The sequence below is a fragment of the Nocardioides speluncae genome (genome assembly GCF_003121585.1).
Classification (GTDB): domain Bacteria; phylum Actinomycetota; class Actinomycetes; order Propionibacteriales; family Nocardioidaceae; genus Nocardioides; species Nocardioides speluncae.
Map to the genome: position 1 here is coordinate 392180 of NZ_QEOO01000016.1, position 56883 is coordinate 449062.

The window sequence follows — 56883 nt, forward strand, 5'->3', positions numbered from 1 at the left end:
GCCATCAGCCGCAGGTTCTCCCGGCCGGTGAGCAGTTCGTCGATGGCGGAGAACTGCCCGGTGAGGCCGATCGTGCGACGGACCGCGTCGGACTCGCGCCGTACGTCGTGACCGGCGACCCGCACCTCGCCGTCGTCGGCGGTGAGCAGGGTCGAGCAGATGTTGACCGTGGTGGTCTTACCGGCACCGTTCGGCCCGAGGAGGGCGTAGACCGTGCCGGTGGGCACGGTCAGGTCAATGCCGTCGAGGACGGTGTGGTCGCCGTACGCCTTGCGCAGTCCGGAGACCTCCATCATGGGTGTTGTGAGGTTCATGCGGACTAGCGTCGAGGGTTGACGCTACGTCAAGGTCAAGCCCGTATTTTCAGAGCCGTTGCGAGGTCAGTCGAGGACGAGCGCGGCGAGGTCGCGCGCAGCCCGCGCGGGGCGCTGGCCGTCCTGGGTGGCACCCATCACCAGCGTGCCCTCGATCAGGAGGTGCAACTGCTCGGCGGCACGTGCCGGGCGGCGGTGCCCCAGGGCCTTCAGCTCGCGCACGAGGAGCTCGCGCAGGCGCTGCCGGAAGGCCTCGGTCTCGGCGTGGGCAGGGTGGTCGGGATCGGCGAACGTGAGGTCGCTCGCGAAGTAGCGACAGCCGCGGAACTCGTCGTTCGAGACCAGCTCGTCGAGCCGGTCGAACAGCCCGAGCAGCCGGCGCCGGGGGTCTGTCGAGCCGGCCAGCGCCTGTTCGTACCAGGCAAGGTCCTCGTCGGCCGCGCGGCGGAGCACCGCCGCGACCAGGCCGTCCTTGCCGCCGAAGTGCTCGTAGAGCGACCGGCGCGCGACGTTGGCCTCCTTGAGCAGCGCGTCCACGCCGACCGCTGGTCCGCGTGCGTAGAACAGCTCCTGAGCCGCGGTGAGCAGCCGCTCCCGAGGCCCGGGCTGGGTCGTCGTAGCCATCCGTTGCGGCCTTCCTCTTGCCAGTAGATCGACCAGTCTATATCGTCGTGATAGACCGACCAGTCTATCTATCAAGGGAGCGAGCGACATGAGCACATCGGCAACGACCGCCGCCACCAACGAGACCGCCGAGACCATCGGCCGTTTCAACGACGCCTTCCGGCGCGGCGACACCGACGCGCTCGCCGCCCTCGTCCACGACGACTGCGTGATGGTGTCGGCCCAGCCGGCGCCTGACGGCACGCCGTACGTCGGCAAGGACGCGTGCGTCGCCTTCTGGGCCGAGCTTATGCGTGACGAGTCGACCACCTTCGAGGTCAACCACGTGTTCGCCGACGGCGAGTGGGGCGCGGTGCGGTGGCGATACCGCTTCGGCCCGACCGACGCGGAGTCCGTGCTCGGCGTCAACGTGACCCGGGTCAGCGAGGGCAAGGTCATCGAGCAGCTCGGCTACACCAAGACCCCGGGCGACCTCCCGCTGCCGGACTGACGGCTAGTAGACCGCCGACTCCGTGCTGCCCTCCTGCCAGCGCCGCTCCAGCGTCATGCCGAGCAGCGCAAGCAGCGGTGCGTCCGAGGTCAGGCTGAGTGCCGCCAAGGCGGGCTCGTCGAACACGGCGCCGTACTCGCCTGCCGACTTGACCGCGCCCGTCCACATCCGGAACAGGATCCGTACGACGCTGGCCTTGCGCGGCGCCTGGATGGAGATGTGGTGTCCGATCACCATCACCGGGTTCGCCGCGGCGTCGTAGAAGCCCATCTGCCGCGGCTCGGACTTGTACATCCAGGCGAGCTCCGCGCCGGTCGCAAAGCTCACGGCCCACTTCTCGCGTACGGCGACCTGCGGGTCGCGGCCCGGAATGTGCGCCGCGCGGACCACCTGCTCACCGGTGGCCGAGTCGGTGACCACGAGCGCGCCCTTGGACAGGTCGGCTCGGAGCACTCGGCCGTTGTGGTGAATCTCCAGGCGGTCGCTGAGCATGCCGCCACGCGCGGTCGCCAGCGTGGCGTCGCCGTCAGTGACCGCCCATTCGCCGCCGGATCTGCGGATGACCAGTCTCAGCATGGCTCCACTCTGGCCGGACTACCGACCGCCCAGCAAGGCGCTGAGGTCGCCGACCGGACCGAGGTGGCCCAGCTTCTGCGGGTTGAGGACGTTGTGCAGCCGGGTGATCCGGCCGCCGTCGACGTCGATCGTCATCACGCCGAGCAGCGCGCCGCCGGCGTCGCGGGTCAGCAGCGCCGGCTGGCCGTTGGCGTCCCCGAGCTCGAGGCGTACGTCGATGCGCTCGCCTTGGCGCATCAGGCCCACGAGGAACCGGGTGACCGCGAGGGCGCCCGCCATCGGCTTCCGGATCGCCGGCGCCCGGCCACCGCCGTCGCCGACGAACACCACGTCGTCGGCGAGCAGCCGCTCCAGGCCGGCGACGTCGCCCTCGCCGAGCGCGGCCACGAACTGCGAGGCGAGCCGCTCGCGGCGCTCCCGGGACGGGTCGAACCGCGGCGTGCCGTCCTCGATGCGCTTGCGTGCCCGGGCGAAGATCTGCCGGCAGTTGGTCGCGCTCTTGTCGACGACCTCGGCGATGTCGTCGTACTCGTAGCCGACGACCTCCCGCAGCACGAACACCGCACGCTCGACCGGCGTCAGTGCCTCGAGCAGCACGAGGAACGCCGTACTCACGGTCTCGTCGAGGTCGAACCGGTGGGCCGGGTCGCCGTCGTCGGCGGCCACGATCGGCTCCGGCAGCCACGGCCCGACGTACTGCTCGCGGCGCACGCGCGCCGACCGCAGGGTGTCGATGGCGATCCGGGTGGTGACGGTGGTGGCGTAGGCGTCGAGGTTGTCCACCTCCATGCCGTCCTGGGCACTGCGGTGCAGCCGTAGGAAGGCCTCCTGAACGACGTCCTCCGCCTCCGCCACGCTGCCAAGCATCCGGTAGGCGATCGAGAACATCAGGGGCCGGAGCCGGTCGTGCGCCGCGCCGAGATCCATCACCTCTCGATCCAACCACTGGTCCGGTTGTCACAGGGGCCGGGGCTATCTCGTCGGACGGGGCGACAACCGAACGAAGGGAAAGAACAATGCGAGTCTTCATCGCGGGCGCGACCGGAGCGCTGGGCAGCCGGCTGGTGCCGATCCTGGTGGACGCGGGGCACGAGGTCTTCGGGAGCACCCGGCACGAGGGTGCCGTGGCCGGCCTTGAGGCGCAGGGGGCGACCGGCGTGGTCATGGACCCGCTCGACGCCGAGAGCGTGCGGTCCGCCGTGGCGGCCGCCAAACCCGACGTCATCGTCCACCAGCTCACCGCGCTGGGCGCGATGAGCGGCAACCCGAAGAAGTTCGACAAGGACTTCGCGATGACCAACCGGCTGCGGACCGAGGGCACCGACCACCTGCTCGCGGCCGCCCGGGAGGCCGGCGTACGCCGGGTGGTCGCGCAGAGCTACACGACCTGGCCGAACGAGCGCACCGGCGCCTGGGTCAAGACCGAGGATGACCCGCTGATTGACGACCCGGGCAAGGAGGCGCGCGAGTCGCTGGCGGCCATCCGGTACGTCGAGCGAGCCGTCACGACCGCGCCCGGCATCGAGGGCCTGGCGCTGCGCTACGGCAGCTTCTACGGACCGGGCAACGCCGCGTCGCGCACCGGCACCATGGGCGAGATGGTCCGCCACCGGAAGTTCCCCGTGGTCGGCGGCGGCACCGGCGTCTGGTCGTTCATCCACATCGACGACGCTGCGGCCGCGACCGCGGCGGCGGTGGAGCGGGGCGCGCCCGGCATCTACAACGTCGTGGACGACGAGCCCGCGCCGGTGTCCGAGTGGCTGCCGTACCTGGCCGAGCAGCTCGGCGGCAAGCCGCCGATGCGGCTGCCGGCATGGCTGGCCAGGCCGATGCTCGGCGAGCTCGGGCTTGCCCTGATGACCTCGGTGCGAGGCTCGTCGAACGCCAAGGCCAAGCGCGAGCTGGGCTGGACGCCCGGATACCCGAGCTGGCGAGAGGGCTTCCGGAAAGGCTTGGGCTGAGCAGTCGGGGTGGTCGACAAGGGGTGACAAGCCTTGGGCGAGGGGTGTCGGATGGGGGTCGTGGCAACCAGACGAGGAGCAACGTGATGCCCAGGTACCTGATGGCGGTCTACGGCCCGGCGGAGTTCGACGAGAACTACGGCTACCCGTCGCGGGAGGAGATGCTGCAGTCATTCGCCGAAACCGAGGCCTTCAACGAGCGGCTCAAGGCCAGCGGCCACTGGGTCTTCGCCGACGGCCTCGACCAGGCGTCGACGACGGCGGCCGTCGTCGACGGGCAGGGTGAGGAGCCGCTGGTGACCGACGGGCCCTACCTGGAGACCAAGGAGCACATCGGCGGCTTCTGGGTGATCGACGTACCCGACCGCGACCTCGCCCTCGAGCTTGCCGCCGAGGCCTCGAAGGCCTGCCGCGGCAAGGTCGAGGTCCGGCCGTTCAACACCGAGGTGCCGGGCTGAGCGAGGCGGTCAGTCCAGCGCGCGGGCGTAGCGGGTCGCGAGCTTGCGCACCTCGTCGGCCAGCTCCGGCGCTTCCGCCACCGAGAAGTCGAGGTCGAGCATGCTGAGGTACCGCAGCAGCATGCCCGGGTCGTCCGATCCGGCGTCCAGGTAGCACGACGACTCGTCGATCTCCGTCAGCTCGCCCGCCGTCGCCGGCAGCCGGGCCGCGACCACGGACAACGGCGCGAGCACCCGGATCCGGGCGCGGAACTCCCACATCGCCTGCGACACGCCCCGGTCGACGTACGACGCAACGCCCTCGGACGGCAGCTCGCGGGGCGTGAAGCGCGGGCCGGTCGGGATCCGCGGAGTCAGCCGGTCGACGCGGAAGGTGCGCCAGTCCGCGCGGTCCAGGTCGTAGGCGACGAGGTACCACCTGCCCCGCATGTGCGCGAGCCGGTACGGCTCGGCAGTGCGCAGCGACGTCGTACCCGAGTGGGTCGCGTAGTCGAACCGCAGCTGCTCGTGGTCGCGGCACACCGCCGCGAGCGTCGTCAGCACCGACGGATCCACCACCGGCCCCGACGGCCCTGCCGACGGCACCGACACCAGATAGCTTTGCAGCGCGTTCACGCGGTGCCGCAGCCGCGACGGCAGCACCTGCTCCAGCTTCGCCAGCGCCCGCACGGACGTCTCCTCGATGCCCGCCACCGACCCGCCGGCCGCCGTACGAAGCCCCACCGCGACCGCCACCGCCTCCTCGTCGTCGAGGAGCAGCGGCGGCAACGCGGCGCCGGCGCCGAGCCGGTAGCCGCCGGCCACGCCGGGCGTCGCGTCGACCGGATAGCCGAGCGACCGCAGCCGCTCCACATCGTTGCGCACGGTCCGCGTCGTCACGCCCAGCCGCGACGCAAGCTCCGGGCCGGTCCAGTGCTGGTGGGCCTGCATCAGGGACAGCAGCTTCAGCAGTCGTGCCGAGGTCTCCAACATTGCTTCAGCATCGTAGCGAATGAGGAACGAACCTTTCCGCATTGGCTCCTAGGGTTCTTGACATGACGACGAACCAGAACGACATCCGCCCCTTCCGCATCGACGTCCCGCAGGCCGACCTGGACGACCTCCACGCGCGGCTCGCGAACACTCGCTGGCCCCGCGAGCTCGCCGGCCTGGGCTGGACCCGCGGCGTACCGACCAGCTACCTGCGGCAGATCGTGGAGTACTGGCAGACGGCGTACGACTGGCGCAAGGCCGAGGCTCGGCTGAACGAGCTTCCGCAGTTCGTCACCGAGATCGACGGCCAGCCGATCCACTTCGCGCACATCCGGTCGAGTGAGCCGAACGCCCGTCCGCTGCTGATGGTGCACGGCTGGCCCAGCTCGTACGTCGAGTTCGCCAAGGTCGTCGGCCCACTCACCGACCCGGTCGCGCACGGCGGCAAGGCCGAGGACGCGGTGCACCTGGTCCTCCCGTCGATCCCGGGCTACGGCTTCTCCCCGCTCACCGGACCCGGCTGGGGCAACCTGTTCCGGGTCGCCGGCGCCTTCGCCGAGGTGATGACCCGGCTCGGGTACGACCGGTTCCTCGCGCAGGGCACCGATGTCGGATCCGGCATCGTCGGCATGCTGCCGATGGTCGCGCCGGGCCGAGTCATCGCGTCGCACATCAACGGGCCCGCGCCGTACCCGTTCGGTCCGGCCGTCGACCTCGAGCGCCTGGAGGGCAAGGACCGCGAGCGCGCCGAGGCGTTCAACGCCTGGCAGCAGGACGGCATCGGCTACCTGTCGATCCAGTCGACCCGGCCGCAGACGCTGTCGTACGGGCTCACCGACTCACCTGTCGCCCAGCTCGCCTGGATCGTCGAGAAGTTCCAGGAGTGGACCGACCCGGCGAACGAGCTGCCCGAGGACGCCGTCGACCTCGACCAGCTGCTCACGAACGTGAGCATCTACTGGTTCAACGAGCTCGGCTGGTCCTCGGCGCACTCTGTGTACGAGGGCATGGAGGCGTACCGGCAGTTCGCCACGCGGGCCGCTTCGGACGACGGAGAGAGCGGCGGCTGGGAGGCGCCGCCGATGCCGCCGACCGGCGTCGCCGTGTTCGCCGCCGACATGTCGGTCCGCCGCGACGTCGACCCGTACGGCGCCTACACCTCCTGGAACGAGTACGAGGCCGGCGGCCACTTCCCGGCCATGGAGGTGCCTGAGCTGCTGGTCGACGACATCCGCACCTTCTTCCGGAGTCACCCGTAGCGTCAGCCTCGGATCACGATGCGACTGGCGGACGACCCGGTGGCGCAGACCTGCTCCTCGCCGACGATGTGACACACGATGACGGAGGCGTTGGCGCTGGCCGGACCGCCCTTGAACGGATCGGCGAACGACGTGAAGTGAGCCGTGTGGACGTGCGGCTGGCCGTCACAGACGACGGTGCCGTCCAAACCGCTCTCCGACCACGCACCGGTTCTGTCCTGGCTGGCACCGGCATGTGCCTCCTGGAAGTCCAGGGAGCCGGGCAGCTGCGGACAGGTGACCTGCACGCTGATGACGACGCCACCGCCCGGCGTCAGGTTTGCATGCTTGGCGATCGAGACCGTGATCCCGTCCGCCGCCGATGCCGGGGGCGGGACGACCGCCGGAGCGGCGAGTACTAGAAGAGCAGCAGTGCCGAAGGCCCGGCGCCGTGCTCGAGATCCCCTCATGGCTACCTCCTGATAGTCCGTGCTGGACCACCCGTCCCGAGCCCGGGATCGTCTGCTCAGAATAGCCCCGCGGGGGCCGCCGTGGCGTCTGGGAAGTCGGTCTCGTTCAGAAACCCAGTGCGCGACGCTTGGAAGGTACCGCTGGACACTGGCGGGACTGCCGGGCCACGATCGGGAGCGGTGAGGTGGATCCCAGTGAGGTCGGGCGAGTCCGGCGCGGAGGTGTTCCGATCTGCGGACGGCGCACTGCATCGGAAGCGCGTGGCTACCGACCGATCTGCCTCACTGGCAGCCGAGCGTGACCGTCTTCGCTGGCTGTCCGGTACCGGGATTCCGGGGCCGGACGTGATCGATTGGAGCGAGGGTGATGGCGGCGCCGAGCTCACCATGACGACGGTCCCTGGTGTGCCAGCCGACATTCTCATTGCCGGACAGCTCTGGGATGCGTGGACCTCGATTGCTGAGGCGGTCCGCGGCTTGCATGAGGTACCGACCGCCACCTGCCCCTTCAGCCATGACGTCGTGGACTTGGTCGAGATCGCCCGCGCTGTCGTACGGCGCGGAGCAGTGAATCCGGAGTTCTTGCGGCCGGAGGACCGTATGGTCGCTCCATCTGAACTCCTCGCCCGTCTCGAACTGCAGCTTGAGGTTCGAATGGAGCAGCAGAGTGCCGATGCGGTGGTGTGTCATGGCGACCTGTGCCTCCCGAACCTCATCGTCGATCCGGATGCAGGATCGCTGTCAGGATTCATCGACGTCGGCCGGCTGGGAGTCGGCGATCCGCACGTTGATCTCACGCTTCTTCTAGCCACTGCCCGCGAGACGTGGAGCGACGATGTCGAAGCTGCCCGCGCGGAGGCGGAGCTTGAACGCCACTACGGGCCCGCGTTGGACCACGACCGGATGCGGTTCTATCTCGCCTTGGACCCATTGACCTGGGGCTGACAGGTAGCGCTCCGCCCCGTCAGTGGGCCATGTCGACGAAGCGGGAGTAGTGGCCCTGGAAGGCGACGGTGACGTCGCGGGTGGGGCCGTTGCGGTGCTTGGCGACGATCAGGTCGGCCTCGCCGGGGCGGGTCGACTCCTTCTCGTAGACGTCGTCGCGATGAAGCAGGATCACCATGTCGGCGTCCTGCTCGAGGGAGTTGTGGGCGGCGATGCCGTCGACAACGAAGTTGTGGGTGCCCATCACAGTGCCGTCGTAGACCGCCTGCTCGCCGACCGGCTCGATAGCGGTGATGGCGTCCCAGAAGACGTCGTTCGTGGCGAGGACGTCGAGTTCCGCATCATCAAGGACCTCAGCGACGCGGGCCAGCCGCTGGCGGCTCGGCGCATGCTTCCACAACGCCGAGCCGGAGAACTGGGTGCCCATGGCGGCAGCGAACTCGCGGTGGGAGATCGACTTCTCAGCGAGCACCTCACGCACTCGGTCCCACACCTCGCGGGGAACGGTGTCGAGGTTGGTGTTCGGGCGTACGTCGCGCAGTCGCTCGGCGAGTTCCTGAGCCTTCTCGCCCCGCGCCCCATGCACACCGATCTCGTCGACGAAACGGAGCTGATTCTCTACGCCGTAGATGTAGAGGTGCCAGCCGTCGCGGTAGCCGGCCTTCCGTACGCGCTTGATCCGAGTGAATACGTTGAACCGCAGCAAGAGCCGCGCAAGATCGTCGACGAGCCGCCGGCTGGTCGATGCGTAGTAGATGCGACCGATGCGGTTCTTACTGTCGTAGCTGACTGAACCGTCGGTGGACCAGATGTGACGAACGAACAGTCCCACCTGCTCCTTGGGCAGGCCGAAGACCCAGTCCGGCACGGACTTCTCATGACTGCGCAAGCCGAAGAGCCCGTCCTCGTCGAGCCAGGAAGCGATCGGGTTCCGCTTGCCGTGGGTGAGGTGGTACGGCGCGGGGAGGCGAAGTGTCGTCACACGGGCGGCGGCGTACTCGTCACGGACCGGAGTGATCCCGAAGCGGCGCGATGCGGCATCGCTCACGGCCGACAGGTTGGCTTCGTCGATGCTCGCGTAACGGATCGGCTGGCGCTTGACGAACGAGCCGTCACCGAGCATGTGAGCGAGCAGCACGACCTCATCGTCGTCACGGGCGACCGTGTGCAACGGGGGCGGCACGTGCCGGATCGACCCGAGCCGCGCACCCAGCGCGAGTTCGGACAGCGGCATCCACCCGTCGTACGTCAGGAACTTGTGATTGCCCGTGGCCGTGATCCGGCGGCCGGAAGCCAGGGTCAACTCGAAGACGGGCTTCACCCCGCTCGGAAAGGCATGGGTGAGTGTGCGCGGGACGAGCTTGAGTCGGTCGTCGAGGGACCAGACCGGGATGTCCCGGGCGCCGGACTCCATCAGCTCGCCAAGGGTGATCTCGGCGTTAGTGTCCGCGCGCATCAGCCGCGTGTCGGCGGTCAGACAGCCGGACTCGCGCAAATCGGACATCATCGGGCGCTTGTCGCCGCGCTGCTCGGGACCACGGTTGAGCTGGGAGAGCGCGACCACGGGGACCTCGAGCTCCTTGGCCAGCAGCTTGATCTGACGGGAGAACTCCGAGACCTCGAGCTGGCGGGACTCGACCTTCTTGCCGGACGTCATCAGCTGCATGTAGTCGATGATGATCAGCCGCAGGTCGTGGCGCTGCTTGAGCCGGCGGGCCTTCGCCCGGATCTCCATCATCGTCATGTTGGGGCTGTCGTCGATGAACATCGGCGCCGAGCTGACCTCGCCCATCTTGCGCGCGAGCTTGGCCCAGTCGTCGTCGCTCATCTGGCCGTTGCGGATGTGGTTGAGCGGCACCTTGGCCTCGGCCGACAGCAGCCGCATGGTGATCTCGGAGCGGGTCATCTCCAGGCTGAAGAAGACGCTGGTCAGGTTGTTGTGGATCGACGCCGCGCGGCACAGGTCGAGGGCCAGGGTCGAGTTGTGGGTGGGGATCATCGACTTGCCTGCGAGATAGAGATGCTCGTCATTGTCGACCTGCACGCAGCGCACCGGCACCGACGGAACCTCAGTGACTTCGGTGATGTAGCGCTTGCCGATCCGAGTCGTCGACGCCGGGCGCTCCTCCTTGTGAAGGAGGCGCTTCCGCTCCAGGCGGAACACATCGTCGACGGTCGAGAAGTTGAGAATGTACGCCGTCGACGTGGCCTCAGATCGTCCCCGGACGCGCTTGGTGGTCCTACCGCATCGATAGCCGAGGCTCACGACGAGCTCGTAGACCTCATCGGCCAGGCGCTTGTTGGTCACCGTGAACTGGCACGAGCCGACACCTTTGACCACACCACCGTCGGTGTCCATCAGGCCGGCAAGAAGGTCACGACGATCCGACTCCGGGGCCCGCAAGTAGCTGGCCGGGATGTGCTTCGCATTCAGCACACCGAGCTTCCGCAGCAGCGCGGTGAGCGTGCCGTGATCGGCCCAGCAGTCCCCACAGAGCGCGCGCACGCCGGTGGCTGCCCCGCCGCAGTCAGAGCAGGTCACGGACCCAGCAACGGTCAGATCCGGCTCTGGCAGCCGGATCGAGTACAGCATTGAGCCACACGACCGGACCTCGAATCCGAACGACTCGATGATCATCGGGATCTCGGGAGTCTCGCAGGTGATCCGCTGGCCGGCGCTGTGACCGTCGCCCAACCACGCGCCCAGAACGTACGCCGGGATCGGAAGATCCTGAGGCTTGCCCTGGATCGGGTCGGCATTCAGCACGGCGTGGTTCGCCCGCTGGTCGCCATTGACACGGACCGACGACGCGATCACCTCGGTCGTCACCACCGAAGGATGTATCCGCTGACGCCGTGATCGGTTGTACTGCTTCTCCGCGGCCCAGCGCGACTTCCTGGCCGCCCGGGTCTCGGTCAGCCATTGATGCTGCGCATCGGCAACAATCCGAGACCCGTCTGAGAACACCACCTCGTAGCACGGCCGGTCGTGCATGACCTCGGTCGCCGCGACCACACGCGTGGGACGGCCCTGCGCGTCGTACAGCACGTCGCCAACCTCGACCTCACCCATTGTCGTCCAGCCGGTGGGGGTCGGGAGTGGGGTGTCGAGCGCCAGCGCCTTGCCCATAGCAGGACGAGCCGCCACGATCACCATCTGGCCGGAGTGGAGACCGTTGGTGAGGTCGTCGAGATCGGCAAAGCCGGTGGGCACGCCGTAGATGCCGCCCTCGCGGTTGCCGATCGCCTCGATCTCGTCGAGGACGCCCTCCATGATGTCCGACAGCGGCGCGTAGTCCTCCGACGCGCGCTTCTCGGTGATCTTGTAGACCTCGGCCTGTGCCTGGTCGACGACATCGTCGACCTGGCCCTCACCGGCGTACCCGATCTGGACGATCTTGGTCCCGGCGTCGACCAGCCGGCGCAGGATCGCCTTCTCCCGGACGATCTCGGCGTAGAACCCGGCGTTGGCCGCGATCGGGACGTTGGCCGACAGCGTGTGGAGGTACGGCGCGCCGCCGATCCGCTGCAGCTCGCCCTTGCGCTGCAGCTCGGCGGCGACGGTCACCGGGTCGGCCGGCTCGCCGCGGCCGTAGAGGTCGATGATCGCGTCGTGGATGACCTCGTGGGCCGGCCGGTAGAAGTCGACGCCGCGGATCGTCTCGGCGACGTCGGCGATCGCGTCCTTGGACAGCAGCATCGACCCGAGCACGCTCTGCTCGGCGGCGTTGTCCTGAGGTGGGGTCCGGTCGCCGGGGCCGCGGGGACGCTCGCCGGGCTCGAAGGCGGCCGGGCCGTCGCCCCAGTCCATCGGGTCCGGGGGCAGCGCAGAGTCATGCTCGGCAATGCTCACGCTCACGCCTCCTGCCCGGCTCGGTCGATCCTGCCTGCGACATTAGGACGTGCCACCGACAGTTTCGAAGTTTTGATCGATCGCCGGGTAGCTCCAGCATCGCCAACGCAGTCGCGACGTTACGCCGCTTCCGGGCCGCCGGAAAGGGCCGTATCCACAGGCCCTGTGGATAACCTCGTGGATCGCGTGGAGGAACCGCCCACCAATGTGCACAGCCTGGGGAGCGCCCTGTGGAGAAGAACGGACAGATTCCGTCGGAACCCCCTCTGACCTGGACAAACAGTTCTCCACGGGTGTGGAGCAGAAACTCTTGGCGTCTGATTTGGTTCACCTGCAGGACACGCAGGGGTCGAAAAGGTGTTTGTCGACAAACGCCCCCGGCACCTCATCCCGTCACATTTCGCACCGAGTTACACACAGGTGACAAGCACTATCCAGCGTTAGAGACATGTGCCGTTCATACCCCTTACTAGGACTAGTCTGAGCGGGTGACGGTGATGGCGAACGGGCGGCGCGACCGCGAGATCCTGCGGCTGGCGGTCCCGGCCTTCCTCGCCCTGGTCGCCGAACCGCTCTTCCTGCTCTCCGACGCCGCCATCGTCGGCCACCTCGGCACCAGCGAGCTCGCCGGCCTCGGCGTCGCGGCCGTCGTCCTCCAGACCGCGATCGGCCTCTGTGTCTTCCTCGCCTACGGCACCACGGCGAGCGTGGCCCGCCAGCTCGGGGCGGGCGACCGGACCGGCGCCCTCGCCCAAGGCATCGACGGCATCTGGCTCGCGATCGTCATCGGCACCGTCACCACCGTGCTCGGGGTCGCGCTGACCGGTCCGCTGGTCGCGGCGTTCGGGGTCACCGACGACGTGGCCGGCCACGCCACGACGTACCTGCGGATCGCATTCCTCGGCGCCATCCCGCTGCTGGTGATGCTGGCCGCGACCGGCGTTCTCCGCGGGCTGCAGGACACCCGGACCCCGCTGGTGGTCGCGGTCGTCGGCAACCTGCTCAACATCGTGCTCAACCTGCTGCTGGTGTACGGCGCCGGTCCGGTCCCCGGTCTGGGCATCGCCGGCTCCGCGCTCGGCTCGGTGCTGGCCCAGGTGGTCTCGGCCGGGATGCTGCTAGCCGTCGTGGTCCGGGGGGCGCGGGTCGAAGGCGCGACCCTCCGCCCGCACGCTCCCGGCATCCGGCAGGCCGCGCACGCCGGCGTCGCGCTGGTCATCCGCACGCTCACCCTCCGCGCCTCACTGCTGGTCACGACGTACGCCGCGACCATCGGGGTCTCCGGCGAGGACGAGGCGGTGGCGCTGGCGACCCATCAGCTGGCGATGACGATCTGGACCTTCCTCGCCTTCGCCCTGGACGCGATCGCGATCGCGGCGCAGGCGCTCACCGGCCGCTCGCTCGGTGCCGGCGACGTGGAGGAGACCCGGGCGGTCACCCGCCGGATGATCCGGTGGGGCGTGGTCAGCGGCGTCGTCACCGGCCTCGCGCTGGCGGCGGCCAGCCCCTTGCTCGGCCCGCTGTTCACCGGCGACGAGCGGGTGCAGGACCTGCTGGTCCCCGTGCTGCTGGTCGCCGCGGTTGGTCAGCCGATCGCGGGGGTGGTGTTCGTGCTCGACGGCGTACTCATCGGCGCAGGTGACGGACGGAACCTGGCGTGGATGGGAATCGTCGTACTCCTCGTCTATGCGCCACTCGGGCTGCTCGCGGCTGCCGGCACCGGCAGCCTCATCTGGCTCTGGGTGGCGTTCTCGGCGGTCTTCATGGGCGTCCGGGCGGTCCTGTTGAGCCTTCGAGCACGGGGTGAAAATTGGTTGGTGACTGGCGGGCTGGTGAGGTAAACCTCCTGGTGAGCCCGAGTAAAAATGATCCGAACGGGTCATTTTGGTGACGTAGATGTCCGGATTCCTATCCTGCTGCCTCTCCATTACGAGAGGCTTGTCGAACCGCGCCAGGCCTCAGCCCTCTCAGCGCAAAGGATCGTGATAATGCCTCGGGGCAGCGCACGTTCGAACGTCGTCAGCGAGCAGTGGTCGCACACTCGCTCGGTGTCGGCTGCCGTGGGCCAGCCGCCGACGCCTCGACGTTCGTCCAGCCACCTCCTCCGGCCGAGGCTGATCTCCGCCCTCGACGGCCTGCGTCAGGTACGGCTCGCGACGGTCGTCGCGCCCGCCGGCGCCGGCAAGACCACCCTGTTCGCGCAGTGGGCACGACAGGCGCCCGTCGACGTCGCGTGGTGCCGGACCAGCGCCGGAAGCGGCGGACACGAGATCGACAGCGCGGAGGCGATGGTGCGCCGCCTCGGCGACGCCGTCTCCGGACTCGCGCCCCAGCTGAGCCCGGCCCGTGACCTCGACACCCTCGTCCGCGAGCTGACCGAGCACGACTCGCCGATCGTGCTGGTCCTCGACGACGCGCACCGGGTCGTCAGCCCGGCCGCGATCCGGGTACTCGACCAGCTGCTGCTGCGGACCCCGCCCCACGTCCACCTGCTCGTCGGCTCCCGCCGGCCGCTCGGCTTCAACCTGGCCCGGACCGAGCTGCCCAGCCTGGTGCTGCCGGCCAGCGCACTCCGGTTCCGCTCGGTCGAGACCGCCGCCCTGTTCCGCAAGGTGTACGACGCGCCGCTGGCGCCCGACGACGTCGCCGCGCTCACCCGCCACACCGACGGCTGGGCCGCGGCGCTGCACCTGTTCCATCTCTCCGCGCCGGGCAGCCCGGTCGAGCGGCACCAGGCGGTGCGGGCGCTCTCCGCCCGGGTCCGGTACGCCGACGACTACCTCGCGCGCGAGGTGCTCGGCGTACTCACGGCCGCGCAGGTCGACTTCCTCCGCCAGACGTCGGTGTTCGAGGTGCTGTCGGCGCGGCGCTGCGACCGGCTGCTCGGTGGCACCGACAGCCAGACCCACCTGCTCGCGATCGAGCAGGCCAGTGCCCTGGTCTGCTCCGCGGACGGCGGCTCGTCGTTCCAGGTGCACCCGGTGCTCCGCGCCCACCTGGCCACCCAGCTGCGCAACCGGCTCGGCGACACCGAGGTCGAGGAGGCCTACCGGTCGGCCGCCGCCGTACTCCGTGGAGAGCCGAGTCCCGCCGAGGCGCTGCGGGCCTACGTCGCCGCCAGCGACTGGCTGTCGGTGCGCGACCTGCTGGCCGCCGACGGCCCGGCCGTGCTCGCCGACCTCCGGCTGGACTGGGTCGAGGGCCTCCCGCAGCCGCTGATCGAGGACGACCCGTGGGTCGCGCACGCGGTGGCCCTGCGCGCCTTCCGCAACGGCGAGCTCCGCAAGGCGCAGCACGCCGCAGAGCTGGCCCGGCGAACCGCCGCGGCGTCGGAGCGCACCGAGGTGTGCGCGCTGCTCGCCGAGCAGCTCGAGGTGGTCGCACGGACCTGGGCCGACGGCGATGTCCTCCCCTCGTCGGCGTGGGGCGAGCGGCTGCGCGCCGTCGTCCGCGACCCGGCCGCCGCCCACGACCGTTCGACTGCACCCCCCAGCCCGCAGCAGGCCTTGGTCCGCGCCGCCGGTCAGCTGCTGGCCGGCAACCTGGTCGCGGCCCGCCGTACCTTCGCCAGCTGCGCCGACGCGCTGCACAGCGACCCCGGCGCCCAGCTCACCGTCGGCCTGTTGAGCACGTCGCTCGGCGCGCTCGACCCGGACGCCGCCGACGACATCGCCGATGCGGCGGACCGGCTCGGCTTCCCGTGGTACGCGCGGATCGCGGCCGCGGTCGCGGACACGCTGCGCTACCTCACCTCCCCCACGCCGACGCTGCCGCTCGGCGAGCATCTGGTCGACGCCGAGAACCGCGGCGACGCCTGGGCGTGCGTGGTGCTGCTCGGGTTCCGCGGTGCCGCGTCCTGGGTGGGCGGCCGGCCCGATCCGGAGACCTTCGACGAGCTGATCCGCCGGCTGCGGGTGCTCGACGCTCCCGCCCTCGAGGCATGGGCTCGTGCGGGGCTGGCGGTCGCCAACGCCGCCGCCCAGCTACCGGACGCCGCGCGTGACGCCGAGTCGGCCGCCGGCTTCGCTCGCAGCGCCGGCGTCCCCGGCGCGCTCGCCGTGGCGTACGGCGCGCTGTCGCTGTGCCGCACCGGTCCGCGCGCGACGGAGGCCGCCGACCTGGCCGCCGCCGAGGCCGAGGCGGCCGGGCTCGGCTGCTCGCCGTGGAACTGGGTCCGCACCGAGCGGCCCGAGCGCCCTGCCGGCGCGGTGACTGTCGGGGACAGCGACGGACCGACCCTGCAGGTGCGCTGCTTCGGCCGGTTCGAGATCCGGGTGGACGGCGAGCTGCCGCCGCTCGAGCGGGTCCGCCCGCGCGCCCGCGAGGTCCTCCGGATGCTGGCGCTCGCCGCCGGCCGCCCGGTGCACCGCGAGCTGCTGATCGAGGCACTGTGGCCCGGGCTCGACCCGTCGGCCGCCACCCACAACCTTCACGTCGCGGTCTCCAGCGTCCGCGCGGTGCTCGAGCCCGGCGCCCCCCGCGGCGCGGCTCGACTGCTCGCCCGCGACGGCGACCGATACTCGCTCGCGCTCGGCCCGGGCTCCACCTGCGACCTGCAGGTGTTCGAGTCCTCCTGCCTCGCCGCCGAGCGGGCGCGCGTCGCCGGCGACACCGGCGCAGCGATCCGCTCGCTCAACGTGGCGCTGGAGGCCTACACCGGCGACGTACTCCCTGAGGACGGGCCGGCCGAGTGGGTGCTTGCCGCCCGCGAACGGTTCCGGGTCCGGGCCGCCGAGGCGGCTGCCCTCCTGGCCGAGCTGCACCTGGTTCGCGACCAGGCTGAGTCCGCGGCGTCCGCCGCGCTGCGCAGCATCGACATCGACCCGTGCCGCGACGGCTCCTGGCGACTGCTGGTCTCGGCGTACGACGCCACCGGCGACCTCGCCGCCGCCGAGCGGGCCCGCCGTTCGTACGCCGAGGTGCTGGCCTCGCTGGGCGTGGTCGCGAACACCGCGTCCGCCGTACTCCCCCGCCCGCGCCGCGGCTGAGGCCGGCCACCGCTCATGTAACGCTGAGTTACGCACACTGCCACGCAGTAATTACGGTGCGGGAGTGTGCATAACTCCGCGTTACATGCGCTCGCTCTCCTACGGCGAGGCCGGTCCCCTCGGCACGGTCTCGGTGGACTCGCCGCCGAGGTACATCGACCCGTCGCACTCGGTCGGCTTCGGGGCGCCCGGCGGCTCGCCGGGGACGTTGCACACCAGCTCGACGGAGATCTCCTGGTCCTCGCCGAGGGTGATCGGGGTGATGTAGTGGAAGTCGAGGTCGCGGAAGTTCTCCAGGGCGAAGTCGTACTTCACCTCGTCGTCGATCCGGATCACCATCCGGCCGAAGTCGCCCTGGGGGTTGCTCAGCACCAGGTCGGTGATCTCGAAGACGGTGTTCTCCGGCACCACCAGCGTCTCGCTGTCGGTGCCTGCGGTGGTCACGTTCAGCCGCTCGGCGAAGGGGGTGACCAAGGTGTTCGGCGGCAGCTTGTCGATGCCGAGGTTGTCCTTGACCTCTTCCTTGTCCTTCTCGGTCTCGCCGGCGTTCTGCTGCGAGTTCTTGGCGGCCTCCTCGGCCTTCTTCGCGTCGTCCTTGGCGGCCGCGACGTCGTCCTCCACGGCGGACTCCGCGGACTCTGTCGCCGCCGACTCGATGGTCGGCTTGAGCAGCAGGAACCACAGCGCGGCGAGCAGGGCCAGCAACGCAAGCAGGGCCAGCAGCGCCTTGGGCAGCCATTTGGGGAAGGTCGGCTGCTGCACGAAGGTGCCGTCCAGCCGGACCGGGTCGGAGTCCTGCGGCTCGACCGCGACCACGAACGGGTGCGTGACCGGCGACCCGCGCCAGATCCGCTTCGGCGCCTTGACCGTGACCTGGCCGAACTGGGCCTCGCCCGGAAGGACGGTGACCGACTCGGGCTTCGCGGACAGCGCCAGCTTGTTGCCATCCTCGCCGGGCGACAGCAGCACCCGGACCGCGCTGTTGCCGCGGTTGTCGATGGCGATCTCGTGCTTGGCCCGGCGTCGTCCCTGCGAGGTGCGCGGCAGCAGCTCGGCGAAGGTGTCGTAGAACGGCAGGACCTCGACCATGCCCTCGGGCACGACCGCCTGGTCGGGGTGCTCGGTCGGCGTCACCTTCACACCGAACAGCTGCTCGCCCGCGAGTACGCCGGAGCCGCGCGGCGGCCGGAAGGTCACGGTCGCTGTGGTGGTCGCGCCCGGGTACAGGGAGAACGACTCGGGCTCGACCGTCGCCCACTGCTTGGTCGGTCCGAGGATCTCGACCCAGTAGCCCTCGACGATGTCGCCGTTGTTGCGCACCTGGAGCGGCACCACGGCCTCTTCGCCCGGGTTCAGGCGCAGGCTGGTGGAGTCAAGGCTCGCCGAGGTTGTCATGCCCATGACCGTAGGGGCGGGTACGCCGCGGCACAGCCGCCGTCGGTGCGTCCATGTGGGCACCGCAACTTGCCCGTTGAGTCGTTGTTGAGTGGGCGGTTAGTGCTGCCCGAGAGACTGCCCGCCAGTGCACATTTTTGGGAAAACGTCTCAGGGGTCGGCGCGAGGCCGTCCCGCTCGAACAGCAGGGGGTTGGAGATGGGAAGCATTCCGGTCTACGTACAGGCGTGGGACCCGATCTTGCAGGCAGGCGTGGTGAGCCATCTTCGGCCGCGGCCGGAGGTCAGAGTGCTCGCCGACAGCGAGGCCGATGACGCCGTCGTCACCGTGGTCGTGGCGGACGCGGTCGACAGCTCGACACTGCAGCTGCTGACCCGGCTGCAGCGGACCAGCACCACCCGAACCGTCCTGGTCGCCGGCCGGCTCGACGACACCGACTTGGTGTCGGCCGTCGAAGCCGGAGCCGTCGGGCTGCTGCGCCGGCACGAGGCCACCGCCGACCGGCTGGTCACCGCCATCTCCGGCGCGGCCGCCAACGAGGGCACAGTGCCGCCGGACCTGCTGGGCCGGCTGCTGGACCAGGTCGGCGCGCTGCAGCGCGGCGTACTCGGACCGCGGGGACTGACCTTCAACGGGCTCGCGACCCGCGAGATCGAAGTGCTGCGGCTGGTCGCCGACGGCTGTGACACCTCCGAGATCGCCGACAAGCTCGCGTACTCCGAGCGCACCGTGAAGAACGTGCTGCACGACATCACGACCCGGCTGCAGCTCCGGAACCGCTCGCACGCGGTCGCCTACGCGCTCCGTGAAGGGCTGATCTGAGGTAGCGCGCGGTGGGCAGTTTCGCCAGGTACCTGGCGAAACTGCCCTTTCGACCGGCGGGCGCTGCCCGATCGGCGGTACGCCGACAGTGGGCCGCCGCGGGCCTTAGTCGGCACGGTGGTGGAGTCGAGCCGCGTCGGGCGCGGCCGGCAGGAGACGAGGCATGCGAACAAGTAGGTACGTGACCCGGACGCTGACGGGCAGGACGGTGCTCACCGGGCTGGCGGCCGCCGTCCTGGTGGCGCCGCTGGCACTGCTGCCTGCGTCCGGGTCCGGCCCGGCGGCGGCCGCCGCCGAGCCCGGCGAGGAGCCGCGGATCGCGTTCACGGCCGACCAGGACTCGCTGCACGAGATCGACGTCGAGCGGGACATCGACGACGGCTTCGAGACCATCACCGCCTCCGACCGCCGTCGCCACGACACCAGTGGCGCGACCGAGCCGGCGCCCGACCACGAGGGCGAGGCCAGCCGGACCCTCGGCTCCCGCGCTGTCCACGTCAGCACCGTCGACGAGGAGCACGGTGAGATCTACCAGGAGCAGTCCGAGGACGTGCCGTTCCGGATCACCTGCAACGACGTCGTCGAGAGCCACCCGGTCCAGGCGCCCGACGGCAGCGGCCGGATCGCCTTCGCCTCGAACGGCGACGGCGACTGGGACGTCTATATCGCCGCACCACCGGTGGTGGTGCCCGGCATCGCCGCGGAGCCGGGCGCAGCGGCCGCGGCCGCCGGGCCGCCCACGCTCTGTGACCCGACCTGGACCCTGACCAACGTCACCCAAGGCGAGGCCGACGAGACCTGGCCGTCGTGGAACGGCAGCCAGCTGGTGTTCAGCGGCACCGCCGACGACCCCCTCGGCGACATCTACAGCGCCACCAACGCCGCGGGCGGCGGCTGGCTGGTCACCAACGTGACCAACAGCCCCGGCGTCGCCGACACCCAGCCGGACGCCACCCAGCTCACCACCGGCAGCCCGACCACCTGTGATGGGCCGCTCTGCCCGACCGACTCGTGCACGAACGACACCACCACGAACAGCTGGGTGGCCTTCACCACCACCCGGTTCCGGCCCGACGGCAGCATCGGCCTGCTGAACCTGAACCGGCAGGCCCTCGGCGTGCTCGACGCCTGGGACGGTGCGCCGAGGCAGTCCTCGGAGCCGACCTGGTCGGACTGTGCGGAGGACATGTATCTCGGCTTCACCAGCACCGAGGACGACCAGTACGGCGACGTCTGGATCGGCAACGTCAACGAGCCTGAGCCGGCCGATCCTCCCGGCGAGGAGCGGCTGCCGGACCTGGGCCGGGTGGCACCGGTGGCGGCGGCACCCGGTGTGGCCGAGTCGCACCCGGCCTGGAGCAACCGGTTCACCCCCGGGGGTGACGGCAGCGACGACTTCGGCGTGGTGCTGTTCACCAGCCGCACCGCGGACTCGTCGGTCTTCGACGAGCCGGTCGACGAGCCGCCGACGTTCGAGGACGGCGTCGAGCCGGCGATCTACGAAGACACGATGGCGCCCGGCGAGGCGGTCACCATCGACAAGCTGGTCAACACGCCGCGGATAGTCCCCGACCCGGACATCGTGTTCATGGCTGACACCACCGGCAGCATGGCTGCCGAGATCGCCAACGTGCAGGACAACGCCGGTGGCGGGCCCAACGGTGAGCTAGGCATCCTGGACCTCATCCGCGGACAGTACCCCGGTGCGCAGTTCGCGGTCACCGGTTACAAGGACGGACAGGACGGCGACACCCCGGAGGAAGAGGCGTTCACGGTCTACCAGCCGCTGACCGCCGACCGGGAGGACGTGCTCGCCGGGATCGAGCAGTGGGAGGCCAGCGGCGGTGGGCCGAGCGAAGAGGAGGACTGGCTCGGCGCCCTTGGCCTGACTCCGGGCAGCATCGAGTTCCGCCCGGAATCGACCCGGATCGTGGTGATGTTCGGCGACGCACCCAGCCACCGCACGTCCGAGGGCTTCACGCTCGAGACTGCCATCGACTCGCTCCAAGAGGCGCAGGTGCGGGTCATCGCGATCGGCGTACCAGGCCCGCTCGGCCCCGAGCCCCGGCTCGACCTCTTCGGCCAGGCCACGGCCGTCACCGAACAGGCTGGCGGGTCGCTGTCGGAGGCCGACGCCGAAACCATCTCGCAGGCGATCATCGACGAGGTCAACGACCTGCCGACCGACGTCACCCACTCGGTGACCTGCGATAACGGCCTGACTGCCGAGCTGACCCCGGCCAGCCGGGCCGTGCAAAGGGGCGACAGCGCACAGTTCCAGGAGACGATCACCGTCTCGCCGGACGCCACTCTCGGCGACACCTTGACCTGCGAGGTCTCGTTCCTGCTCAACGGACAGTCACCAGGGCCAGCGTTCACCCAGACCGTGACCATCAACATCGAGGACCTGCGCTCCCCGACCCACGCCGACATCGACGATGCGTACGGCGACCAGGGCGAGGAGCTGGGCACCGACCGGCGCACGATCATCGCCGACTCCGGGGTCGCCGAGCCCGAGGAGATGCCGTACGACGAGGCCGGTCCGGCGTACTCCCCCGACGGCACCAAGATCGCCTACAGCCGGGACCTGACCTTCGAGCAGGACTCCGAGCCGCGAGCCCGCGCGCTGTACGTCGCGAACGCCGACGGCAGCGACCCGCAGCCGCTGCTCGCGGCCGGGCTCCGCCCGCCGGGCGCGGTCGACGTCGACCCGGCGTGGTCCCCGGACGGCACCAGGGTCGCGTTCACCCGCTACGAGCGAAGCGACTTCGGCGGCCACCTCGAGCCGCAGGTGATGGTGGCGAACCTGGCCGCCGGCACCGTGCACACCGTCACGCTCCCGCCCGACGAGTTCGTGATCTACGCCGACCAGGAGCCGTCCTGGTCCCCGGACGGCAGGTTCATCGTGCTGTCCCGCGACGTGATCACGTTCGACGTGGAGATCCAGGCCCGCAACGCCGCCCGCCGCGGTACGCCGAACGCCAGCGACCCCGACGAGCTGCGGCTGTGGGTGGTCGACGCGTCCGGCAACGGCCGGGAGGCGCGCCTGTTCACGCCGGTGCCCTGCGGCGAGGGCGAGATCTGCCCGCGCAGCGTGCCCGGCTTCGGGCCGGCCTGGTCCCGCGACGGCGCCAACATCGCGTACAGCGACCTCGGCGCACTCCGCCTGGTCAAGGTCGACCCGGCCGGGCCGACGGAGGCCGACCTCGCCGCCGGCTCGTGGCAGATCCAGGGAAAGACGGCCGTGACCGGCTTCGCCGACACCGCGGACGACCCGTTCGAGCAGGGTGGTGCGCCGACGGCCAGCCGCGGCACGATCTCGGCGGCCGAGGACCCGGCCTGGTCCCCGGACGGGACCACGCTCGCCTTCGCCGGCCAGCCCGCCGGCCAGCCCGACCAGCGCGGGATCTGGACGATCAAGCCGGACGGCACCGGGCTGCGGACCGTCACCGACCTGCACCCGCCCGGCTCCGCCGAGGAGGACCGCGCGGACGACACCCGCGGCCCCGAGACCGAGCCCGCCTGGCAGCCCGACTTCCGCGCCGATGTCGCGGTGACGGTCGCGATCAGCGGCTCGCCGGCCGCCATCGGCGGTCCGGTCACGGTGACCTGGACGGTCGCCAACAACGGTCCGACGACCGCCCAGAACGTCGCGCTGGCCACGTCGTACACGGCGGGCGGGACGGCCGCGGCCGCCGCACCGCCGGCCGGCTGCCTGGCCGACGGCAGTGGCTGCACCTTGCCGACGCTGGCGAGCGGTGCCTCGGTGAGCTACGAGGTGGAGCTGACCTATCCGGCCGCCGTGAACGGCACCGCGACCGGCACCGTCACGGCCACCAGCCCGGACCCGGACCTGACCAACAACGAGGCGACCGGCAAGTACCGGGTCGACCCCGATGCCCCGCCGCCCGACGCCGAGGCTGACATCGCCGTACGCGTCTCGCTCGACGAGCCGATCGGGTACGTCGGCGGCCGGCGCACGGTCACCTTCACCGTCACCAACCGCGGCCCGAACACCGCGGCCGACGTCAGGCTGATCCCGACGTACCCGACCCGGGTCGACGAGATCGGGCCGACCTGCTTCGCCGACGGCGTCGCCTGCTCGCTCGGGAGCTTCCTGCCCGGTACCACCAAGCGGTTCACCGTCCAGGTGCGCACGCACACCGAGGGCGCCGGCGTGATCTTCGCCCGGGTCACCACCACGACCGTCGACCCGCGGCTGGCCAACAACCGCGACGAGATCCGGCTGCCGATCAAGCAGCCCACGCTCCGGGTGCTGCCCGGGGTGGCGCGGCCCGGGATGGTGGTGCTCGCGTACGGCGAGAACATGCCGCCCGGCAGCCGGGTGCGGCTGGTCTTCGACCGCGGGATCACCGTCGAGAAGCGGCTGGCGCGGGTCGGTCCCGACGGCCGGATCCGGGTCTCGCTGCTCGTGGTCCGCCGCGACGTGCTCGGCGCCCGCATCCTCCAGGCCCGGAGCACAACCCAGGAGTTCTCGATGGTGGAGGCCGACCTGCTCGTCGTACTCCGCCTGCAGAGCGGTACCGACCTCATCGGCCGCGGATAGGAGTCGCTGATGATCTCCGAGGTGGACGACGCGCTGCGCGAGCTGGTGCGGACCGAGGCGCTGGCCGAGTCCGACGTCGAGGTGGTCTTCGACGCCCCGACCAAGGACTGGGCGGCTCGTCGCAACGCGCCCACGGTGAACCTCTATCTCTACGACATCCGCGAGGACCTGCGCCGCCGGGAGCTCGGCTGGAGCGAGGTGCACGACGAGGACGGGATCATCATCGGCCGGCGGCCGGCGCCGCGCTTCTTCAAGATGTCCTACCTGCTGACCGCGTGGACCCAGCGGCCCGAGGACGAGCACCGGCTTCTGGACAACCTGCTGCGCACCTTCCTGCTGTACGACGCCCTGCCGAAGCACCTGGTCACCGGCCGGCTGGCCGAGCCGCGGCTCGACGTACCGCTGACCATCGGCCGGCCGCCGCCGGAGGACCGCGCCTTCGCCGACGTCTGGTCCGCGCTCGGCGGCGAGCTGAAGCCGTCGCTGGACCTGGTCGTCGACGCCCCGGTCGACCGCGGCATCGTGTACCCGGCCGGCCCGCCGGTGGACGACGGCATCTACCTCGACGTCGGCGACACCGTCGACGGCGGCCAGGACAACCGGGCCCACCGGCACACGCCGCCGCCACCGACCAACGGCGCTCCCAAGTCGGCTGCCTCCGGCAGTGCGTCCGGCAAGGGGAAGAAGTGAGCAGCGGGCCGCGTATGGACTCCCGCAGCCTCGCCCACGTCCTCGGCCGACTCGGCGTCATCGAGGACCGAATCCGCGCGGTGGTCGCGGCTCGGCGTACTCACGACCCGGCGCCGGACGACCCGTTCCGCGGGCTCTACCTCAGCGACGATGCGGTGGACCTGCTGCTGGCCGGGCCGCGCGCCGGCGCCGACGCGATCGCGGCTCTCGACGACAGCCGGCTGGAGGCCTGCGAGACGGCGGCGGACGACGCCGAGGAGGCGGGCTGCCGGCTGCGGCTGCGGGACCTGGCCGCGGTGTTCGGACTGGACCCGGTCGACGTGGACCTGCTGCTGGTCGGGCTCGCCGGAGACGTGGACCCGCGGTTCGAGCAGTTCTTCGGCTACCTCAACGACGACGTCACCCGGCGCCGGCCGTCGGTGTCGATCGCGCTGGAGCTGGCCGGCATCCGGCTCGCCTCCGCCTCCGCCCACGCGCACCTGCTGCACGGCCCGCTGATCCGGACCGGGCTGGTCGAGCTCGAGGATCCGGAGCGGCCGTTCCCGACCCGGGCGCTGCGGGTGCCGGACCGGGTGGTCGCGCACCTGCTCGGCGACAACGAGTACGACGTGGCACTGGGGCCGGTACTGGCCGACCTGCCCGACATCCCGTGGGGGGATCCGCGGCCGTTGGCCGCCGCGCTCGCCGGCGGCGTCTCCCTCGCCTACCTGCGGGAGCCGGCCACCGGCTCCGGCCGGGTGCTGGCGGTGGAGGCGCTCCGGCTGAGCGGGCACAAGCAGCTGCTGATCGACCTGAACCGGCTCGCCGCCCAGCCCGACGCGCCCCGGCTGGCGATGATCGCGGCCCGGGAGGCACGGCTCAGCGGCGCCGGGATCGTCGCCGGGCCGATCTCGGCGGTGAAGGAGCGGCCCGGGCTGGTGCAGGCGCTGGTCGCCGACCCGCTCCCGCTGCTCCTGGTCGGCGACGTCACCTGGGAGCCGACCTGGACCAAGGAGCCGCCGCTGCTGTACGACGTACCCGCGAGCACCACCGACGAGCGCCGCCAGCTCTGGCAGTTCGCGCTCTCCTCGGCCGGCAGCGGGGACTGGATCGAGGCGACCGCGCAGTTCCGGCTCCGCCCGGAGGACGTGGCCCGGGCCGCGGCGTCGGCCAAGGTGCAGTCCTCGCTCGACCCGTCCGGGCGGGTGGGGACCGCGCACGTGCTGCGCGGCGCCCGGGCCGAGAACGGCGCGGCCCTGGAACAGCTGGCGCGCCGGGTCGAGCCGGCGGTCGGCTGGGACGACCTGGTGCTGCCGCCCGCCGTACTCACGGCGCTGCAGGAGGTCGCGCTCCGGGCCCGGCACCGCGAGCAGGTGCTCGGCGACTGGCGGATGCGGCCCGGCGGCGGCCGCGGCCACGGCGTCGCGGCCCTGTTTGCAGGCGACAGCGGCACCGGCAAGACGATGTCGGCCGAGGTGATCGCGCACGACCTCGGGCTGGAGATGTACGTCGTGGACCTGGCCACCGTGGTCGACAAGTACGTCGGCGAGACCGAGAAGAACCTGGAGCGGATCTTCGTGGCCGCGGCCAACGTGAACGCGGTGCTGCTCTTCGACGAGGCCGACGCCGTCTTCGGCCGGCGCTCGGAGGTCCGCGACGCGCACGACCGCTACGCCAACATCGAGAGCGCCTACCTGCTGCAGCGGATGGAGACGTTCGACGGCCTGGTGATCCTGTCGACCAATCTACGGGCCAACATCGACGAGGCGTTCACCCGGCGGCTGGACGTGATGGTCGACTTCCCGGTGCCCGACCGCGTCCATCGGCTCGCGCTGTGGGACCGCTGCCTCGGCATCACCGTGCCCCGCTCGCCCGAGGTCGACCTGCCGTTCTGCGCGGACTCGTTCGAGTTCGCCGGCGGCTCGATCCGGTCGGCGGCGGTCACCGCGGCGTACCTCGCCGCTGCCGACGCCGGCGTGATCGGGATGCGGCACCTGATGCTGGCCATCCAGCGCGAGTACCGCAAGCTCGGCCGGCTCTGCCTCCAGTCCGAGTTCGGCCGCTACTGGCCGCTCCTCCAAGAGCCTGCCTGAGCGGGGTGTTCGTTTTGTTCGTTTAGGCTACGCTGACGTTGTGAGAGGGGGCTTCACATGTCACGCACCTCAGCGAGCATGAACATCCAGACCTACGCGCCCGACAGCGAGCAGGACGCCCTGATCCTGGACTTCATCAAGGCGTTGGAGGCGGCAGGCGGCACCGCTCCCGAACAGCGTGCCGCACTCGTGGCGGCGAACGGCGAGCGGATCGAACTCCCTGAAGCGCTCCATCGCGTCCTCATCGATGTCGCCGATGCGCTCGCGAGCGGGATGGGAGTAGCCGTCGCTCCGATGAACGCGATGCTCACCACCCAGGAGGCCGCCGACTTCCTGGGCATCGCAAGGCCGACGCTCGTGCGCATCCTCGACCGCGGTGAGATCCCCATGGAGCGGCCCGGCCGGCACCGCTTCGTCCGTCTCCAAGACCTCGTCGACTATCAGGAACGAGATCGTGCCCGACGGCGAACGGCCTTGGAGGAGATGGTGAGGGACGCAGAGGCGGATCGGCTCTACGAAGTCACCGACGGCCCGCCACCAGCGACGCGCTGAACAATGGCCTTTCCGGCGTTTCTCGATACATGCACGCTGTACGGCGCCAGCCTGCGCGATACCTTGCTGCGAATCGCAGCAGAACAGGCATTCCGGCCACACTGGTCGGCGGACGTTCTGGGTGAGCTACAAACGGTACTGATCCGGGAGGCGGGTCTGACAGAGGCCAAGGCGAGTCGGCTCATAGAGCACATGCAGCGCGCCTTTCCCTCTGCCGAGGTTTACGGCTACGAACAGCTTGGCAAGACCCCTCGCCTGCGAGCAGAAGGATCGACATGTGCTCGCGGCAGCTGTCCATAGTGGCTGCCAAGTACTGGTGACCTTCAACCTCAAGGACTTCCCCCGGACTCGACGAAGCCATTCGGTCTCGATGTCGTTCATCCCGATGCCTTCTTGCTCGACCAACTCGACCTCTACCCCCGGTTGGTCGGCCGCGCCCTCCTCCGACAATTGCGGGAAGCATCACGCCCGCCGCTGACCATGGGCACTCTGCTCGGTCGTCTCGGCCGATCAGGCGTTCCAGCCTTCGCGGAGGAAGCGCGGCGTCACGAGTTCGCCGTGCCGCTCGAGCCCTGACGGGCCGGTTGCCCGATTGGGCAACCGCATGTGCCCGGCGGCGGCGACGCCCGATCTGGTACGGCGCGGCGCGCGGTGCGAGCGTGGAAGGACCCACCGACGCGCTGTGTTGAAGCATCAGGAGGTCGCCATGCACCGCCACGACCACGAGCACTCCGAGGCCGAGCAGGACACCGCGGCACGGAGCCGCGCGGAGGCTCCCGACCCACTCCTGATGAAGGCCGCGGCGGCCGGGCGGACCGACGTACTCGGCGCCCGGGGCATGACCGCGCTCCAGCGTGCGGCCGGCAACGGCGCCGCCGCGACCGTCGCGGGTGAGGAGGAGCGGTCGCCGGTGCTCGACGTTCTCTCCAGCAGCGGCTCGGCACTCGACGAGCCGGTGCGGCAGGACATGGAGGCCCGGATGGGCCACGACTTCAGCGACGTCCGGGTGCACACCGGCGACGCCGCCGACAAGAGCGCGAAGTCGGTCAGCGCGCACGCCTACACCGTCGGCTCCAACATTGTCTTCCAGCGCGGCACCTACGACCCCGACTCGAGCGCCGGCAAGACGCTGCTCGCGCACGAGCTGACCCACGTCGTGCAGCAGCGCAGCGGCCCGGTGGAGGGGACCTCACAGGGCAACGGCGTCCAGGTCAGCGACCCGTCGGACCGGTTCGAGCGCGAGGCCTCGGCCAACGCCGACGCGGTGATGGCCAAGCCGGCTCCCGTGCAGGCCGCCACCGCGGCGGCACCGGCTCCGGTAGCCGCCGTACAGCGGCACGCCGGGCACGAGGAGGAGGTGCAGGCGTCGCACGACTCCTCGCTCCCCGCGGTTCAGCGCGAGGGCGACGAGGAGGAAGAGGTCCAGGGCAGCCACGATCCGTCCCAGCCCGCCGTTCAGCGTGAGGGCGACGAGGAAGAGTCCGAAGAAGCCTGACCGCTACCTGCCAAGATCGCTACGTCCGCGAGTGTTTTGACCGCATTCGCGACGGGAAAATAGCCCCTATCACCCGGTTGTGGCAGAGGGGGCGTCATGGCGACGTACGAGGAACTGTCAGCCCTGAAGGGCAAGCTGAAGCGCGCGGCGATCGATGCCTGGATGAAGGATCAGGACTACCTCATCGACAGCGATAGCCAGTACAAGGCCCGCGGATCGGGTCGGGCCGTCTTCAAGGTCACTCGCCCGGGCGAGGACGGCGAAGGCGGCGGCGATTTCACCTGCAACCAGCTCGGGCCGGACAGCTGGTACGGCGACGACGGCGACTGGATGTCCTCCTTCGACTCCATCCGCGGCGAGATCGACGACGGCCTGGAGCCGTGGAAGGACCTGCCGGATCCCAACGACTTCGACGACCTGATCCTGGCGATGCAGCAGGCCCGGGGCAAGCTGGCCGTCTCCGCCTCGGGGGAGGGGGGCCAGGTCACCGGCCCGGGACTGCTGGGCGGCAGCCTGGACCTGATCGGCGAGAACTCCGCCGCGATGTCCGGCGGCATCATCACCGCGTTCAAGACCAGGTTCCTGCTGCAGCTCGGAGCGACCGTCGGCGGGCACAACGCGATCACGATCGTCCTCGGCGGTGCGCTGGTTTCGGAGCGGAAGCTGTGGCGGGAGGCGCGGCAGACCGTGGCCGACGCCGTGGTGAACTCGACCGACGCACTGAACGCCTACGCGCGGGACGACTCACACGACTGGACGCTGGATCTCAAGGTCGCGGGCGCCGTGATCGGCGGCGTGTCTGCCTTCCTGTCCGGCACCGCGCCCGTGCTGGTGGGGGCCGGCACCGCCGTGAGCATTCTCAGCGCCCTCAACGAGGAGTCGGAGGAGCGTGCGAGCCAGCCCGAGAGCAGCGACGCCGACGGCCTGCTCAGAGGCTTCTTCACCTCGCTCCGCGACCTCAACGACGCGATCAAGAACGAGGAGCAGGCACTCGAGGACAACCTGCGGACCAACCTCGGCCTGGTCACCACGCTGGACGGCTTCGACCTCGACAAGCCGCTACCCGGCGTCGACGACGACGGCGACCTGCACGTCGCCGGCAGCCCGGCCATCATCCACAACGCCTCGCTGGTCACCGAGATCACCGGAACCGCGATGCCGGACATCGCCAGCGAGCTGCTCGACGCCAAGAGCCACGTGATCGCGGCCAACAGCGCGACCCCGTTCCGGCGCGACGCCGCCGTCGGCATCGGCTCCACCGGCTGCTTCGCCACCTGGAGCGACCTCGCCTGGGTGCTGGTCCACTTCGTCAGCGACCTCTCGTGGGAGGTCAGGAACGGCGCGAAGACGCTGGAGCTAGCCATCGCCGACATGGGCCAGACCGACACCCAGGCCGCCGACGCCCTCGAGCAGCATGCGACCTCGATCGCCGGCGGCAGCGGCTGGGAGGACTACGACCACCACCTGGACTGAGCCCGGATCCACGGATAGGCGCCGTGGCGAGCGTCACCAGGCGGGTGTGATGGCAAGGCGGCGGAGCGAAGGCGGGCCGGCGGCCCGTCGAGCGACGCCAACGCAGCCAGCGCGCCCGCATGGGGGCGCTCGGTAGGCGGCTATCGGTGGATCCGGGCTGAGAGCTCCCAGGTGGCGCACTTGCCCGAATGGGCACATACCGGGCGGGACGTACGGCGACGGGCTATGGCGACTCCTCAACAGGGATGAACCAGAGGCCGGACCCGTCCGGCGGAACGGAGTAGTGCCATGTCCGAGTTCCTCAAGCTGCTCGCCTACCTCGGCCGGATCGACCCGCGCGCGTGGGACGCGATCATCCCGCACGGCCCGGCGATCCGCGGCCTGTCGCGCGGCGACAAGGTCGCCCTCAACCCGCAGCCGCTTCCGCCGGTGGACACCTTCCAGTTCGAGGCCGCGCTGGTCGCGCACGAGGTGGTCGGGCTCGCGCTCGAGTCCGAGGCCCGTGACGGCGGCGGTGGCAGCGGGCTGGTGAGCCAGGTGACCGACGAGTGGTGCGGTACGCCGTGGCCGCGCAAGTGGCCCTGGCCGTGGCCCGGCCCGCGCCCGCGGCGCGGCGTCGAAGGCCCGCAGCCCGACCCGTGGGTGGTCAACACCGGCCGGATCGTCGCCGCGGTCGTGTTCGCGTCGTACGCCACCAGGCTCGACGAGGGCGAGCTGACCTCAGCGCTCGAGGCGGCCGCCGAACAGCTCGCGAAGGCGGCGCTCGGCCAGTAGTGGTCTCGGCTAGGGCTCGGGGATGTCGGGGGCGTGCTGGACCTGGACGGGGATCACGTTGCCGTTGGCGACGATCGCGAAGTCCACGGAGAGGTGGGTGGTGATGTCGTCGCCGGCGGGAACCGTGAACACCGGCAGCTCCAGCGACCAGCCCGGTTCCGCGGTGACGCTGCCCGGCCCGGCCAGCGCCTCGACCGACTCACCGGCGGGCTCGTAGTAGCCGCGCCAGAAGTTGGCGCGGACGGTGACCGTGGCCAGGTCCAGCTCGAGCGGCTCGGTGCCGCGGTGGACCAGCCGATTGCCGTCCAGACCGACGGCCGCGCGCGGGTACCCGACCATCCGGTCGAGCAGGGAGCGGGCGGCCTCGGTGAGCTCGCTCAGCGGCTGGCCGGACAGGACGCCGCTGACCACCAGCGGGTCGCGGTTCGGCAGCTCGATGGTCTCCACGACCGCACCGGGCGGGATCGGGCCGGGAGTGGCGGCACCGACGCCCTCGATGATCGCCCGGAGCCTGGCGAGGGACGCCTCTGGGACGGTTCCGGCGAAGAAGCCCACGGTGGGTGCGATGCTCCGCCAGCCGGTGAAGCTTCCGTCGTCGGCGAGCGCGACGTTCTCGGCCGTGGCCGGCGTCGTGCTCCCACTGTTCGCGTAGAACTTCAGCATCATCGAGCCTCCGCCCGCCAGGTTCCGCCGAGGGCGCGGCCGATGATCGAGACGAACTCGGCCACGTGGCGCGGCTGCGCGCCGTGGTCGTGTACGTCGGTCACCCGGCCGGGGTCGCCCATCACGGAGCCACTCGAGTAGGTCAGTACCTGGATCGTCTCGTACTTGTCCAGCGTGTCGCGCAGGGTCGTCTCCAGGTCGCGGACCAGGTTGCCGGTGGTGGTGCCGGCGGCACGGGCCGGATGCGCGGGCGGGCCGGCGAGCGCCGGTAGCGCGGGGAAGGCGACGTTCGGCAGCGCGGCGTACGCCTGCACCACCCGCTGTGACCAGGCGCCCATCGCCATCCCGGCGACCGCGGCCCGGGCGTTGACGTCGTTGCGGGCGACCATCGCGGTCTGCAGCGCGGTCGCCACCTGGGCCGGCGTCTGGCCCGCCGGTCCGGTGGTCTGGCCGGCAGGCGGCTCGTGGCCGGTGACCCGGACGTAGTCGCCGGGATGCTGCTGGTATTCGTCCTGCAGCCCGACCAGATGGCCGTACTCGTGCGGGATCGTCGAGGCGGCGTTCGGGTCGGCGACGAACCAGCGGCCGGCGTTCGCCCGGCCCGTCCCGGGCGCGACCACCACGTCCATCGCCTCCGCGCCGGTCCCGCGCACCATCTCGAAGTCGATCGGCATCACCTTGCGGGTCGGTACGTCGCGGATGGCGGCGTACTTGTTCCAGACCGCCGGGACATGCCCGAACCACGAGCCGGGCGGCGCCAGTCCGGTGAAGTTGACCTTCACGGTGACCTGCATCTTGGAGTCGCTGATCTGGTAGCCGTAGCGCGAGGTCATCCCGATGTTCGCGTTGCCGCCGACCTCCTCGCCCCACTGCCGCTCGATGAAGCCGACCGTCGAGCCGGGCGACGCGGTGTCCAGCGCCAGCCAGGTCGCGGCGTCGGCCACCCCGGTCCCCGGCAGCGGCGGCACTCGGCTGGTCTGGAAGGTCTGCAGTGCCGTGGTCGTCTTCGGCCCGAAGGCGCCGTCCACGTTGAGCTTCGGCGAGGCGCCGGCGGTGTTGAGCTTCTGCTGGAGCTCCTTGACCGACGTGCCCTTGAGGATGCCGCCCGCACCCACGACCGGGTGCAGCGAGGTGCCGGGGTTCTGGACCCCGCGCGAGTCGGCGGTTCCGCTGGGCGTGTGCTGCTCCACCGACGTCGCGCTCTGGCCTTCGAGGGCGTTGAAGCCACCCGAGACGGCGCGGTCGAGCGCGGTCCAGAACGCCGCGTCGATGATGCCGGTCGGCGCCCGGTGCAGCATGAACAGCTCCAGGATCAGGACCGGGCCGCCCGTCGCGGCGTCGTACACGCCGTTGACCGCGAGTCGTGGCGAGGCGCCGATCGCGTTGAGCTTCTGCTGCAGGAAGGCGACGTCCGGGTGGTCCATGCCGGGCGTGAGTACGGCGCGCACCGGCGGCGGCAGCGCCGCGAAGGCGGCGTCGAGCCTGGTCCAGGTGTCGAGGCCGAGTACGCCGTTCGCCGGGGCGATCCCGCTGGTGGTCTGGAAGGTGCGGACCGCGGCCTGGGTCAGCCCGCCGTACTGTCCGTCCTCGACCAGTGGCACGGCCGAGGCCCGCACCCGGCTGAGCTTGCGCTGGGCCTGCTTGACCTCCTCGCCGTGCGAGCCGACCTGCAGCACCCGGTGCGGTGCGGCCACCGCACCCGCGCCCGGCACCTGTCGCTGCACCGCCGCCAGGCCGCCGCGGAGGTGCCCGGCCGCGCGCTGCACCGGCGCGGCTTGGCCCGCGACCAGCCCGGCTACCGCCCGGTTGCCGGCGTCGTGCTGGATCCCCAGCACCGGGTGTGCCGGCCGCGGCTGCTCGTGGGCCTCCTGCTCGTCGTGGCCGGCCGTCTTCTTCGGCTTGCGCGGCTTGCGCGCCCGGGGCTCGGCCATGCCTTCGATTTTCGGCCTCACGCGCGCCCGCGGGCGTCCGTGCGTGGGCACCCGCCGGGGCGCTGCGACCTGCACGAAGGGGCAGCCCGAGCGGCTCCGCCAACCTCGGATTCTCTCAGTACAAAACCCATCATATCGGACAATGCGTAGAGCGTGCACGATCGGGCACCGGAGGCTTCCTCAGTAGCCGTCCCGCCGGACGTGTCCGTGCACAGGCCTCGGCAGCAGTCTGGAAGTCAAGTTCTGGTCACTCGAGGAGGCAGCATGCCGACCTATCTTTCGCCCGGTGTCTACGTCGAAGAGGTCGAGGCGGGGTCCCGGCCGATCGAAGGCGTCGGCACCTCCGTCGCGGCCTTCGTCGGACTGGCCGCCAAGGGGCCGTTCAACGAGCCGACACTCGTGTCCAACTGGACCCAGTTCACCGAGGCATTCGGTGACTTCGTCGAGAACTCCTACCTCGCGCACTCCGTCTACGGATGGTTCCTGAACGGCGGCGGCAACTGCTTCGTCGTCCGGATCGGCGCCAACGGCAACGGCAGCGCCAAGGAGCTCTCAGCTCCCCCGGTGGCCGCGGTCGGCGGCTTCACCGCCACCGCGATCGGCCGCGCCGCGTCCAAGAAGGTCGAGGTCGTGATCGAGGAGGCCGGCGGCGAGTCGCCGCCCTCCGACGAGTTCAAGCTGGTGATCAAGGTCGACGGCAAGGCCGCCGAGACCTACGACAACGTCACCACCAAGAAGGGCGACAACAACGTCGCCACCAAGGTCAACACCGCCTCGAAGGTGCTCAACCTCGAGGAGACCAGCTCCAACAGCGGGCTGGCCACGATCGGCAAGGGCGCCATCGAGCTGGCCACTCCCGAGCCGGAGCCGGTCCAGCCGACCACCGACAACCTCGGCGCCACCGACTACGTCGGGGACGCGGCAGACCGCACCGGCTTCAGCGGCTTGGAGGCGATCGACGAGGTCACCATGGTCTCCGTGCCGGACCTGGTCGCGGCGTACGAGCAGAACGCGATCGACCTGGAGACCTTCCAGGCCGTGCAGCTCGGGATGATCGCGCACTGCGAGCTGATGGGCGACCGGATCGCGATCCTGGACACCCCGCCCGGACTCAACCCGCAGCAGGTGCACACCTGGCGGATGAAGGGGGCCGGCTACGACTCGAAGTTCGCGTCGATGTACTGGCCCTGGCTGAAGGTCTTCGACCCGGCTACCGGCACCAACCGGCACGTCCCGCCGAGCGGCCACATGGCCGGCATCTGGGCGCGCAACGACGACAGCCGCGGCGTACACAAGGCACCCGCGAACGAGGTCGTGCGCGGGGCGATCTCGCTGCAGACCCAGATCACCAAGGCTGAGCACGACCTGCTCAACCCGGTCGGGATCAACTGCGTGCGCACCTTCCCCGGCCGTGGGGTCCGGGTCTGGGGCGCGCGGACGCTGTCCAGCGACGCCGAGTGGCGCTACCTGAACGTGCGGCGGCTCTTCAACTACCTGGAGGAGTCGATCCTGCTGGGCACCCAGTGGGTGGTCTTCGAGCCGAACGACCACGCGTTGTGGGCGCGGATCCGGCGCACGATCAGCGCCTTCCTGATCAACGAGTGGCGCAAGGGTGCGCTCTTCGGTACGACGCCGGACGAGGCGTTCTTCGTCAAGTGCGACGACGAGACCAACCCCGCCGAGGGCATCGATGCCGGGCAGGTCGTCTGCCAGATCGGCGTCGCCCCGGTGAAGCCGGCCGAGTTCGTGATCTTCCAGCTGTCGCAGTTCTCCGGCGGCACCAGCCTCGTCTCCGAATAGAACCCCTTCGCGCGCAAAGGAACTGAACCATGGCCCTCGCAGATTCACTCGACTCCTCCTCCGCCAACGGCTTCACGGTCACCATCGACGGCATCCAGGTCCCGAAGGTGACCGAGGTCAGCGGCCTCAAGATGGAGGTCGACAAGATCGAGCTCAAGCAGCAGACCAGCGACGGCAAGTACGTCGTACGGCAGCTGATCGGTCGGCCGAAGGCCGGTGAGATCACCGTGACCCGGGGTCTCACCGACTCCAAGACGATCTCCGACTGGCTGAAGACGGTCGCCCAGGGCGACGTCGCCGGCGCCCGCAAGACCGCGTCGGTGGCGCTGCTCGACTACGCCGGCGCGCCGATCAAGACCTACAGCTTCACCAACTGCTGGGTGCGCAGCATCGAGGTCAACGCCCTCAAGGCTGGCGCGGCCGAGCAGGCGACCGAGAAGTTCGTGGTCTGCTTCGACGAAGTGACCGTGAGCTGACATGCAGCGCGGACGAGGCCCGGCACTGGTCGCCGGCGGAGCCCCGGGCGAGCCGGGAACTGCTCCGCAGTTCGCCGGGCGCCCGGGCGCAGCAGCACCGGCGCCGGCGCCCAGTGCCCGGCCCGAGCCGCTGCGCACCGAGTTCAACTTCTCCCTGCCCCGCGGCTACCTCGACGACGACGGGGTCACCCACCGCGACGGCACCATGCGGCTCGCCACTGCGCGCGACGAGCTGCTGCCGCTGTACGACGAGCGGGTGCAGGAGAACGCGGCGTTCACGACGGTCGTGCTGCTGGGCCGGGTGATCACCCGGCTCGGCACGCTGCCGGCCGTGAACGCGGGGATCGTGGAGAACATGTTCGCCTCGGACGTGGCGTTCCTGCAGGACTTCTACCGCCGGATCAACGCCGAGGGCCACACGCGCGCCGCGGTGACCTGCCCGGAGTGCTCGCACCGGTTCACCATCGATCTCGCGGGTGGGCGCCTGGGGGAATCATGACGTACGCGCCCGACCGGCTGTACGAGGAGGTCGCGTACGTCGCCTACCACTTCCACTGGCCGCTCGACGACCTGCTGGACCTCGAACACGGTCAGCGGCTGCGCTTCGTCAGCGAGATCGCCGGCATCAACACCCGCCTGTCCGAGGAGCGCTGACCCATGGCCATCCGCTGGCCGTGGTCGCGTGGCGACGGCGGGCAGTTTCACAAGGTAACTAGTGAAACTGTCCCATCCCCACCGAAACTTCCCACGGGCGGAGACAGTTTCGGTGGGGAAGCACGGCCCTCCCCGATGGGTTGGGCGTTCCTGCCGCCCGTGCAGCGCACCCTCGCGGAGCCGATCTCGACGGTCACCCGGCCGACCGAGTTCCCGCACGAGCTGCCGGCCTGGCGCAACCCGTCGTTCGCCGAGCCGCTGTCGCACCTGGTCACCGACTCCGCGCCGTCCGGCGTGATCTCGTCGGACGACGCTCCGGTGGGACCGACCAGCTCTGCCGCACCGCGTCCCGAGATGACACTGCTGCCTCCTCCGCCACCGGCCGGCGTGCAGCGCTCGATCCAGCGGCACGCGACGCCGCTGACCGGTGCCTCGAGCACGGACCTGCCCGTCGTACACCGGGCGGTCGTGGACGAGCCGGCGCCGCCGGGCCCCGCGCCCGAGCCGGTCGACCTGTCCGAGCCGCAGCCTGAGCCTGACTCGGCTCCCGTCACGCCGGAGGCGCCGACCCTGGCCGAGGCGCCCGATCTGGCAGTCGGGCCGAGTGCGGTACCGAAGAGTACGACGGCCGCGGACGCCGAAAGCGGTCCTACTCTTCGGTACGACGCGCCCTCGCTGCCCGCCGCCCCCTCGATGCCGCTGCAGCGGTCGGCTGACTCTTCGGCGCCGCCGTCACGGACGAGTGAGACCTCTCGTCCTCGGCCCGGGCTCGGCGAGCCGATGACCGCGCTGCCGCCGAGCGCCGTACCCGAGCCGCCGCCGCTGGTGCTGCGCTCGGCCGTGGAGTCCGCGCCCAGCCCCACGCCGTCAGCCCCCGAAACCGCGAGCGCCGAGCCTGTCACGGCCGCCGCCGAGCCCAGTGAGCCGACGCCGGTCGCCGAGACTCCTGCTGAGCCAACTGTCACGCCACCCGTCTCCGAGCCCGAGCCGGCGATCCAGCGGCTCGCCGAGTCGGCAGCCGAACCGCCAGCTGAACCGCCGGCCGAACCACCGGTGCCGGTGGCGGCGGCAGCGTCGTGGACCGCGACCCCGATGCCGCTGGCCACGCCGGTGGCGACCTCGATCCAGCGGTCGTCGGTACTTCCCGGACCGGGCCAGCCGCAGCCGTCGCTTACGGTCCGGCCGACTCCGCTGGTCCCGGCACCGCCCGGCCCGCGGGCGGTCCCCGTGCAGCGAGTGCCGGCCGACGTCCCGCTCAACCCGCCACCGCCGCAGGCGGCGGCCGCCGCGAAGCCGGTGCAGCGGTCGGCGACGACCATTGCACCGACCGATGGTGGCAGCGCCCCGAGTGGCGGGCCTGGGCCCGAGAGTCAGCCGCTCGACCGCGGCGCGAGCCCCGCCGCGCCCGTCATCTCCCGTGCCGTCAGCCTTCCCGAGCCTCCCGCTCCGGACGCCGGTACGCCGACCGCCGCAGCACCTGATACCGCGACACCGGCCTCGGCGGCGCCGGTCACCGTCGAGAAGCCCAGGCGAACCTTCGTCCAGCGCCTCTTCGGCCTGCCGTCGCCGCCCCGCATCCCGCAGCTGCCGAGCGCACCGAGCCTGCCGGCCGTGCCGTCGCTGCCGAGTGCCCCGGCCGTGCCGTCGATGCCCACCATTCCGAACCTGCCGAACCTGCCCTCGATGCCGGGCCGCCCGAGCCTGCCGGACCTGCCAGCCACGCCGACGATGCCAGCCATGCCGACAGTGCCGGACGTGCCGTCCGTGCCCGATCTTCCCTCGATGCCGGATCTCCCGTCGGCGTCGGATCTCCCTTCGGTGCCGGACATCCCGGGTCTGCCGTCGATGCCGGAGCTGCCGGTGGTCCCGGACCTGCCGTCGCTACCCGGTGCGTCGGGACTGCCCCTGCCGAGCCTGCCCAGCCTGCCGTCGCTGCCGAGCGTTCCGTCGGTCCCCGGTCTGCCGGGCGCACCGGCGATGCCCGGCATGCCTGCCCTGCCCGGCATGCCCAACATGCCGTCGCTCCCGTCGGTGCCATCGATGCCGGACCTGCCGGCGATGCCACTCGCCGTACCGCCGATGCCGTCCATGCCGTCGCTGCCCGACGTACCGGACGCCGCGTCTGCTCTTTCCGGCCTGGCCGGCGCGGCCGGTACCGCCGCGGGTGCCGCAGCGAGCGCGTTGCCGGGCGCACTGGCCGGCGGACTGCCTGGCCTGGGCGGACCGGCGGAGGTGGCGCGCGCGGCGACCGAGGTCGACGTACCGGGGGCCGGCGGAGGCGCGCCCGGCGCCGCTCCTTCGGCAGGCGGCGCGGCCGCCGGCGGTGGCGCGGGCGCCGATGCGAGTACGCCGGAGCAGATCGAGGCGCTGGCCGGGAAGCTGCTCAACCCGATGCTGCGCCGGATCAAGTCCGAGCTGCTGCTCGATCGCGAGCGGCACGGGCTGCGTACGGACTCATGGTGACGAGGATGAGGAGTGCACTGCGATGACCCAGCTGGAAGACGTCGACACCGCCGTCAGTGTCAGCTACGTCGTCAGGATCGACGACGTCGAGCTCGGCGCCTTCGCGAGCTGTGACGGGCTCGGGGTCGAGGTGGTCATGGAGACCCGCGAGGAAGGCGGCAACAACTTCAACGTGTGGCAGCTGCCGACCCGGCTGAAGTACTCCAACGTCAAGCTCACCCGGCCGCTCGGCAAGGACACCGAGAAGATCGCGAAGTGGTTCTCGACCATGGCGACCGGCTACGAGCGCAAGACGATGACCATCCAGGCGATGCGCGCCGACGGCAAGGTGATCGCGGAGTGGGCGCTGTACGACGTCGTACCCGCTCGCTGGACCGGGCCGGCGCTCTCGGCCGACCAGCCGAAGGTGATCACCGAGACCATCGAGATCGCCCACCACGGCTTCATGCCGACCGGAGGTGCATAGCCATGAGCTCCAGTCCTGTCGGCTTCGACGCCGCAGCCGCCGGCGCCGCCCCTGGTACGCCGGGCTCGCGGCCCAAGCTCGAGCACGCGTACCTGCTCACCTACGAGCCGTCCAAGGACGGCTCGCTGTCCCAGCCGGGCCCTCAGCTGGACCGGATCGACTTCCAGTTCAACCCCAAGGAGCTGGCGCTGACCAAGGCGGCCAGCTGGTCGCGGGAGACCGCCAAGGGCAACAAGAAGAGCAGCCCGCCGCAGTACAAGGGACCGCAGCCGTCCAAGCTGAGCCTGGAGATGTTCTTCGACGCCTCGGCCAAGCAGGACAGCAGCGTGGTGAAGACGGTCGAGAAGCTGTTCGCCTGCACGGTGCCGACGCCGTCCTCCCTCCAGGCGAAGAAGGCGTCGCCGCCCTGGGTGATCTTCCGCTGGGGCGGGCTGACCGGCTTCCTCGCCTACGTCAGCAGCGTCAACGCGAAGTACACGATGTTCACCGCCGGCGGGCTGCCGATCCGGGCCACCTGCACGATCACCCTGGAGGAGCTGGCCGGCGAGGCGCCGAAGCAGAACCCGTCCTCCGGTGGCCTGATCCCGCACCGCGTGCACCTGGTCCTGGAGGGCGACTCGCTGCCCGCGATCGCCTACCGCGAGTACGGCAAGCCGGCGCTGTGGCGCGCGGTCGCCGCGACGAACGGCATCGACGACCCGATGCGGCTGCGGCCCGGCACCCGGCTGCTGCTGCCGGCGCTGGAGGACCTGGACGGCAGCCACCTCGGTCCGGACGACGTCGCCGACCGGGTCGCCGCCGAGCAGGCCGCCAACAAGCTGGACGACCTCGCCGGTGGTCGCCAGCCCCTTCGATCACGCACAGGGGGGCTGGCCGATGCCGCAGCACGGTGAGGAGTTCAGCAACACACTGCTGATCAAGGTCGAGGGCTCACCGCTCCCGGCCGACGTCGTACCGCTGCTGGTCGGCGGCTACATCGACGACTCCACCAACGTGCCGGACCTGTTCGTGCTGCGCTTCAACGATGTCGACGGCACCGTGCTCACCAAGGCCAGCATCAAGATCGGCACCAAGGTCGAGCTCTCGGTGCAGACCACCAAGCCCGGTGGCCCGGACCCGCTGCTGATCGGCGAGGTCACGGCTCTCGAGGTGGAGGTGACCCAGGCCGGGACGCACACGATCGTGCGCGGCCTGGACAAGTCGCATCGGCTGTTCCGGGGCACCCGGGTCGAGGCGTACGTCGACATGACGGCGTCCGACATCGTCCGCAAGGTCGCCCAGCGGGCCGGCCTGGAGCTCGGCCAGATCGACGCCACCAAGGTGATGATCAAGCACGCCACCCAGGACGGCGTCAACGACTGGGACTTCCTGCGCCGGCTCGCCGCCGAGAGCGACCGGATGCTGACCGTCACCGCCAGCAAGCTGGACTTCGTGAGCCGGACCCCCGCCGCCGACGCGCCGGCCGGCAGGTCGGGCAGTCGCGAGAACCCGCTGATCCTGGAGCGCGGCGTCAACCTGATCAACCTGCGCGGCACCATTACCTCGAACGGCCAGGTGCCCGAGGCCGAGGTCCGTGGCTGGGACCCGGCCACCAAGAAGCCGGTCATCGCGAAGGCACCGGCCAAGACCGTCAGCGCCCAGGTCGACGGCGTCACCCCGCAGTCGCTCGCCGGGCTGTTCAAGAGCCCGCCGTACCTCGCCGGCATCTCGACCCTGGTCAACCAGGACGCCTGTACGTCGGCCGCCACGTCGCTCGCCGACCATGTCGCCGGCGGCTTCGCCGAGCTGGAGGGTACGGCGCGCGGCAACGCGGACCTCCGGGCCGGCAAGGCCGTGCAGCTGGCCGGGGTGACCGCGCCGTTCGCCGGCAAGTACGTGCTCAGCAGCACCCGGCACGAGTTCGGTCCGGAGCGTGGCTACCTCACCTCGTTCGTGGTCAGCAACACCTCCGAGCGCACCTTGTACGGCACCACCAGCGGCGCGAACCGGGCACCCCACGCCGGGATCAGGGGCGTGGTCCCCGCGCTGGTGACCAACACCAGGGACCCGGAGAACCGGGGCCGGGTGAAGATCCAGCTGCCCTGGCTGTCGGACACCTACGAGAGCTGGTGGGCGCGCCCGGCGCTGCCCGGGGCCGGCCCCAAGCGGGGCATGGACGTGCTTCCGGAGGTCGGCGACGAGGTGCTGGTGGCGTTCGGCCAGGACGACCTGCGCCAGCCGTACATCCTCGGCGGCCTCTACAACGGCAAGGACGAGCCGAACAAGCCGTGGAGCGAGCACATCGATGCCAACTCCGGCGCGGTGAAACGGCGGGCATGGACCTCGCGGACCGGCATGCAGGTCGAGTTCCTCGAGGCTCCGGGCGGCGAGGAGTTGATCGTCAGCACCAACAACGGCGCCCAGAAGATCGCGCTGCAGCAGACCAAGAAGGGGATCGAGATCGTCTCCGAAGGTCCGCTCAAGGTGACCGCCAAGCAGGACGTCGACGTCTCGACCGGCCCCGGGAAGGTGAGCCTCAAGGGCAACAGCATCAGCGTCGAGGCCACCGCCGCCCTCGAGCTCAAGGGCGCCACCGTCAAGGTCTCCGCCCAGGGCGCCGCCGAGGTGAGCGCCAGTGGCGTCACCACCATCAAGGGCAGCCTGGTGAAGATCAACTAGCCAGGATCGACGAGCCGAACCCCACCAGCCGGAAGGAGACAGCGCAATGCCGATGGCCGCACGCGTAGGCGACCTCACCCCACATCCGGGCGCGATTATCCCGCCCGGCTGCCCGACCGTGCTCATCGGCGGCATGCCCGCCGCGCGCGTGGGCGACATGCACACCTGCACGTTTCCGCCGCCGGCCGGTCCGCACCCGCCGTCGCCGATCATCCCGCCCGGCTGCCCGACCGTGCTGATCGGCGGCAAGCCGGCCGCCCGGGTCGGCGACATGTCCGGCTGCGGGGCGCCGATCCTGCCCCCCGGCTGCCCGACCGTGATGATCGGATAGGTGGAGCAGACATGGGTGAGGAGTTCGTCGGCGCGGGCTGGGCGTTCCCGATGCGCGCCGATCCGACCGGGCAGGTGGCCCTCGCGACCGGCGTACACGAGATCGAGCAGTCGATCCGGCTGATCCTGATGACCGCGCCGGGCGAACGCCCGATGCGCCCCGAGTTCGGCTGCGCCGTGCACGACTACGTCTTCGCCCCCGCCGACGCCTCGACGGCAGGCGACATCGCGTACGCCGTCCGGGTCGCCATCGACCGCTGGGAACCACGGATCGACCTCGGCGATGTCGTGGTCCGCTTCGACGCGGCCGACCACGGCGTGCTGTACGTCGACATCGAGTACTCGGTGCGCGGCACCAACGACCCGCGCAACCTCGTCTTCCCGTTCTACGTCATCCCACCGCACGAGGAGGAGGCGACATGACGCTCCCGGTCCCCAATCTCGACGACCGCAGGTTCCAGGACCTGGTCGACGACGCCAAGCGCATGGTCCAGCAACGGTGCCCGGAGTGGACCGACCACAACGTGTCGGACCCCGGGGTCACGTTGATCGAGACGTTCGCGTTCATGGTCGACGAGCTGCTCTACCGGCTCAACCGGGTCCCCGACCGTCTCTACGTCACGTTCCTCGACCTGCTCGGCGTCAGCCTGCACCCGCCCACCACGGCGCGCGTCGACCTGACCGCGTGGCTGTCCGCGCCGCAGCCGGAGCCGGTCACGCTCCCGCTGGGCGCCGAGGCCGCCACCGTGCGCACCGGTCAGGACGACGCGATCGTCTTCTCCACGGTCGCAGAGCTCACGATCCCGCCCCGGTCGCTGGAGCACGTGCGCACCCAGGCGGCAGGCGGTCCCGTCGTGCCCCGCGACGACGAGCTCAGCCTGGCCACCGAGTTCCCGTGCTTCAGCGAGCCGCCGGCGTACGACGACGTGCTGCTGCTCGGCCTCAACGACGCCGCGCCCTCCTGCGTGATCGCGCTCCGCTTCGAGTGCGACGTGCAGGGCGTCGGCGTGGATCCGCTCTACCCGCCGCTGGTGTGGGAGGCGTTCGACGGCACCGACTGGGTGGCGTGCGAGGTCGACTCAGATGGGACGGGCGGTCTGAACCGCCCTGGTGATGTGGTCCTCCATGTGCCTCCTTCGCATGTCGCCTCGGTGATCGGAAAGACCCGGGCAGGCTGGCTGCGCTGCCGGGTGGTGCCCGCGGTTGACACGCGACCGTTCTACAGCGCGTCACCGACAATCACGTCCGCGAGCGGCTTCACCATCGGCGGCACGGTGGGCGCGGTGCACGCCGAGACTGTGTACGACGAGGTGCTCGGGCTCTCCGAAGGCGTCTCCGGCCAGGAGTTCATGCTTGCCCACGGGCCAGTCGTCGCCGGCGACCCGTTCGAGGTCGAGATCGGCGCCGGCGCCGGATGGGAGACCTGGACCGAGGTCGACTCGTTCGCCGGCAGCAACGCCAACGCCCAGGTCGTGCTCCTGGAGCGGTCCACCGGAACCGTGCGGTTCGGGCCGGCGGTCCGGGAGTCGGACGGAACGCTGCGCCGGTACGGCGCGGTCCCGCCGAAGGGCGCACCGATGCGGGTGCGGGCCTACCGCACCGGCGGCGGCCCCTCCGGGAACGTCGCGGCCGGGACGGTGTCGGTGCTGCGGACTACGGTGCCGCTTATCGACCGGGTCCAGAACCGGCGAGCCGCGATTGGGGGTGTTGCCGCCGAGACAATTGAAGAGGCCAAGGTGCGCGGGCCGCTGGCGCTGCGCACCCGGGACCGGGCGGTCACCCCGGAGGACTACGAGCAGCTCGCGCGTCATGCCGCCCCGGGCATCGCGCGGGTGCGCGCCGTACCCGCTCAGACGCCGAAGGAGGCCGGCGGCATCCGGGTGCTGGTGGTGCCGTCGGCGTCGGTCGACCTGGACGGCCAGCTGCGGTTCGAGGACCTGGTGCCGCCGCCCGAGATGCTCGAGGCGGTCTCGGGCTACCTCGACGAGCGGCGCACGATCGGAGCCCGAGTGCTGGTGGAGCCGCCGTTCTACCAGGGCGTCACGGTCGTGGCGAAGCTGGTCGCTCGGCCGCGGGCATCCTCCGACGAGCTCGCGCGTGAGGCCCGGGTGGCGCTCAACCGCTACTTCGACCCGCTGACGGGTGGGCCGGACGGTGACGGCTGGCCGTTCGGCCGGCCGGTGCAGGCGGGTGAGGTGTACGCCGTACTCCAGCGGCTGCCGGGTACCGAGCTGGTCGACGAGGTGAAGCTGTTCGGCGCCGACCCGATCACCGGCAAGCGTGGCGAGGCGACCCAGCGGATCGAGCTGGACCGCAACGGCATCGTCTTCTCCTACCAGCACCAGATCCGCGTGCAGCGGGGCGGGTGAGCGGCGATGAACGAGCGTGCCTTCGGTGACGACGAGCGGGGCGGTCGCGGCCGGATCGAGGGCCTCGAGAGCCCGGTGCCGCTGCTGCAGCGCCTGCCCGGTGTGCTGCAGGACGGCGAGTTCGGCGAGCGGTTCGTGTCCGCATTCGACGACGGGTTCGCGCCGATCATCACCACCTTGGACAGCCTGTCGGCGTACGTCGACCCGGAGCTCGCGCCGGCCGACTTCCTCGACTGGCTCTCCGGCTGGGTCGGGGTCGAGCTGGACGACGCCTGGGGTCTTGAGCAGCGTCGCCGGATCGTCGCCGGCGCCGCACTGGTCCATCGCCGGCGCGGCACCCGGGCCGGGCTGATGGAGGCGCTCGAGCTGGCGTTCGGCGCCGCGGTCGAGGCCGACGACAGTGGCGGCTGCACCTGGTCGGCGAAGCCGGGCGGCACCCTGCCCGGCAAGGCCGCGCCCCAGGTCGACCTGCGGCTGGTCGTCGGCGACCCCGACAAGATCGATAGCCGGCGCGTGGAGTCGCTGGTCGAGGCGGTCAAGCCTGCCCACGTCGCCTACACCTACGAGGTTGCCGCCGGCATCGGCTCGATGCGAAAGGGATGAGGACGATGACTCAGGTCTGCGCTGAGTGCGGTGCGCCCACCGACTTGGACGAGGACTTCTGTGGCGAGTGCGGCGCCTACCTCGAGTGGGAGCAGCGCGCTGTCCCTGCACCCGCGCCGGCTCTGCAACACGTTCCGGCTCCGGCGCCCGCACCGGCGCCGGCCAAGGTGTCGCTGATCCGCCGCGTGGTCGCGCCGCTGACCAGCGCCGTCGACCGGCCACCGGCTCCCGTCGCGCCGGCTGTGCCTCCACATGCGCGAACGGTCGTGCCGCCGATCCCGAGCGCGCCACATCCCGGCGTATCGACCGGGCCACCACCCGCCGGGCCGCCACCTGCCGGACCTCCGCCGGCCCGACCCCCGCTGACGGGGCCACCACCCGCGGGACCACCGCCCGCCGCCAGGCCGCCGTCCGGACCGCCGCCCGCCGTGGCGCGACCGGCCGGACCACCGCAGCAGCCGCGCGTACCAGCGGCGGCGCCGTCGGCGAACAACCCGGCCCCTGTCCAGCCGGGGGTCGCGGCACCCCGGATCACCAGGCGGCCGGAGCGCGACACCCAGCCGCTGCAGCCGGGCGACGTGATCTGTGGGCAGTGCGGCGCCGGCAACAAGCCGGCCCGGAAGTTCTGTCGCCGGTGCGGGCACGACCTCGTCGACGCGCCCGTCGTGAAGATCTCGTGGTGGCGGCGACTCTTCGCACGCCGTCCCAAGGCGGCTCGCGAGGCCGGTGCCCGTCCCCGCCGGATGCGCCCGTCCGGCAGGTCGCCGCGCAGGTCGCCGCGCCAGCTCCTCACCTGGCTGGTCGTGCTCGGCCTCATCGGCGGCGGCGGCTACTTCGCGCGTGGCTACGTCCGCGGCGCAGTTGACGTGGTGATCGACCGGGTGAAGGGCACCGACCCGGTCAACCCGACCGGGATGACGGCGTCCAGCTCGCTGCGGGGCCACGGCCCGGGGGCGGCGCGGGACGGGCTCAGCGACAGCTACTGGGCGCCGGCCAAGAGCGGCTCGGGCAAGGGCGAGTCCCTGGTCACGAAGTTCGCCGACCCGTTCCGGCTGGTCTACGTGCTGATCACGCCCGGGGTGGACGGCGAGAAGGAGGAGGCGTACCTGAAGTCCGGCCGGCCGCGCGAGCTGCGGCTGATCCTGACCAGCGAGGACGGCTCCAACCGGGTCAAGACGATCGAGCTCGACGACGAGCTCGGCTCCGACCAGTTCCACGTCACCGGCAACAACATCACCCAGGTCAAGATCGAGATCGTGTCGTCATACCCCGGCTCGGTATCCGGCAGCCACACCGCGATCGCCGAGATCGAGTTCCATGCCCGAAAGTAGGCAAATGCCCTAACTCGGGCTTAACGCTCAAATGGTTGCAAACGTAACCTGTGTCCAGCGCTCCCGTTGACGGAGTGGGGGACATGGAGGTCACGCTTGTACACGCTCAGCGCGCGTCGGGTCGCGTCGTACGCCGCAATCGTCGTCGGCATCACCACCGCGCTCCAGCTCGGACACCTCGCAGCCGCCGACCGCTCGTTGTACCCGGGCGGGCCGTCCAAGGCGGCCTGCCAGCACGAGTCCGGTCCGCTCGGGCCGGTCACACCGCTGTGCGACGACCGGACTCCGCCGAACACCAAGATCACCCGGGTGCGGCCGCGCCCGGACCACGGCTGGCTGCGTACCAGCCAGGTTCGCTACGAGTTCCGGAGCGTGGTCAACGACGGCGACACCGACCCGATGGCGTTCGAGTGCCGGTTCGACGGGCCAGCCAAGAGCCACGGCTGGCGACCGTGCACCAGCCCGCAGGTGTACGACGAACTGCCGGACAGCGCCAGCCGGTACACGTTCCGGGTCCGCGCGTACGACGCCGCCGACCGCGCCTTCATCTACCCGAACCCGGTCGCTCCGAACGACGTCGACGACACCGACGCCAGCCCCGCCAAGTCGGCGGTGCGGATCGACACCACGACGCCGGACACCACGCTGTCCGGGCTCCCGCGCGATCCGGTGACGCCGGGCTTCCCGGTCCTGCTGAGCAAGCGGCTCACCCTGCACCTCTCGGCCAGCGAGCCGGCGGTCCGCTGGGAATGCCGACAGGCCGGTGAGGCGGCGCCGTGTGCCGGCGGCGACCTTGACCTCGGCCCGCTTGCCCCCGGGACGCATACCTTCTGGGCGCGTGCGACCGACCGCGCCGGCAACGTCGACCCGACCCCGCGCGACGTGCACTGGACGGTCCCGTACAACCAGTTCGGCACTCCCGAGCAGCGCGAAGCGCACTGGGCGGAGGTGCCGGCGGACGGTCACTTCGGTCGCGACTACCTCCAGGCCACGGCGAACGGCGCCACCCTGAGCCGCCGCTTCGAGAGCTTCAGCGAGATCCGGCTGATCGTGCCGAAGGGACCGGCGCTCGGTACGGTGCAAGTACGGATCGACGGCGTCGACTACGGCGACCCGATCAGCCTGGAGGCGCCCGAGGCGAGCCTGCTCAACGTGATCGTGGTCCGCTCCGGCTCACTGCCCACGACCAGCGGCAAGGTCTCGCTGGTGGTGGTCTCCCACGACAAACCGGTGCGGATCGACGGCGTCGTCGTCCGCTGAAGGCCCCTACGCTGACCGGGTGGCCCTCGATCTCTTTGCCTGCCTCCCCGTCACCGACCTGGACGCCGCCACCCGGTGGTACGAACAGCTGCTCGGTACGCCACCGAGCTTCCTGCCCAATGACACCGAGGCGGTGTGGGAGCTCGCCGAGCACCGGTACCTGGTGATCGAGAAGCTCGCCGAGCACGCCGGCCATGCGACCCACACCGTGTTCGCCGGCGACTTCGACGAGCGACTCGCCCAGATCGCCGAGCGCGGGCTGGAGCCCGCCGAGCGCGAGACCTACGAGAACGGCGTCCGCAAGGCCATCTTCCGCGACCCCGATGGAAACCTGCTCAGCTTCGGCGGCGCCCCGCTCGGATAGACAGCTCTGAAACGGCACAGGGCCGCCCTCCCTCACGGGAGAGCGGCCCTGCGTTTCGTCGTACGGCGTCAGCTGGGGACGATGTTGAGGTTCACCGTGGCGGAGACCTCGTCGTGCAGCTTGACCGACACCTGGTGGGCGCCGAGCGACTTGATCGGGTTGCCGACCACGATCGTGCGCTTGTCGACGCTCTCGCCCGAGGCCTCGGACAGAGCACCGGCGATGTCGGTGACGGTGACCGAGCCGAACAGGCGGCCCGAGTCGCCGGCGCGAACCGACAGATTGACCGGAGCGGCCTCGAGCTTCGCCTTGATCTCGGCGGCGTGGTCGTGGTCGCGGACCGCGCGCGAGTTGCGGGCCTTCTTGATCGACTCGATGGTCTTCTCGCCGCCGCGGGTCCAGCGGATGGCGTCGCCGCGAGGCACGAGGTAGTTACGGCCGTAGCCGTCCTTGACCTCGACCACGTCACCGGCAGCGCCGAGGCCGGCGACTTCCTGGGTCAGGATGAGCTTCATGGTGTTCGTCTCCGTCCTGGCTCAGCGACCGGTCGAGGTGTACGGCAGCAGCGCGACCTCGCGGGCGTTCTTGACCGCGATGGCCACGTCGCGCTGGTGCTGGACGCAGTTGCCGGTCACCCGACGGGCGCGGATCTTGCCGCGGTCCGAGATGAACTTGCGAAGGAGAGTAGCGTCCTTGTAGTCGACGCCGGTCGCCTTCTCCTTGCAGAACTGGCAAACCTTCTTCTTCGGCTTGCGAATGATTGCCTTGGCCATTGTGGTGCTCCCTTTCTCAGAGCCCGGCTCGCGCCGGAATGGTTGGCTGACTTGGACTGTGCTTGTTCAGGATCAGAAGGGGGGCTCTTCGGTGCCCACCCCGGGCGCGGCCCACGGGTCCTGCTGGCCGCCGCCGGCCGGAGCCGGCTGACCACCCTGCGGAGCCTGCTGGCCGCCACCCTGCTGGCCGCCCCAGCCACCCTGCTGAGGCTGACCCTGCGGAGCGGGCGTGGCCCATGGGTCTTGCTGGCCGCCGCCCTGCTGACCGCCGCCGCCGGAGAAACCGCCGCCGCCGGAACGGGTGGTCTTGGTGATCTTCGCCGTCGCGTACTTCAGCGACGGGCCGACCTCCTCGACCTCGATCTCGAAGACCGTGCGCTTCTCACCCTCGCGGGTTTCGTAGCTACGAGACTTCAGCCGACCCTGGACGACCACCCGCATGCCGCGCTGCAGTGACTCCGCAACGTTCTCCGCGGCCTGCCGCCAGATCGAGCAGGACAGGAACAGCGCCTCGCCGTCCTTCCACTCGTTGGTCTGCTTGTCGAAGGTGCGCGGCGTCGACGCGATCCGGAAGTTGGCCACGGCCGCACCCGAGGGGGTGAAGCGCAGCTCCGGGTCGTCGACAAGGTTGCCGACCACCGTGATGACGGTCTCGCCTGCCATGTCAGGTCTCCTAGATTCGATCCAGTTGGTGTTGCGTCACATCGTGTACGGCGGCACCGACAATCCGAAAGGACCGTGGGGCGTTTTCCACAGGTGGCTTCAACGAGTCGCCACCTCCGGCGTAACGATCAGTGAGCGTCCGGGCGGATCACCTTGGTGCGCAGGATCTGCTCGTTGAGCCCGAGCTGACGGTCGAACTCCTTGACCGTGGCCGGCTCGGCCTGGAGCGTGACGACGGCGTAGATGCCCTCGGCGTTCTTCTTGACCTCGTACGCAAGCCGGCGACGTCCCCAGACGTCGACGTTCTCGACGGTGCCACCGTCGTTGCGGATCACGTTGAGGTACTTCTCGAGAGCGGGCTCGATGGTGCGCTCTTCGAGGCTGGGGTCGAGGATGACCATGACTTCATAGGCACGCAAAGCGGTCTCCACCTCCTCTGGACTCGGCGGCCACGGTCTCTCCGTGGCAGGAGGGCTGTGCGTTGCTCCGGCTTTCGGCGTACGCCGTGAGGCCGGGGCTTGTCAGTCGGGCGACGGCCGTCGGTGGCCGCGCGGACGAAAGACACGCCAGGCTAGCAGCCGGGCGGCGAGGGCTCGAAATCTGCGCTCTCCACAGCCGCCAGAACAGGCGGGAGTACGGCGCGTGCGGATGGGTAAGGTGAGCGCGATGACTGGCATGAGCAATCCACCGTTGGCCGGTCGCTACGTCCTGGTCGACCAGATCGGGTCGGGCGGCATGGGCTCGGTCTGGCGCGCCTGGGACCTGCGCAACCAGAACTTCGTGGCGGCGAAGGTCCTCGGGCAGCACGACGGCGGCATGCTGCTGCGGTTCGTGCGCGAGCAGTCGGTGCGGATCCAGCACCCGCACGTGGTCGCCCCCAGCGGCTGGGCCGCCGAGGACAACCTGGTCGTGTTCACCATGGACCTGGTCCGCGGTGGCTCGGTGCAGACGCTGCTCGGCGACCATGGTCCGCTCCCCGAGAGCTACGTCGCCGTCATCCTCGACCAGACCCTGCAGGCGCTCGCCGCCGTCCACGGCGCCGGCGTCGTCCATCGCGACATCAAGCCCGCCAACCTGCTGCTCGAGGCCACCGGCACCCGCCGCCCGCACGTCCGGCTCGGCGACTTCGGTGTCGCCGCGCTGATCGACGAGGTGCGGCTGACCCGGTTCCCGGGCGCGATCGGCACCGACGGCTACATGGCGCCGGAGCAGATCCACGGCGCCTCGCCGGATCCGCGGCAGGACCTGTACGCCGCCGGCGTGGTCGCCATCCAGATGCTCACCGGGCTCGCGCCGCGCCAGCAGCAGGGCCCGCCTCCCGGCCGGCTGCAGCCGCTGCTCGCGGCGCTCACCAGCGAGGACACCGAGAACCGGCCGCCGACGGCCGCCGCTGCGCTCGACTGGCTGCGGCACCTCGGCGTACCCACCGGCGCGCCCTGGCAGGACGACCCGGAGCCGCCGGAGGTCTTCGACCAGCTCGGCGACGTGCCGCCCCCGCAGCAGAGCTATCCCGGACCCCAGTCCGGCCCGCAGTCCGGTGACCGGTCGGCGGTGCCGTCCGGGGTCGGCGCTCCGCAAGGTGGTCCCGGCGCCGCGGCGTACTCACAAGCACCGGGGTCGCACCTGTCCAGTCCGCCTCCGCAGTGGCAGGGCGGCCAGCGCCCGGGTCAGCAGCAGGGCACCGGCACTCGCTACGCCAACACCCACCCCGGCGACCGGTCCGCCGCCGTCAGCGGCGCGGCCACGACCATCTCGATGATCTGCTTTGCCGTCGCGCTGGCACTCAGCATCGCCGCGCTGGTCATGCTGCTGGCCTGAGCCCGAGTCGACTGCCCGTCCGTTCCTGTCCCATCCCACGCGATGTTTCGCGCGGGGAGGGACAGTTTCACTAGGTACCTAGTGAAACTGCCACGTTGCCGAAGCTACGTCCGGCGGCGCTGAGCCAGGAGGACGATCCCGGAGATCAGGCCGACGCCGAATACGCCGAGGCCGATGCCGCCGAGGCCCCAGAGCACCTCGTTGCGGTCAGACTCCTCGGCAGCGGCGCTGCCGCTCCCGGTCTCCTCGTCAGCCTCGTCAACCTCGTCGTCCGTCGGTGACTCGGTCGGCTCGTCGGTGGGCTCGTCGCTCGGGTCGTACGCCTTCGGCTTGCCGCCGACGGGGGCCGGGAAGGCCGGCGCCTTGCCGCGGTAGATGGGCGCCGGGGAGTCGCCGTACGGCACCACCTGGAAGCTCTTCGAGTAGAGCGTGACCGGGATGCTGTCCACCTTGGCGGCCGGGAGCTTCTGGACGTAGAGGACCAGGTAGTAGTAGCCGGCGATCCCCGCGCTGGTCACGATCTTGCTGCTGCCGTAGTAGTCGGAGTTCTCGCTCAGGTTCCGCGGCGAGACCCGCCAGCTGATCGCTGAGACCCGGGTGCGGTTCTTGGTCAGGTTCGTGGACGGCGTGTACGGCGGCGGCGCGGTCGACGCGTCATCGGTGTTGATCAGGCCGCCGAGCGGGCCGGCGATGCGCAGCTCGACGGCCGCGCCGAAGCCCGCCTCCTCACCCGCGCTGGTCTCGGCCACCGCCTGCAGGTGGTCGCGCTCCTTGAGCGGTACCGCGAACCAGGTCGGACGGCCGAGCGGCAGGTCGACGTGCGTGGTCGAGGTGGTACCGAGCACCACCGCCTCCGACATGCTCGCCCCGCCGCTGGAGCTGACGGTCGGGTCGCTGTCCAGGGGCAGGTCGGCCCAGTCCGGAGCGCTGGGGTAGGGCAGCTTGCTGAGGTTGGTCACCGGCGGCAGCTCGGCCACGGAGAACTCGTACGGCGTGCCCTCCGGCACCCGCGACTCCGAGCCCGCGGTGAAGCCGAACAGCAGCTCCTTGCGGGAGCCGCACTCCTTGTAGGCGTTGTTGGAGAAGAACGTCTGGGTGGCCAGCGGCATCGCCTGCGGGCGGCTCTCGACGTCCCACTTCAGGCGCCGGCAGATGATCAGGTCCTTGTTGTTCTTGGGGTCCGAATAGCCGAGCAGCCCCTGCAGTCGCTGTCCGGGCACGTACTTCTCGGGCCGCAGCGTGATGCCGATCTGGATCGTGGAATTCGAGACCGTCCGCTTCACCTTGTAGACGTTGAAGTGGAACTCACCGTCGTTGGGCTTCTCAGTCTTGTCGAGGTAGCGGCCGACCTTCACCACCGCGGCTTGGCTGCCCTTCGGGCCGCCGTTGACCCTGGTTAGGCCGTCGGCGGCCACTGACCCAGAAGCCGGCGCCGGCGCCGCCGGCGCGGCGTACGCCGGCAGCGCCATCGCCGCGGCGAGTGCGGATCCGGCGAACGCACGCCCTAGGAGTCGAAGCCTCATGCCCGCCCCTTCCGGCCGACGCCGAGCCCGACCAGGCCGGCGACGGTGAACACGGTGGCGCCACCGAGGAGCATCAGCACCGTCGGCCACGGCCGCTCGTCCTCCTCGGACTCCGGGCTGGCGCCGGTGGTGAGCTCGGGGAGCGGCAACGGGTCCTCGGTGTAGGTCGGCGGGGTGTCGGTGTAGTCGTCGAACGTCTTCTTCTGCAGGGTGATCTCGACGCCGCTGTCCGGGAGGCTGGCGTAGGGCACCTTGATGCTGAGGAAGTAGTCACCGGCCAGCGCGAGCGGCGACCCGCCGTCACCGGTGAGCTGCCGGTTGCTCCACGCGACGATCGGCGAGGCCCATCCGGCCGGCTCGGTCTCCAGGTCGGTTGTCAGGTCGAGGTCCGGAGACGGCCCTCCCGAGGACGCCTTCACCGGCGCCGCGCCCCCCAGCGGGCTGATCCAGTCGGCCTCGATCGTGGCGGTGTCGTCACCGACGGCGGCGGTGGTCGACGACGCCACGACCTGGGCGTGCTCGCCCCAGTCCAACGGCACCCGGAATAGCGTCGGCTCGCCGGGCTGGGCCGTGATCGTCACCGGCTCGTCGTCCTTCAGCAGCGGCGCGTCGGAGTACGACGTACCGGCGACCGCATTCTTCGAGGTGCCCGGCTCGGGCATTTCCTGCCAGCTCACCGCGGAGGTGGCGGCCGGCAGGTTGTTCGCGTCCTCCACCGGCGGCTCCTCCCACACCACCAGCTGGGTGACCGGGCGGTCGTCGTCGTCCTTGAACTCGGTCTCGAACGCGCCGAGCGCGAGCACGATCGACTCGGCGGACCGGCAGGCGGGATTGGTGGCGGTGGTGTAGACCGAGGTCCGCAGCCGCAGCTTCTCGAAGTCGCCGACGAAGTAGTCGCGGTCGCAGGACTCGGTGCTGTCACCGTCGGCATACGCCTGGAGCAGCAGGTTGCCCTTCACGCCCTCCGGGTAGTCCACCGAGGCGCCGTACCAGATCGTCGAGCCGGGGATGGTTCGCTCGATGTCGAAGAAGACCCGCTCACCGGCCTCGGGCGTGAGCACGGTGTAGACGCCGGGCTCCACCTCGGTCGCGCGCTGCATGCTCACCCCGCCCGCGATCGGTTTGCCGGCGAACTTCGCCGTCTCGTCAGCGGCGGCACCCACACTTGCCGAAGCCGCCACCAGACCCGCCGCGAGCAGCAGCGTCAGTGGCCGCAGCCACCCCGTCCTCGCCATTCCCATCTCCCGTCGAGCTGTCGTCTCGCCGCTTCCCCACCTTCCCACAGCTGCTGCTGCGGGAAACCTCGCAGGGGGAACCGCCAGATAGGGTACGAGCCGTGAGCGAGGGAGCGTCGGAGGCAGCGGAACGACGCCGTCAGCAGGCCGAGCTGTACGGCGCACCCGTCGACGCCATCGTCCGGGACGTGGAGCAGCACGTCGGTATCGACTCCCGCGAGATGGCCAGCGTCATCGGGGTTTCGTGGCCGATGTTCAACGAGGTCCTGGCCGCGCGCCGGGTCCGGATCGGCAACCCCGCCGGCATCGTCCGGCTCGGCATGCTCCGTGAGTTCGCCGGTCATCTGGCCAGCGGTGAGGCGGACCCCGGGGACATCAACCTCACCATCGCCCAGATCCGGTCGGCGACGACGACCGAGCCCCGCAACCTGACCGCGGTCGCCGACGGTCCACCCCGCTCCGGCGTCGGCCTGCTGACCAAGCAGTCGCTGAGCGCCGCGCGGGCGCTGGTCGGCCGACACGTCCGGCCCACGCCGGCGCGGCGCTGGCCGCTGCTGGAACGGATCACCGGCACCGAGACCTGGGTCAAGCACGAGAACCACAACCCGACCGGCGCGTTCAAGGTTCGCGGCGGGCTCAACTTCGTGGCCCGGCTCGGCCAGACCAACCCGGAGCTGGCGGGGATCATCACCGCCACCACCGGCAACCACGGCCAGTCCCTGGCGTACGCCGGGCGGGCGCACCGGCTCCCGGTGACGATCGTGGTGCCCGAGGGCAACAGCCCGGACAAGAACGACGCGATGCGCGCGTACGGCGCGGACCTGATCGTGCACGGCAAGGACTTCCAGGCCGCGCTCGAGTTCTCCCGCCAGATGGCCGCCGAGAAGCAGCTGCTGCCGGTGCCGCCGTTCCACCCGTGGCTGGTCGAGGGGGTCGCGACGTACGCCGCGGAACTGCACGAGTCGGTCCCCGCGATCGACGTGATCTATGTTCCGGTCGGGATGGGCTCGGGGATCTGCGCCAACATCGCGGTGCGCGACCTGCTCGGCCTGACCACCGAGATCGTGGGCGTGGTGGCCGACCGGGCGCCGGCGTACGCACTCTCGTTCGAAGCTGGCGAGCCGGTGGCGACGCCGACCTCGGACACGTTCGTCGACGGCACCGCGGTGCGCACCCCCGACCCGGACGCGGTCCGGATCATCCGGGCCGGCGCGTCCCGCGTCGTCCGGGTGAGCGAGGACCAGGCGGCCGAGGCGATGGCGCTGCACTACCGCGCCACCCACAACCTGCCCGAGCCCGCAGGCTCTCTCGCCCTTGCCGGCTGTCTGGCCGAGAAGGACCGGGTCGCCGGCCGCCGCGTCGCGCTGATCCAGACCGGCAGCAACTGCGACTTCCCCGTCCTCGCTCGGGTGATGGAGCGGTTCCAGAACTGAGCAGTGTCGGCGGGCGCTCCTAGACTGGCGAGCATGTCCATCACCATCGGCGCCCACGTCGACCAGACCGACCCGATCGCCGAGGCCAAGGCTCGCGACACCACGCTCGTGCAGTTCTTCCTCGGCAACCCGCAGGGCTACAAAGGGCCCGAGTTCAAGTACGCCGGTGGCGCCGACGGTCTGCGCGCGGACGCCGAGGCGTCGGGGATCGACCTGTACGTGCACGCGCCGTACCTGGTGAACGTCGCGACCACCAACAACCGGATCCGGATCCCGTCCCGCAAGCTGCTCCAGCAGCACGTCGACGCGGCCGCGGCGATCGGGGCGAAGGGCCTGATCGTGCACGGTGGCCACGTCGACGCGGGCGACGACGAGGCGATGATGGCCAAGGGGTTCGACAACTGGCGCAAGGCGGTCGACGCGACCGACCTGAAGATCCCGATCCTGATCGAGAACACCGCCGGCGGCGACAACGCGATGACCCGCTACCTCGACAAGATCGCCCGGGTCTGGGACGCGATCTCCAAGGCCGAGGGTTTCGAGAACGTCGGCTTCTGCCTCGACACCTGCCACGCGCACGCCGGTGGCAACGCGTTGGAGACCGTGGTCGATGACGTCCGCGCGATCACCGGCCGGATCGACCTGGTCCACTGCAACGACAGCCGCGACGAGTTCGACTCCGGCGCCGACCGGCACGCCAACTTCGGCGCCGGCAAGATCGACGCCGACCTGCTGGCCGGTGTGGTCCGCGCGGCCGACGCACCGGTGATCTGCGAGACGCCCGGGGGTGCCACCGAGCACGTCGCGGACTTCGCCTGGCTCCGCGAGCGGCTCTAGGCGACTCCTGTCAGGCGAAGCAGACGAAGGGCGCCGGCGGGCCGTCCGCGGCCGCCGGCGGTACGGCGGCGGCCAGGGCAGCCGCGGGGTCGGCCCCGCCGCCGAGGCCGGCGTGCATCTTGACCAGCACGTCGTGGGCAACCTCGTCGGAGACCGCGGCCGGTGAGGCGATCACGCAGCGCGCGCCGGCGTGCAGCCAGGCGCTGGTCATCCCGATCAGCTCCTCGCCGTACCGCACCGACGAGCGGCCGACCTCGCACGCCGACAGCAGCACCACATCTGGGACCGACCGCAGCTGGTCGATGTCGTAGCCGAACCACGGCCCGTCGACGAGCTCCAGACCGCTGAACATCGGGTTCTCCGAGGAGTGCCGGCCGTGCGCGGCGATGTGGAGTACGTCGACCCGCTGGGCCAGCTCGGACACGGCGGCCGCCGTCGCGCCCTTCCCGGAGAGCACCTCCGCCGATGGCCAGATCGCCGACGCCGCGGAGACCTCGTCGCGAG

The 56883-nt window shown here is 70.8% G+C and carries 51 protein-coding genes (2 of these 51 only partly in view); 34 read left to right on the top strand and 17 right to left on the bottom strand.

The window, feature by feature from the left end; genetic code table 11:
- On the bottom strand, nt 1-314 hold the 5' portion of the coding sequence (locus DDV73_RS09350) for an ABC transporter ATP-binding protein (RefSeq protein ID WP_109506964.1). Its footprint begins 592 nt before the window's first position; the window shows 314 of its 906 coding nt (coding positions 1-314); it begins with the start codon at nt 312-314; its stop codon lies beyond the left edge, outside the window.
- A 66-nt stretch (nt 315-380) separates the two neighbouring features.
- Nucleotides 381-938 (bottom strand): TetR/AcrR family transcriptional regulator, encoded by a 558-nt coding sequence (locus DDV73_RS09355; RefSeq protein WP_109506965.1) that lies wholly within the window; start codon nt 936-938, stop codon nt 381-383.
- A gap of 88 nt (nt 939-1026) precedes the next feature.
- Here DDV73_RS09355 and DDV73_RS09360 point away from each other — a divergent pair, with 88 nt between their 5' ends.
- Entirely contained in the window at nt 1027-1428 is a 402-nt protein-coding gene (locus DDV73_RS09360; RefSeq protein WP_109506966.1) for a nuclear transport factor 2 family protein, read from the top strand.
- 3 nt (nt 1429-1431) lie between these two features.
- On the opposite strand, the gene DDV73_RS09365 is transcribed toward DDV73_RS09360, so the two are convergent.
- Nucleotides 1432-2004 (bottom strand): hypothetical protein, encoded by a 573-nt coding sequence (locus DDV73_RS09365; RefSeq protein ID WP_109506967.1) that lies wholly within the window; start codon nt 2002-2004, stop codon nt 1432-1434.
- Nucleotides 2005-2022: 18 nt separating this feature from the next.
- Nucleotides 2023-2931: an RNA polymerase sigma-70 factor gene (locus tag DDV73_RS09370; protein WP_109506968.1), complete on the bottom strand. Its 909-nt coding sequence runs from the start codon at nt 2929-2931 to the stop codon at nt 2023-2025.
- A gap of 89 nt (nt 2932-3020) precedes the next feature.
- Between DDV73_RS09370 and DDV73_RS09375 the strand changes: the two genes are divergently transcribed.
- Both DDV73_RS09375 and DDV73_RS09380 read left to right on the top strand, forming a co-directional pair.
- Nucleotides 3021-3965 (top strand): NAD-dependent epimerase/dehydratase family protein, encoded by a 945-nt coding sequence (locus DDV73_RS09375; RefSeq protein WP_109506969.1) that lies wholly within the window; start codon nt 3021-3023, stop codon nt 3963-3965.
- Between the two features lie 86 nt (nt 3966-4051).
- On the top strand, nt 4052-4423 hold the full coding sequence (locus tag DDV73_RS09380) for a YciI family protein (RefSeq protein WP_109506970.1): 372 nt from the start codon (nt 4052-4054) through the stop codon (nt 4421-4423).
- A 9-nt stretch (nt 4424-4432) separates the two neighbouring features.
- On the opposite strand, the gene DDV73_RS09385 is transcribed toward DDV73_RS09380, so the two are convergent.
- A complete protein-coding gene (locus tag DDV73_RS09385; RefSeq protein WP_161962339.1) occupies nt 4433-5395 on the bottom strand; it encodes a helix-turn-helix transcriptional regulator in 963 nt (320 codons plus the stop codon).
- 62 nt (nt 5396-5457) lie between these two features.
- Here DDV73_RS09385 and DDV73_RS09390 point away from each other — a divergent pair, with 62 nt between their 5' ends.
- Nucleotides 5458-6654, top strand: coding sequence for an epoxide hydrolase family protein (locus DDV73_RS09390; RefSeq protein ID WP_109506972.1), 1197 nt, complete (start codon nt 5458-5460; stop codon nt 6652-6654).
- Nucleotides 6655-6656: 2 nt separating this feature from the next.
- Here the strand turns inward: DDV73_RS09390 and DDV73_RS27855 are convergent, their stop codons facing one another.
- Nucleotides 6657-7103, bottom strand: coding sequence for a hypothetical protein (locus tag DDV73_RS27855; protein ID WP_154402683.1), 447 nt, complete (start codon nt 7101-7103; stop codon nt 6657-6659).
- Between the two features lie 141 nt (nt 7104-7244).
- On the opposite strand from DDV73_RS27855, the gene DDV73_RS09400 reads away from it, so the two are divergent.
- Nucleotides 7245-8048: an APH(3'') family aminoglycoside O-phosphotransferase gene (locus DDV73_RS09400; RefSeq protein WP_109507164.1), complete on the top strand. Its 804-nt coding sequence runs from the start codon at nt 7245-7247 to the stop codon at nt 8046-8048.
- A 19-nt stretch (nt 8049-8067) separates the two neighbouring features.
- Here DDV73_RS09400 and DDV73_RS09405 read toward each other — a convergent pair whose 3' ends face one another.
- Nucleotides 8068-11859 (bottom strand): replicative DNA helicase, encoded by a 3792-nt coding sequence (locus tag DDV73_RS09405; protein WP_109506974.1) that lies wholly within the window; start codon nt 11857-11859, stop codon nt 8068-8070.
- 539 nt (nt 11860-12398) lie between these two features.
- Between DDV73_RS09405 and DDV73_RS09410 the strand changes: the two genes are divergently transcribed.
- Together DDV73_RS09410 and DDV73_RS09415 are read left to right on the top strand one after the other, a co-directional pair.
- On the top strand, nt 12399-13742 hold the full coding sequence (locus tag DDV73_RS09410) for an MATE family efflux transporter (protein WP_109507165.1): 1344 nt from the start codon (nt 12399-12401) through the stop codon (nt 13740-13742).
- Nucleotides 13743-13889: 147 nt separating this feature from the next.
- Nucleotides 13890-16889, top strand: coding sequence for an AfsR/SARP family transcriptional regulator (locus tag DDV73_RS09415; protein ID WP_109506975.1), 3000 nt, complete (start codon nt 13890-13892; stop codon nt 16887-16889).
- Between the two features lie 99 nt (nt 16890-16988).
- Here the strand turns inward: DDV73_RS09415 and DDV73_RS09420 are convergent, their stop codons facing one another.
- Nucleotides 16989-18284, bottom strand: coding sequence for a COG1470 family protein (locus DDV73_RS09420; RefSeq protein ID WP_109506976.1), 1296 nt, complete (start codon nt 18282-18284; stop codon nt 16989-16991).
- Nucleotides 18285-18482: 198 nt separating this feature from the next.
- Here DDV73_RS09420 and DDV73_RS09425 point away from each other — a divergent pair, with 198 nt between their 5' ends.
- From DDV73_RS09425 to DDV73_RS09465, 9 genes are all read left to right on the top strand, one after another.
- Nucleotides 18483-19106: a response regulator transcription factor gene (locus DDV73_RS09425; RefSeq protein WP_109506977.1), complete on the top strand. Its 624-nt coding sequence runs from the start codon at nt 18483-18485 to the stop codon at nt 19104-19106.
- Between the two features lie 163 nt (nt 19107-19269).
- Complete coding sequence (locus DDV73_RS09430; protein ID WP_154402684.1) at nt 19270-23673, top strand: DUF11 domain-containing protein; 4404 nt, start codon at nt 19270-19272, stop codon at nt 23671-23673.
- 9 nt (nt 23674-23682) lie between these two features.
- Complete coding sequence (locus DDV73_RS09435) at nt 23683-24363, top strand: Pvc16 family protein (RefSeq protein WP_109506979.1); 681 nt, start codon at nt 23683-23685, stop codon at nt 24361-24363.
- Complete coding sequence (locus tag DDV73_RS09440) at nt 24360-26435, top strand: ATP-binding protein (RefSeq protein WP_240617198.1); 2076 nt, start codon at nt 24360-24362, stop codon at nt 26433-26435. The genes DDV73_RS09435 and DDV73_RS09440 overlap by 4 nt, the downstream gene beginning before the upstream one ends.
- A 78-nt stretch (nt 26436-26513) precedes the next feature.
- Nucleotides 26514-26987 carry a helix-turn-helix domain-containing protein gene (locus DDV73_RS09445; RefSeq protein ID WP_206050782.1) on the top strand — a complete coding sequence of 158 codons (474 nt, stop codon included), beginning with the start codon at nt 26514-26516 and terminating at the stop codon, nt 26985-26987.
- Nucleotides 26988-27380: 393 nt separating this feature from the next.
- Nucleotides 27381-27563 carry a VapC50 family PIN domain-containing toxin gene (locus tag DDV73_RS29795; RefSeq protein ID WP_476703543.1) on the top strand — a complete coding sequence of 61 codons (183 nt, stop codon included), beginning with the start codon at nt 27381-27383 and terminating at the stop codon, nt 27561-27563.
- Nucleotides 27564-27693: 130 nt separating this feature from the next.
- Nucleotides 27694-28482, top strand: a complete 789-nt coding sequence (locus DDV73_RS09455) for an eCIS core domain-containing protein (RefSeq protein WP_109507166.1) — start codon at nt 27694-27696, stop codon at nt 28480-28482.
- 96 nt (nt 28483-28578) lie between these two features.
- Nucleotides 28579-29955 carry a hypothetical protein gene (locus tag DDV73_RS09460; RefSeq protein WP_109506982.1) on the top strand — a complete coding sequence of 459 codons (1377 nt, stop codon included), beginning with the start codon at nt 28579-28581 and terminating at the stop codon, nt 29953-29955.
- 288 nt (nt 29956-30243) lie between these two features.
- Nucleotides 30244-30729, top strand: coding sequence for a hypothetical protein (locus tag DDV73_RS09465; protein WP_109506983.1), 486 nt, complete (start codon nt 30244-30246; stop codon nt 30727-30729).
- Nucleotides 30730-30738: 9 nt separating this feature from the next.
- Here the strand turns inward: DDV73_RS09465 and DDV73_RS09470 are convergent, their stop codons facing one another.
- Both DDV73_RS09470 and DDV73_RS09475 read right to left on the bottom strand, forming a co-directional pair.
- Nucleotides 30739-31395 (bottom strand): hypothetical protein, encoded by a 657-nt coding sequence (locus DDV73_RS09470; RefSeq protein WP_109506984.1) that lies wholly within the window; start codon nt 31393-31395, stop codon nt 30739-30741.
- Nucleotides 31392-33323: a peptidoglycan-binding domain-containing protein gene (locus DDV73_RS09475; RefSeq protein ID WP_109506985.1), complete on the bottom strand. Its 1932-nt coding sequence runs from the start codon at nt 33321-33323 to the stop codon at nt 31392-31394. The genes DDV73_RS09470 and DDV73_RS09475 overlap by 4 nt, the downstream gene beginning before the upstream one ends.
- A 264-nt stretch (nt 33324-33587) precedes the next feature.
- Between DDV73_RS09475 and DDV73_RS09480 the strand changes: the two genes are divergently transcribed.
- The 15 genes from DDV73_RS09480 (at nt 33588) to DDV73_RS09560 (ending at nt 48097) form a co-directional block, all read left to right on the top strand.
- Nucleotides 33588-35123, top strand: coding sequence for a phage tail sheath family protein (locus tag DDV73_RS09480; protein WP_109506986.1), 1536 nt, complete (start codon nt 33588-33590; stop codon nt 35121-35123).
- A 29-nt stretch (nt 35124-35152) separates the two neighbouring features.
- Complete coding sequence (locus DDV73_RS09485; RefSeq protein ID WP_109506987.1) at nt 35153-35599, top strand: phage tail protein; 447 nt, start codon at nt 35153-35155, stop codon at nt 35597-35599.
- A 1-nt stretch (nt 35600) separates the two neighbouring features.
- Nucleotides 35601-36098, top strand: a complete 498-nt coding sequence (locus tag DDV73_RS09490) for a hypothetical protein (protein ID WP_206050783.1) — start codon at nt 35601-35603, stop codon at nt 36096-36098.
- Nucleotides 36095-36253, top strand: coding sequence for a DUF6760 family protein (locus DDV73_RS28400; protein WP_170126014.1), 159 nt, complete (start codon nt 36095-36097; stop codon nt 36251-36253). Before DDV73_RS09490 ends, DDV73_RS28400 begins: the two co-directional genes overlap by 4 nt.
- 159 nt (nt 36254-36412) lie before the next feature.
- A complete protein-coding gene (locus DDV73_RS29120; RefSeq protein WP_240617199.1) occupies nt 36413-38716 on the top strand; it encodes a hypothetical protein in 2304 nt (767 codons plus the stop codon).
- 22 nt (nt 38717-38738) lie between these two features.
- On the top strand, nt 38739-39182 hold the full coding sequence (locus DDV73_RS09510) for a phage tail protein (protein WP_109506991.1): 444 nt from the start codon (nt 38739-38741) through the stop codon (nt 39180-39182).
- A 2-nt stretch (nt 39183-39184) separates the two neighbouring features.
- Nucleotides 39185-40075 (top strand): CIS tube protein, encoded by an 891-nt coding sequence (locus DDV73_RS09515; protein WP_206050784.1) that lies wholly within the window; start codon nt 39185-39187, stop codon nt 40073-40075.
- Nucleotides 40059-41840, top strand: coding sequence for a VgrG-related protein (locus tag DDV73_RS09520; protein ID WP_109507168.1), 1782 nt, complete (start codon nt 40059-40061; stop codon nt 41838-41840). Before DDV73_RS09515 ends, DDV73_RS09520 begins: the two co-directional genes overlap by 17 nt.
- A gap of 52 nt (nt 41841-41892) precedes the next feature.
- Nucleotides 41893-42171, top strand: a complete 279-nt coding sequence (locus DDV73_RS09525) for a PAAR domain-containing protein (protein ID WP_206050785.1) — start codon at nt 41893-41895, stop codon at nt 42169-42171.
- 11 nt (nt 42172-42182) lie between these two features.
- Complete coding sequence (locus tag DDV73_RS09530) at nt 42183-42593, top strand: GPW/gp25 family protein (RefSeq protein WP_109506993.1); 411 nt, start codon at nt 42183-42185, stop codon at nt 42591-42593.
- Nucleotides 42590-44539, top strand: a complete 1950-nt coding sequence (locus DDV73_RS09535; protein ID WP_109506994.1) for a putative baseplate assembly protein — start codon at nt 42590-42592, stop codon at nt 44537-44539. The genes DDV73_RS09530 and DDV73_RS09535 overlap by 4 nt, the downstream gene beginning before the upstream one ends.
- Before the next feature lie 6 nt (nt 44540-44545).
- On the top strand, nt 44546-45142 hold the full coding sequence (locus DDV73_RS09540; protein WP_109506995.1) for a phage tail protein: 597 nt from the start codon (nt 44546-44548) through the stop codon (nt 45140-45142).
- Nucleotides 45139-46473, top strand: coding sequence for an NADase-type glycan-binding domain-containing protein (locus DDV73_RS27860; RefSeq protein ID WP_154402685.1), 1335 nt, complete (start codon nt 45139-45141; stop codon nt 46471-46473). Before DDV73_RS09540 ends, DDV73_RS27860 begins: the two co-directional genes overlap by 4 nt.
- 96 nt (nt 46474-46569) lie before the next feature.
- Nucleotides 46570-47733 (top strand): hypothetical protein, encoded by a 1164-nt coding sequence (locus DDV73_RS09555; protein WP_109506997.1) that lies wholly within the window; start codon nt 46570-46572, stop codon nt 47731-47733.
- 19 nt (nt 47734-47752) lie between these two features.
- Entirely contained in the window at nt 47753-48097 is a 345-nt protein-coding gene (locus DDV73_RS09560; RefSeq protein ID WP_109506998.1) for a VOC family protein, read from the top strand.
- A gap of 68 nt (nt 48098-48165) precedes the next feature.
- Here DDV73_RS09560 and rplI read toward each other — a convergent pair whose 3' ends face one another.
- From rplI to rpsF, 4 genes are all read right to left on the bottom strand, one after another.
- Entirely contained in the window at nt 48166-48612 is a 447-nt protein-coding gene (gene rplI / locus DDV73_RS09565) for a 50S ribosomal protein L9 (protein WP_109506999.1), read from the bottom strand.
- Between the two features lie 21 nt (nt 48613-48633).
- Nucleotides 48634-48870, bottom strand: a complete 237-nt coding sequence (gene rpsR, locus DDV73_RS09570; protein WP_109507000.1) for a 30S ribosomal protein S18 — start codon at nt 48868-48870, stop codon at nt 48634-48636.
- 72 nt (nt 48871-48942) lie between these two features.
- Nucleotides 48943-49533, bottom strand: a complete 591-nt coding sequence (locus DDV73_RS09575; RefSeq protein WP_109507001.1) for a single-stranded DNA-binding protein — start codon at nt 49531-49533, stop codon at nt 48943-48945.
- 128 nt (nt 49534-49661) lie between these two features.
- On the bottom strand, nt 49662-49952 hold the full coding sequence (rpsF, locus tag DDV73_RS09580) for a 30S ribosomal protein S6 (protein ID WP_109507002.1): 291 nt from the start codon (nt 49950-49952) through the stop codon (nt 49662-49664).
- A gap of 256 nt (nt 49953-50208) precedes the next feature.
- Between rpsF and DDV73_RS09585 the strand changes: the two genes are divergently transcribed.
- A complete protein-coding gene (locus DDV73_RS09585; protein WP_109507003.1) occupies nt 50209-51351 on the top strand; it encodes a serine/threonine-protein kinase in 1143 nt (380 codons plus the stop codon).
- Between the two features lie 104 nt (nt 51352-51455).
- Here DDV73_RS09585 and DDV73_RS09590 read toward each other — a convergent pair whose 3' ends face one another.
- Together DDV73_RS09590 and DDV73_RS09595 are read right to left on the bottom strand one after the other, a co-directional pair.
- On the bottom strand, nt 51456-52874 hold the full coding sequence (locus DDV73_RS09590) for a hypothetical protein (protein ID WP_154402686.1): 1419 nt from the start codon (nt 52872-52874) through the stop codon (nt 51456-51458).
- On the bottom strand, nt 52871-54109 hold the full coding sequence (locus DDV73_RS09595) for a hypothetical protein (RefSeq protein WP_109507005.1): 1239 nt from the start codon (nt 54107-54109) through the stop codon (nt 52871-52873). Before DDV73_RS09595 ends, DDV73_RS09590 begins: the two co-directional genes overlap by 4 nt.
- 101 nt (nt 54110-54210) lie before the next feature.
- Here DDV73_RS09595 and DDV73_RS09600 point away from each other — a divergent pair, with 101 nt between their 5' ends.
- Together DDV73_RS09600 and DDV73_RS09605 are read left to right on the top strand one after the other, a co-directional pair.
- The gene (locus tag DDV73_RS09600) at nt 54211-55542 is read left to right on the top strand and encodes a threonine dehydratase (RefSeq protein WP_240617200.1); all 1332 of its coding nucleotides are present in this window, start codon (nt 54211-54213) and stop codon (nt 55540-55542) included.
- Nucleotides 55543-55575: 33 nt separating this feature from the next.
- Nucleotides 55576-56379 carry a deoxyribonuclease IV gene (locus tag DDV73_RS09605; RefSeq protein WP_109507006.1) on the top strand — a complete coding sequence of 268 codons (804 nt, stop codon included), beginning with the start codon at nt 55576-55578 and terminating at the stop codon, nt 56377-56379.
- A 10-nt stretch (nt 56380-56389) separates the two neighbouring features.
- On the opposite strand, the gene DDV73_RS09610 is transcribed toward DDV73_RS09605, so the two are convergent.
- Nucleotides 56390-56883 carry the 3' portion of a CHAT domain-containing protein gene (locus tag DDV73_RS09610; protein WP_109507007.1) on the bottom strand. Its footprint extends 1963 nt past the window's final position, so only the last 494 of its 2457 coding nucleotides appear in the window; its start codon lies beyond the right edge, outside the window; it ends in the stop codon at nt 56390-56392.

What these genes read in the sequence shown, in the direction of transcription:
- DDV73_RS09595 (WP_109507005.1), bottom strand. Translation starts at nt 54,109, where the DNA reads ATGGCGAGGACGGGGTGGCTGCGGCCACTGACGCTGCTGCTCGCGGCG.
- DDV73_RS09480 (WP_109506986.1), top strand. Translation starts at nt 33,588, where the DNA reads ATGCCGACCTATCTTTCGCCCGGTGTCTACGTCGAAGAGGTCGAGGCG.
- DDV73_RS09590 (WP_154402686.1), bottom strand. Translation starts at nt 52,874, where the DNA reads ATGAGGCTTCGACTCCTAGGGCGTGCGTTCGCCGGATCCGCACTCGCC.
- DDV73_RS09540 (WP_109506995.1), top strand. Translation starts at nt 44,546, where the DNA reads ATGAACGAGCGTGCCTTCGGTGACGACGAGCGGGGCGGTCGCGGCCGG.
- DDV73_RS09520 (WP_109507168.1), top strand. Translation starts at nt 40,059, where the DNA reads ATGCCGCAGCACGGTGAGGAGTTCAGCAACACACTGCTGATCAAGGTC.
- rpsR (WP_109507000.1), bottom strand. Translation starts at nt 48,870, where the DNA reads ATGGCCAAGGCAATCATTCGCAAGCCGAAGAAGAAGGTTTGCCAGTTC.
- DDV73_RS09585 (WP_109507003.1), top strand. Translation starts at nt 50,209, where the DNA reads ATGAGCAATCCACCGTTGGCCGGTCGCTACGTCCTGGTCGACCAGATC.
- DDV73_RS09355 (WP_109506965.1), bottom strand. Translation starts at nt 938, where the DNA reads ATGGCTACGACGACCCAGCCCGGGCCTCGGGAGCGGCTGCTCACCGCG.
- DDV73_RS09445 (WP_206050782.1), top strand. Translation starts at nt 26,514, where the DNA reads ATGAACATCCAGACCTACGCGCCCGACAGCGAGCAGGACGCCCTGATC.
- DDV73_RS09485 (WP_109506987.1), top strand. Translation starts at nt 35,153, where the DNA reads ATGGCCCTCGCAGATTCACTCGACTCCTCCTCCGCCAACGGCTTCACG.
- DDV73_RS09465 (WP_109506983.1), top strand. Translation starts at nt 30,244, where the DNA reads ATGTCCGAGTTCCTCAAGCTGCTCGCCTACCTCGGCCGGATCGACCCG.
- DDV73_RS09510 (WP_109506991.1), top strand. Translation starts at nt 38,739, where the DNA reads ATGACCCAGCTGGAAGACGTCGACACCGCCGTCAGTGTCAGCTACGTC.
- DDV73_RS09525 (WP_206050785.1), top strand. Translation starts at nt 41,893, where the DNA reads ATGGCCGCACGCGTAGGCGACCTCACCCCACATCCGGGCGCGATTATC.
- DDV73_RS09370 (WP_109506968.1), bottom strand. Translation starts at nt 2,931, where the DNA reads ATGGATCTCGGCGCGGCGCACGACCGGCTCCGGCCCCTGATGTTCTCG.
- DDV73_RS09490 (WP_206050783.1), top strand. Translation starts at nt 35,601, where the DNA reads ATGCAGCGCGGACGAGGCCCGGCACTGGTCGCCGGCGGAGCCCCGGGC.
- DDV73_RS09435 (WP_109506979.1), top strand. Translation starts at nt 23,683, where the DNA reads ATGATCTCCGAGGTGGACGACGCGCTGCGCGAGCTGGTGCGGACCGAG.
- DDV73_RS09475 (WP_109506985.1), bottom strand. Translation starts at nt 33,323, where the DNA reads ATGGCCGAGCCCCGGGCGCGCAAGCCGCGCAAGCCGAAGAAGACGGCC.
- DDV73_RS09575 (WP_109507001.1), bottom strand. Translation starts at nt 49,533, where the DNA reads ATGGCAGGCGAGACCGTCATCACGGTGGTCGGCAACCTTGTCGACGAC.
- DDV73_RS09415 (WP_109506975.1), top strand. Translation starts at nt 13,890, where the DNA reads ATGCCTCGGGGCAGCGCACGTTCGAACGTCGTCAGCGAGCAGTGGTCG.
- DDV73_RS09530 (WP_109506993.1), top strand. Translation starts at nt 42,183, where the DNA reads ATGGGTGAGGAGTTCGTCGGCGCGGGCTGGGCGTTCCCGATGCGCGCC.
- DDV73_RS09375 (WP_109506969.1), top strand. Translation starts at nt 3,021, where the DNA reads ATGCGAGTCTTCATCGCGGGCGCGACCGGAGCGCTGGGCAGCCGGCTG.
- DDV73_RS09535 (WP_109506994.1), top strand. Translation starts at nt 42,590, where the DNA reads ATGACGCTCCCGGTCCCCAATCTCGACGACCGCAGGTTCCAGGACCTG.
- DDV73_RS09420 (WP_109506976.1), bottom strand. Translation starts at nt 18,284, where the DNA reads ATGACAACCTCGGCGAGCCTTGACTCCACCAGCCTGCGCCTGAACCCG.
- DDV73_RS09405 (WP_109506974.1), bottom strand. Translation starts at nt 11,859, where the DNA reads ATGGACTGGGGCGACGGCCCGGCCGCCTTCGAGCCCGGCGAGCGTCCC.
- DDV73_RS09380 (WP_109506970.1), top strand. Translation starts at nt 4,052, where the DNA reads ATGCCCAGGTACCTGATGGCGGTCTACGGCCCGGCGGAGTTCGACGAG.
- DDV73_RS27860 (WP_154402685.1), top strand. Translation starts at nt 45,139, where the DNA reads ATGAGGACGATGACTCAGGTCTGCGCTGAGTGCGGTGCGCCCACCGAC.
- DDV73_RS09515 (WP_206050784.1), top strand. Translation starts at nt 39,185, where the DNA reads ATGAGCTCCAGTCCTGTCGGCTTCGACGCCGCAGCCGCCGGCGCCGCC.
- DDV73_RS09410 (WP_109507165.1), top strand. Translation starts at nt 12,399, where the DNA reads ATGGCGAACGGGCGGCGCGACCGCGAGATCCTGCGGCTGGCGGTCCCG.
- DDV73_RS28400 (WP_170126014.1), top strand. Translation starts at nt 36,095, where the DNA reads ATGACGTACGCGCCCGACCGGCTGTACGAGGAGGTCGCGTACGTCGCC.
- rplI (WP_109506999.1), bottom strand. Translation starts at nt 48,612, where the DNA reads ATGAAGCTCATCCTGACCCAGGAAGTCGCCGGCCTCGGCGCTGCCGGT.
- DDV73_RS09430 (WP_154402684.1), top strand. Translation starts at nt 19,270, where the DNA reads ATGCGAACAAGTAGGTACGTGACCCGGACGCTGACGGGCAGGACGGTG.
- DDV73_RS09365 (WP_109506967.1), bottom strand. Translation starts at nt 2,004, where the DNA reads ATGCTGAGACTGGTCATCCGCAGATCCGGCGGCGAATGGGCGGTCACT.
- DDV73_RS09425 (WP_109506977.1), top strand. Translation starts at nt 18,483, where the DNA reads ATGGGAAGCATTCCGGTCTACGTACAGGCGTGGGACCCGATCTTGCAG.
- DDV73_RS09385 (WP_161962339.1), bottom strand. Translation starts at nt 5,395, where the DNA reads ATGTTGGAGACCTCGGCACGACTGCTGAAGCTGCTGTCCCTGATGCAG.
- DDV73_RS27855 (WP_154402683.1), bottom strand. Translation starts at nt 7,103, where the DNA reads ATGAGGGGATCTCGAGCACGGCGCCGGGCCTTCGGCACTGCTGCTCTT.
- DDV73_RS09460 (WP_109506982.1), top strand. Translation starts at nt 28,579, where the DNA reads ATGGCGACGTACGAGGAACTGTCAGCCCTGAAGGGCAAGCTGAAGCGC.
- DDV73_RS09390 (WP_109506972.1), top strand. Translation starts at nt 5,458, where the DNA reads ATGACGACGAACCAGAACGACATCCGCCCCTTCCGCATCGACGTCCCG.
- DDV73_RS09605 (WP_109507006.1), top strand. Translation starts at nt 55,576, where the DNA reads ATGTCCATCACCATCGGCGCCCACGTCGACCAGACCGACCCGATCGCC.
- DDV73_RS09360 (WP_109506966.1), top strand. Translation starts at nt 1,027, where the DNA reads ATGAGCACATCGGCAACGACCGCCGCCACCAACGAGACCGCCGAGACC.
- DDV73_RS09470 (WP_109506984.1), bottom strand. Translation starts at nt 31,395, where the DNA reads ATGATGCTGAAGTTCTACGCGAACAGTGGGAGCACGACGCCGGCCACG.
- DDV73_RS09455 (WP_109507166.1), top strand. Translation starts at nt 27,694, where the DNA reads ATGCACCGCCACGACCACGAGCACTCCGAGGCCGAGCAGGACACCGCG.